Origin of the sequence: Micromonospora sp. CPCC 205739 (assembly GCF_036906795.1) — a bacterium.
Classification (GTDB): domain Bacteria; phylum Actinomycetota; class Actinomycetes; order Mycobacteriales; family Micromonosporaceae; genus Micromonospora.
Map to the genome: position 1 here is coordinate 114,786 of NZ_JBAKHS010000010.1, position 56,955 is coordinate 171,740.

The 56,955-nt window shown below is 74.3% G+C and carries 53 protein-coding genes (2 of these 53 running past the window's edge); 31 read left to right on the plus strand and 22 right to left on the minus strand.

All coding sequences use genetic code 11. From position 1 onward, the window contains the following. Positions 1-974 carry the 3' portion of a DEAD/DEAH box helicase gene (locus tag V6U88_RS17085; protein WP_334454170.1) on the plus strand. The gene continues 760 nt to the left of window position 1, outside the view, so only the last 974 of its 1,734 coding nucleotides appear in the window; its start codon lies off the left edge, out of view; the stop codon is at positions 972-974. A 175-nt stretch (positions 975-1,149) separates the two neighbouring features. Here the strand turns inward: V6U88_RS17085 and V6U88_RS17090 are convergent, their stop codons facing one another. Together V6U88_RS17090 and V6U88_RS17095 are read right to left on the minus strand one after the other, a co-directional pair. Beyond that, entirely contained in the window at positions 1,150-1,383 is a 234-nt protein-coding gene (locus tag V6U88_RS17090) for a DUF7455 domain-containing protein (protein ID WP_088964796.1), read from the minus strand. A gap of 247 nt (positions 1,384-1,630) precedes the next feature. Then, on the minus strand, positions 1,631-3,241 hold the full coding sequence (locus V6U88_RS17095) for an RNA polymerase sigma factor (RefSeq protein WP_334454172.1): 1,611 nt from the start codon (positions 3,239-3,241) through the stop codon (positions 1,631-1,633). 288 nt (positions 3,242-3,529) lie between these two features. Between V6U88_RS17095 and V6U88_RS17100 the strand changes: the two genes are divergently transcribed. Beyond that, positions 3,530-4,345 carry an inositol monophosphatase family protein gene (locus V6U88_RS17100; RefSeq protein WP_334454174.1) on the plus strand — a complete coding sequence of 272 codons (816 nt, stop codon included), beginning with the start codon at positions 3,530-3,532 and terminating at the stop codon, positions 4,343-4,345. A 169-nt stretch (positions 4,346-4,514) separates the two neighbouring features. On the opposite strand, the gene V6U88_RS17105 is transcribed toward V6U88_RS17100, so the two are convergent. Continuing rightward, a complete protein-coding gene (locus tag V6U88_RS17105; protein ID WP_334454335.1) occupies positions 4,515-5,030 on the minus strand; it encodes a LytR C-terminal domain-containing protein in 516 nt (171 codons plus the stop codon). A 431-nt stretch (positions 5,031-5,461) separates the two neighbouring features. On the opposite strand from V6U88_RS17105, the gene V6U88_RS17110 reads away from it, so the two are divergent. Next, complete coding sequence (locus V6U88_RS17110) at positions 5,462-5,758, plus strand: DUF4193 domain-containing protein (protein ID WP_046565779.1); 297 nt, start codon at positions 5,462-5,464, stop codon at positions 5,756-5,758. A 125-nt stretch (positions 5,759-5,883) separates the two neighbouring features. Continuing rightward, positions 5,884-6,804, plus strand: coding sequence for a hypothetical protein (locus V6U88_RS17115; RefSeq protein WP_334454181.1), 921 nt, complete (start codon positions 5,884-5,886; stop codon positions 6,802-6,804). Between the two features lie 3 nt (positions 6,805-6,807). On the opposite strand, the gene V6U88_RS17120 is transcribed toward V6U88_RS17115, so the two are convergent. Beyond that, on the minus strand, positions 6,808-7,308 hold the full coding sequence (locus V6U88_RS17120; protein ID WP_442934644.1) for a DUF3093 domain-containing protein: 501 nt from the start codon (positions 7,306-7,308) through the stop codon (positions 6,808-6,810). 84 nt (positions 7,309-7,392) lie between these two features. Between V6U88_RS17120 and dut the strand changes: the two genes are divergently transcribed. The 4 genes from dut (at position 7,393) to V6U88_RS17140 (ending at position 9,917) form a co-directional block, all read left to right on the plus strand. Further along, on the plus strand, positions 7,393-7,920 hold the full coding sequence (dut, locus tag V6U88_RS17125; protein WP_334454182.1) for a dUTP diphosphatase: 528 nt from the start codon (positions 7,393-7,395) through the stop codon (positions 7,918-7,920). A 25-nt stretch (positions 7,921-7,945) separates the two neighbouring features. Next, the gene (locus tag V6U88_RS17130; protein WP_334454183.1) at positions 7,946-8,614 is read left to right on the plus strand and encodes a DUF3710 domain-containing protein; all 669 of its coding nucleotides are present in this window, start codon (positions 7,946-7,948) and stop codon (positions 8,612-8,614) included. A gap of 242 nt (positions 8,615-8,856) precedes the next feature. After that, on the plus strand, positions 8,857-9,237 hold the full coding sequence (locus V6U88_RS17135; RefSeq protein ID WP_334454184.1) for an OB-fold nucleic acid binding domain-containing protein: 381 nt from the start codon (positions 8,857-8,859) through the stop codon (positions 9,235-9,237). Next, positions 9,234-9,917, plus strand: coding sequence for a DUF3159 domain-containing protein (locus V6U88_RS17140; protein ID WP_334454185.1), 684 nt, complete (start codon positions 9,234-9,236; stop codon positions 9,915-9,917). Before V6U88_RS17135 ends, V6U88_RS17140 begins: the two co-directional genes overlap by 4 nt. Positions 9,918-9,961: 44 nt before the next feature. Here the strand turns inward: V6U88_RS17140 and V6U88_RS17145 are convergent, their stop codons facing one another. Then, positions 9,962-10,654: a potassium channel family protein gene (locus V6U88_RS17145; RefSeq protein ID WP_334454187.1), complete on the minus strand. Its 693-nt coding sequence runs from the start codon at positions 10,652-10,654 to the stop codon at positions 9,962-9,964. A gap of 2 nt (positions 10,655-10,656) precedes the next feature. Beyond that, positions 10,657-11,322: a potassium channel family protein gene (locus V6U88_RS17150; protein WP_334454188.1), complete on the minus strand. Its 666-nt coding sequence runs from the start codon at positions 11,320-11,322 to the stop codon at positions 10,657-10,659. A 163-nt stretch (positions 11,323-11,485) separates the two neighbouring features. Between V6U88_RS17150 and V6U88_RS17155 the strand changes: the two genes are divergently transcribed. The 4 genes from V6U88_RS17155 to dxs all read left to right on the plus strand — a co-directional run bounded on the left by V6U88_RS17155 (position 11,486) and on the right by dxs (position 18,023). Continuing rightward, positions 11,486-13,558, plus strand: a complete 2,073-nt coding sequence (locus tag V6U88_RS17155) for an APC family permease (RefSeq protein ID WP_334454189.1) — start codon at positions 11,486-11,488, stop codon at positions 13,556-13,558. Next, the gene (locus V6U88_RS17160) at positions 13,555-14,829 is read left to right on the plus strand and encodes a class I SAM-dependent RNA methyltransferase (RefSeq protein WP_334454190.1); all 1,275 of its coding nucleotides are present in this window, start codon (positions 13,555-13,557) and stop codon (positions 14,827-14,829) included. The genes V6U88_RS17155 and V6U88_RS17160 overlap by 4 nt, the downstream gene beginning before the upstream one ends. A gap of 13 nt (positions 14,830-14,842) precedes the next feature. Then, entirely contained in the window at positions 14,843-16,003 is a 1,161-nt protein-coding gene (locus tag V6U88_RS17165; protein WP_334454191.1) for an anhydro-N-acetylmuramic acid kinase, read from the plus strand. A gap of 70 nt (positions 16,004-16,073) precedes the next feature. Next, entirely contained in the window at positions 16,074-18,023 is a 1,950-nt protein-coding gene (gene dxs / locus V6U88_RS17170) for a 1-deoxy-D-xylulose-5-phosphate synthase (protein WP_334454192.1), read from the plus strand. Between the two features lie 261 nt (positions 18,024-18,284). Here dxs and V6U88_RS17175 read toward each other — a convergent pair whose 3' ends face one another. Then, entirely contained in the window at positions 18,285-19,478 is a 1,194-nt protein-coding gene (locus V6U88_RS17175) for a hypothetical protein (protein ID WP_334454193.1), read from the minus strand. A 309-nt stretch (positions 19,479-19,787) separates the two neighbouring features. On the opposite strand from V6U88_RS17175, the gene V6U88_RS17180 reads away from it, so the two are divergent. Then, positions 19,788-21,614 (plus strand): hypothetical protein, encoded by a 1,827-nt coding sequence (locus V6U88_RS17180; RefSeq protein WP_334454338.1) that lies wholly within the window; start codon positions 19,788-19,790, stop codon positions 21,612-21,614. 80 nt (positions 21,615-21,694) lie between these two features. Here the strand turns inward: V6U88_RS17180 and V6U88_RS17185 are convergent, their stop codons facing one another. Beyond that, positions 21,695-23,467: a hypothetical protein gene (locus tag V6U88_RS17185; RefSeq protein WP_442934647.1), complete on the minus strand. Its 1,773-nt coding sequence runs from the start codon at positions 23,465-23,467 to the stop codon at positions 21,695-21,697. A 218-nt stretch (positions 23,468-23,685) separates the two neighbouring features. On the opposite strand from V6U88_RS17185, the gene V6U88_RS17190 reads away from it, so the two are divergent. Both V6U88_RS17190 and V6U88_RS17195 read left to right on the plus strand, forming a co-directional pair. Next, a complete protein-coding gene (locus tag V6U88_RS17190) occupies positions 23,686-24,972 on the plus strand; it encodes an outer membrane protein assembly factor BamB family protein (protein ID WP_334454194.1) in 1,287 nt (428 codons plus the stop codon). Then, the gene (locus V6U88_RS17195) at positions 24,969-26,243 is read left to right on the plus strand and encodes an outer membrane protein assembly factor BamB family protein (protein WP_334454195.1); all 1,275 of its coding nucleotides are present in this window, start codon (positions 24,969-24,971) and stop codon (positions 26,241-26,243) included. The genes V6U88_RS17190 and V6U88_RS17195 overlap by 4 nt, the downstream gene beginning before the upstream one ends. On the opposite strand, the gene V6U88_RS17200 is transcribed toward V6U88_RS17195, so the two are convergent. After that, entirely contained in the window at positions 26,244-27,446 is a 1,203-nt protein-coding gene (locus V6U88_RS17200) for a C39 family peptidase (RefSeq protein WP_334454196.1), read from the minus strand. It abuts the gene before it with no gap. 130 nt (positions 27,447-27,576) lie between these two features. Here V6U88_RS17200 and V6U88_RS17205 point away from each other — a divergent pair, with 130 nt between their 5' ends. The 4 genes from V6U88_RS17205 to V6U88_RS17220 all read left to right on the plus strand — a co-directional run bounded on the left by V6U88_RS17205 (position 27,577) and on the right by V6U88_RS17220 (position 30,959). Next, positions 27,577-28,245, plus strand: coding sequence for a response regulator transcription factor (locus V6U88_RS17205; protein WP_334454197.1), 669 nt, complete (start codon positions 27,577-27,579; stop codon positions 28,243-28,245). After that, the gene (locus V6U88_RS17210) at positions 28,242-29,456 is read left to right on the plus strand and encodes a sensor histidine kinase (RefSeq protein ID WP_334454198.1); all 1,215 of its coding nucleotides are present in this window, start codon (positions 28,242-28,244) and stop codon (positions 29,454-29,456) included. The genes V6U88_RS17205 and V6U88_RS17210 overlap by 4 nt, the downstream gene beginning before the upstream one ends. A gap of 34 nt (positions 29,457-29,490) precedes the next feature. Then, positions 29,491-30,411, plus strand: a complete 921-nt coding sequence (locus V6U88_RS17215) for an AEC family transporter (RefSeq protein ID WP_334454199.1) — start codon at positions 29,491-29,493, stop codon at positions 30,409-30,411. A 161-nt stretch (positions 30,412-30,572) separates the two neighbouring features. Further along, positions 30,573-30,959 carry a VOC family protein gene (locus tag V6U88_RS17220; RefSeq protein WP_334454200.1) on the plus strand — a complete coding sequence of 129 codons (387 nt, stop codon included), beginning with the start codon at positions 30,573-30,575 and terminating at the stop codon, positions 30,957-30,959. 54 nt (positions 30,960-31,013) lie between these two features. Here V6U88_RS17220 and V6U88_RS17225 read toward each other — a convergent pair whose 3' ends face one another. From V6U88_RS17225 to V6U88_RS17245, 5 genes are all read right to left on the minus strand, one after another. Next, positions 31,014-31,796: a hypothetical protein gene (locus V6U88_RS17225; protein WP_334454201.1), complete on the minus strand. Its 783-nt coding sequence runs from the start codon at positions 31,794-31,796 to the stop codon at positions 31,014-31,016. Between the two features lie 169 nt (positions 31,797-31,965). Next, positions 31,966-32,949 carry a hypothetical protein gene (locus V6U88_RS17230; protein WP_334454202.1) on the minus strand — a complete coding sequence of 328 codons (984 nt, stop codon included), beginning with the start codon at positions 32,947-32,949 and terminating at the stop codon, positions 31,966-31,968. 199 nt (positions 32,950-33,148) lie between these two features. Then, positions 33,149-35,218 (minus strand): 3-hydroxyacyl-CoA dehydrogenase NAD-binding domain-containing protein, encoded by a 2,070-nt coding sequence (locus V6U88_RS17235; protein WP_334454203.1) that lies wholly within the window; start codon positions 35,216-35,218, stop codon positions 33,149-33,151. After that, a complete protein-coding gene (locus V6U88_RS17240) occupies positions 35,215-36,408 on the minus strand; it encodes a thiolase family protein (protein WP_334454204.1) in 1,194 nt (397 codons plus the stop codon). The genes V6U88_RS17235 and V6U88_RS17240 overlap by 4 nt, the downstream gene beginning before the upstream one ends. 247 nt (positions 36,409-36,655) lie before the next feature. After that, complete coding sequence (locus tag V6U88_RS17245) at positions 36,656-37,963, minus strand: ribonuclease D (protein ID WP_334454205.1); 1,308 nt, start codon at positions 37,961-37,963, stop codon at positions 36,656-36,658. Positions 37,964-38,166: 203 nt separating this feature from the next. Here V6U88_RS17245 and V6U88_RS17250 point away from each other — a divergent pair, with 203 nt between their 5' ends. Together V6U88_RS17250 and V6U88_RS17255 are read left to right on the plus strand one after the other, a co-directional pair. Next, a complete protein-coding gene (locus tag V6U88_RS17250; protein WP_334454206.1) occupies positions 38,167-39,354 on the plus strand; it encodes a S1C family serine protease in 1,188 nt (395 codons plus the stop codon). 167 nt (positions 39,355-39,521) lie between these two features. Next, positions 39,522-40,322 carry a hypothetical protein gene (locus V6U88_RS17255; RefSeq protein ID WP_334454207.1) on the plus strand — a complete coding sequence of 267 codons (801 nt, stop codon included), beginning with the start codon at positions 39,522-39,524 and terminating at the stop codon, positions 40,320-40,322. Between the two features lie 16 nt (positions 40,323-40,338). Here V6U88_RS17255 and V6U88_RS17260 read toward each other — a convergent pair whose 3' ends face one another. After that, positions 40,339-40,911, minus strand: coding sequence for a DUF3000 domain-containing protein (locus V6U88_RS17260; protein ID WP_334454208.1), 573 nt, complete (start codon positions 40,909-40,911; stop codon positions 40,339-40,341). A gap of 208 nt (positions 40,912-41,119) precedes the next feature. Here V6U88_RS17260 and hemE point away from each other — a divergent pair, with 208 nt between their 5' ends. The 6 genes from hemE (at position 41,120) to V6U88_RS17290 (ending at position 48,732) form a co-directional block, all read left to right on the plus strand. Beyond that, entirely contained in the window at positions 41,120-42,217 is a 1,098-nt protein-coding gene (gene hemE / locus V6U88_RS17265; RefSeq protein ID WP_334454209.1) for a uroporphyrinogen decarboxylase, read from the plus strand. 6 nt (positions 42,218-42,223) lie between these two features. Continuing rightward, complete coding sequence (gene hemG / locus V6U88_RS17270; protein WP_334454210.1) at positions 42,224-43,636, plus strand: protoporphyrinogen oxidase; 1,413 nt, start codon at positions 42,224-42,226, stop codon at positions 43,634-43,636. Beyond that, the gene (gene hemQ / locus V6U88_RS17275) at positions 43,633-44,334 is read left to right on the plus strand and encodes a hydrogen peroxide-dependent heme synthase (protein WP_334454211.1); all 702 of its coding nucleotides are present in this window, start codon (positions 43,633-43,635) and stop codon (positions 44,332-44,334) included. Before hemG ends, hemQ begins: the two co-directional genes overlap by 4 nt. Before the next feature lie 87 nt (positions 44,335-44,421). Continuing rightward, a complete protein-coding gene (locus tag V6U88_RS17280) occupies positions 44,422-44,748 on the plus strand; it encodes a CU044_2847 family protein (protein ID WP_334454212.1) in 327 nt (108 codons plus the stop codon). Between the two features lie 70 nt (positions 44,749-44,818). Continuing rightward, a complete protein-coding gene (locus V6U88_RS17285; protein WP_334454214.1) occupies positions 44,819-47,356 on the plus strand; it encodes a trypsin-like peptidase domain-containing protein in 2,538 nt (845 codons plus the stop codon). Beyond that, the gene (locus V6U88_RS17290; protein ID WP_334454216.1) at positions 47,353-48,732 is read left to right on the plus strand and encodes an extracellular solute-binding protein; all 1,380 of its coding nucleotides are present in this window, start codon (positions 47,353-47,355) and stop codon (positions 48,730-48,732) included. Before V6U88_RS17285 ends, V6U88_RS17290 begins: the two co-directional genes overlap by 4 nt. A gap of 37 nt (positions 48,733-48,769) precedes the next feature. Here the strand turns inward: V6U88_RS17290 and V6U88_RS17295 are convergent, their stop codons facing one another. From V6U88_RS17295 to V6U88_RS17310, 4 genes are all read right to left on the minus strand, one after another. After that, positions 48,770-49,849, minus strand: a complete 1,080-nt coding sequence (locus V6U88_RS17295) for a lytic polysaccharide monooxygenase auxiliary activity family 9 protein (RefSeq protein WP_442934645.1) — start codon at positions 49,847-49,849, stop codon at positions 48,770-48,772. Between the two features lie 122 nt (positions 49,850-49,971). Further along, positions 49,972-50,448: a GNAT family N-acetyltransferase gene (locus V6U88_RS17300; RefSeq protein ID WP_334454217.1), complete on the minus strand. Its 477-nt coding sequence runs from the start codon at positions 50,446-50,448 to the stop codon at positions 49,972-49,974. Positions 50,449-50,505: 57 nt separating this feature from the next. Continuing rightward, positions 50,506-50,763: a Prokaryotic metallothionein gene (locus V6U88_RS17305; protein WP_334454219.1), complete on the minus strand. Its 258-nt coding sequence runs from the start codon at positions 50,761-50,763 to the stop codon at positions 50,506-50,508. A gap of 80 nt (positions 50,764-50,843) precedes the next feature. Further along, positions 50,844-51,362 (minus strand): pyridoxamine 5'-phosphate oxidase family protein, encoded by a 519-nt coding sequence (locus V6U88_RS17310; RefSeq protein WP_334454221.1) that lies wholly within the window; start codon positions 51,360-51,362, stop codon positions 50,844-50,846. 219 nt (positions 51,363-51,581) lie between these two features. On the opposite strand from V6U88_RS17310, the gene V6U88_RS17315 reads away from it, so the two are divergent. The 3 genes from V6U88_RS17315 to V6U88_RS17325 all read left to right on the plus strand — a co-directional run bounded on the left by V6U88_RS17315 (position 51,582) and on the right by V6U88_RS17325 (position 53,389). After that, positions 51,582-51,857, plus strand: a complete 276-nt coding sequence (locus V6U88_RS17315; RefSeq protein ID WP_334454223.1) for an isoamylase early set domain-containing protein — start codon at positions 51,582-51,584, stop codon at positions 51,855-51,857. Between the two features lie 141 nt (positions 51,858-51,998). Then, positions 51,999-52,742, plus strand: coding sequence for a lytic polysaccharide monooxygenase (locus V6U88_RS17320; RefSeq protein WP_334454224.1), 744 nt, complete (start codon positions 51,999-52,001; stop codon positions 52,740-52,742). Between the two features lie 68 nt (positions 52,743-52,810). Then, positions 52,811-53,389, plus strand: coding sequence for a DUF305 domain-containing protein (locus V6U88_RS17325; RefSeq protein WP_334454225.1), 579 nt, complete (start codon positions 52,811-52,813; stop codon positions 53,387-53,389). Between the two features lie 56 nt (positions 53,390-53,445). Here the strand turns inward: V6U88_RS17325 and msrB are convergent, their stop codons facing one another. Beyond that, positions 53,446-53,859: a peptide-methionine (R)-S-oxide reductase MsrB gene (msrB, locus tag V6U88_RS17330; RefSeq protein ID WP_334454226.1), complete on the minus strand. Its 414-nt coding sequence runs from the start codon at positions 53,857-53,859 to the stop codon at positions 53,446-53,448. Positions 53,860-53,906: 47 nt separating this feature from the next. Between msrB and ligD the strand changes: the two genes are divergently transcribed. Further along, complete coding sequence (gene ligD / locus V6U88_RS17335; protein WP_334454227.1) at positions 53,907-54,935, plus strand: non-homologous end-joining DNA ligase; 1,029 nt, start codon at positions 53,907-53,909, stop codon at positions 54,933-54,935. 869 nt (positions 54,936-55,804) lie between these two features. Here the strand turns inward: ligD and V6U88_RS30280 are convergent. After that, positions 55,805-56,170: a DUF2637 domain-containing protein gene (locus tag V6U88_RS30280; RefSeq protein WP_442934648.1), complete on the minus strand. Its 366-nt coding sequence runs from the start codon at positions 56,168-56,170 to the stop codon at positions 55,805-55,807. Beyond that, positions 56,086-56,955, minus strand: partial view of a permease prefix domain 1-containing protein gene (locus V6U88_RS17340; protein ID WP_334454228.1) — the 3' portion only. It continues 504 nt past the right edge of the window; 870 of the gene's 1,374 nt are visible here — the last part of the coding sequence; the start codon falls outside the window, past its right edge — the gene reads right to left on this strand; the stop codon is at positions 56,086-56,088. The genes V6U88_RS30280 and V6U88_RS17340 overlap by 85 nt, the downstream gene beginning before the upstream one ends.

The following is a 56,955-nucleotide window of genomic DNA, read 5'->3' on the forward strand; positions in this document are numbered from 1 at the left end:
GGATGCCGCAGGTGCTCCGGGCCGCCGACGCGCGGCTGACCGTGCTGCGCAACGCCGGCATGCCGGACGCCGGCGGTCTCGTCATCGCCAGCGACCAGCAGAACGCCCGCTCGTACGCGAAGCTGATCGAGCAGGTGACCGGCGAGAAGGCCGCGGTGGTGCTCTCCGACGACGTGGGGGCGTCCGCCCGGATCGCGACGTTCGCGGCGTCCGAGCAGCGTTGGCTGGTCGCGGTGCGGATGGTGTCCGAGGGCGTCGACATCCCCCGGCTGGCGGTCGGCGTCTACGCGACCAGCGCCAGCACCCCGCTCTACTTCGCCCAGGCGATCGGCCGTTTCGTGCGGGCCCGCCGGCCCGGGGAGACCGCCTCGGTCTTCGTGCCCAGCGTGCCGCACCTGCTCGGGCTGGCCAGCGAGATGGAGGCCGAGCGGGACCACGTGCTCGGCAAGCCCAAGGACCGCGAGGGCTTCGACGACGACCTGCTGGAGCGCGCCCAACGCGACGACCAGGCCAGCGGGGAGCTGGAGAAGCGCTTCACCGCGCTCTCGGCCACCGCCGAGCTGGACCAGGTCATCTTCGACGGCGCGTCCTTCGGCACCGCCGCCCAGGCGGGCACCCCGGAGGAGGAGGAGTACCTCGGCCTGCCCGGTCTGCTCACCGCCGACCAGGTCTCCATGCTGCTCACCAAGCGGCAGGCCGAACAGCTCGCCGCGCAGCGCCGGCGGGCGGCCACGCGGACCGCTGAGCCGGCCGCTGAGGCCCCGGCGGCGCCGGCCGCACCACTGAGTGCCGCCCAGCGCCGGGTGGCCCTGCGCCGCCAGCTGAACGCCCTGGTGGCGGCCCGGCACCACCGCACCGGTCAGCCCCACGGCAAGATTCACGCCGAGCTGCGCCGCCTCTGCGGCGGCCCCCCCAGCGCCCAGGCGACGATCGAACAACTGGAAGAACGGATCGCCACCGTCCAGACCCTCTGACCCCACCCACCCGCCCCGCCCCCGAAGCCCGCGCAGTTTCTGAGAAAGCGTGGCCATTCGGCGCGTCGAGGCCACGCTTTCCGTGAAAGTGCGCGGGGCGCGGGGCATACAAGAAGCCGGCCGGGAGCCCCTTGGGGCTCCCGGCCGGCTATGTCGTCGTTGTGTGGTTGCGGATTCAGTTCGCCATCAGATCGGCGCCACGCCAGCTGAACTCCGGGTCCGTCGCGTACTTCACGGTGATCTTCACGAGATCCTCCGCGTACTTGTTCGCGTGGTGCCCACAGAACACCAGCTCGCTCCCACCCGCCAGAGTGATCCGGAGCTTGCCGGCAGCATTGCAGCGGTCGCACCGTTCATCGGCGGCTGGGGGAGCCACCGTCTCGGGCGGCGGCGTGAGGGTCGGGGTCATCGCCTTCCTCCTCTGGTCGTCACCGATGAACACTCTCTTCGGTCGTTGCTCACCCATCGTGCAACACCCTCGTCGGGCCCTGCCTTCCCTGTGTGCCCGCGGGCGACCGAGGTCACACCTGGCAGGGAGACAGTGTGCCGTCTGCCAAGGGTGCCACGTCAACGATCACAAACGGGCAACCGACCGATCACCTTTGAGTGTTCTACGGCTGGTGATCAAACCGACACGGCTGGTTGACGTGCAGGGGTCAGTCCAGGTAGTCGCGGAGCACCTGGGAACGGGACGGGTGACGCAGCTTGGACATGGTCTTGGACTCGATCTGCCGGATCCGCTCCCGGGTCACCCCGTACACCTGGCCGATCTCGTCCAGGGTGCGCGGCTGACCGTCGGTCAGGCCGAAGCGCAGGCGTACCACGCCCGCCTCGCGCTCGGAGAGCGTCTGCAGCACCTGCTGGAGCTGGTCCTGCAGCAGCGAGAAGGAGACGGCGTCGACCGCGACGACGGCCTCGGAGTCCTCGATGAAGTCACCGAGCTGGCTGTCGCCCTCGTCGCCGATCGTCTGGTCCAGCGAGATGGGCTCCCGGGCGTACTGCTGGATCTCCAGCACCTTCTCCGGTGTGATGTCCATCTCCTTGGCCAGCTCCTCCGGGGTGGGCTCGCGGCCCAGGTCCTGGAGCAGCTCGCGCTGGATCCGCCCGAGCTTGTTGATCACCTCGACCATGTGCACCGGGATGCGGATGGTGCGGGCCTGGTCGGCCATGGCCCGGGTGATCGCCTGCCGGATCCACCAGGTGGCGTACGTGGAGAACTTGTAGCCCTTGGTGTAGTCGAACTTCTCGACCGCGCGGATCAGGCCCAGGTTGCCTTCCTGGATCAGGTCCAGGAACGCCATGCCGCGCCCGGTGTAGCGCTTGGCCAGCGAGACCACCAGGCGGAGGTTGGCCTCCAGCAGGTGGTTCTTGGCGCGCTCGCCGTCGCGGGAGATCCAGCCCAGGTCCCGCTGCATGTCGCGGGTGAGCTTCTCCTCACCCTCCTCGGCCGCGCGCAGCCGCTCGGCGGCGTAGAGCCCGGCCTCGATCCGCTTGGCGAGCTCCACCTCCTGCTCCGCGTTCAGCAGCGGGACCTTGCCGATCTGCTTGAGGTACGCCCGGACGGAGTCGGCCGAGGCGGTCAGCTCGGCGTCGCGACGCGCCTGCTTGAGCGCCTCGGACTCCTCGTCGTCCCACTCGAAGTCGTTGTCCGTGGCGGAGCTGGCCGCGTCGGCCTCGGCGGCCTGGGTCAGCTCGGCCGGCTCCTCGACCACCACGTCCTCGATCGCGGCCGCGAGCTCCTCGGGGTCGATCTCGCCCTCGGCGCCCTCGCCCTTGGCCTTGCCGGCGGTGGCCTTGGTGGCCTTGCCGGCCGCGGCCACCGTCGCCTTGGTGGCGCGGGTGGACTTGGTCGCCTTGGCGGCCGGCGCGGTGGCCTTGGCGGCCACCTCGGCGGTGGTGGCGGCCTTGCGCGGGGCCGCCTTGCGCGGGGCGGGCGCCGGGGCCTCGTCCGCAGCGGGCGCCTGCTTGGGGGCGGGCGCGGCGGCCTTCTTGGTGGTCTTGGCGGTGGTGGCGCGGGAGGCCGGGGTGGCGGACCGGGCGGCGGCGACCCGGCGACGGGTGCTGGCCGAGCCGTCGACGACCACGGTCACCCCCGCCTCGGAGAGCGCCCGCAGGATCTTCTTGGCCTGGGCCGGGGTCACCTCAGCGGACTCGACGGTGCGCGCGAGCTGGGCCGACGTCAACTGACCACCGGCGCTCTGCGCGTGGGCGATCAGGGTGTCGGTGAGCGAGCGAACGTCGGCGCCGGTCTGGCGGGGTTCTGTCACGAATGACCTTCCGGAGGCGAAGAGCGAGCACGGCCGGGTCGTCCGGCGCAGCGTGGGGCGACCGTGCCGGACGATGTCGTTGAGGGACCCCCGTGTCCCGGGCCGGCCGTCCGGCGGCGGTCCGTGGCGCGTGGGCAGGGTGAATTGTAACGCCGTCTGCGGCGATCATCCTGCGGCGCACGGCGTACCGGCGGCGGGGACCGCCGATTCGGCGCAGATGTGGACTTTGTAAGGATGATACCTGCGCGCACGGCGGGACGTCCCGATCGTGCGGGAAGGGGACAAACCATGACTCGTTCGGCGCCGGCGCCGGCCGAACTGCTCACCATCGCGATCGATGTCGCCCGGCAGGCCGCGGCCACCGCGCACCGGATGCGCGCCGAGGGGGTCTCGGTCGCCGCGACCAAGAGCACCGTCACGGACGTGGTCACCGCCGCGGACCGCGCCGTCGAGCGCCAGGTCCTCGACGCGCTGCACCGGGTACGCCCCGACGACGCGGTCCTCGGCGAGGAGTACGGCGCGGGGGCCGGCGGGACGGCGAACGGGGTGCGGTGGATCGTCGACCCGATCGACGGCACCGTCAACTACCTCTACGGGCTGCCGTACTGCGCGGTGTCGCTGGCCGCGGAGGTCGACGGCGAGGTGGTCGCCGGGGTGGTGCGCAACGTGTTCACCGGCGAGGAGTGGACCGCCACCGCGGGCGGCGGCGCCTGGCGCGACGGCCGGCGGCTGAGCTGCTCCACCGAGGCGGACCTGGGGCAGGCGCTGGTCGCCACCGGATTCGGCTACGACCCGGCGCGCCGCTCGCACCAGGCCCGGGTGGTGGCCGAGCTGATCCCGCACGTGCGCGACATCCGCCGGCTCGGCGCCGCCGCGCTGGACCTCTGCCTGGCCGCCGAGGGGCGGGTGGACGCCTACTACGAGAAGGGGCTGGCCGCCTGGGACCTGGCCGCCGGCGGCCTGGTCGCCGCCGAGGCGGGGCTGCGGGTCTCCGGCCTGCGCGGCCTGCCTGCCGGCCCGGACCTGGTGATCGCCGCGCCGCCGGCGCTGTACGCACCGCTGCACGACCGGCTCGCCGACCTGGACGCCTCCGGGGGCCCCTGACCGCCCGGCCGGGCCCACGCCGGCCTTGGGCTTCGGCGACTCCTGAACGTCCGGACCTGGCCGACGCGGGCCGGTCCGTTCGGCGACAGCGAAACGGCGGTGTCCCGGGGGACACCGCCGTTTCGGTCACATCAGTCCGGTCTGCCCGCCGGCCCGGCCGGCGGGGCGGTCACTTCTCGACCGGCATGGGGCAGGAGCCGGTCGGCGCCTGGGGTGCGCCCAGGTCGCCCAGGGACTGGTTCACCTCGGTGGTGGTGGCCAGCTGCTGGAAGCCGTTGCCGAGGACCACGTCGACCACGTCGTCCTTGCGGTTCGGGTCGTAGTCCCGCTCGGCGTTGTTCAGGAAGTAGGCCCGCAGCAGGTGGGCGGAGCCGACGCCCTTCGGCCCGAAGCGCAGCACCGCGACGTCGTCGATGCCCTTCTTCGCGTTGCCCTCCTTCTTGACCTGGAACTTCCGGTTGCGGAAGTCGTCGGCGATGTTGCCGGCGAGGCCGATCTGGTCGGTGGCGTTGTAGACGTTGATCTTCACGTCCTTCGGCTCGCGCAGCCTGGTGTCGGCGAGCGGCCAGCCCTCGGGGCAACCGCCGGCCGCGCCCGCCTCGCCCTGCGTGTCCCGCACCAGGGCGACGACGACGAAGACCAGGGCGACGACCGCCAGCAGACCGACGACAACGAGTGCTCGCACTCGCGCAAAGCTCATCAGGGTGCTCCCCGGACAGTGGTGGGTGGCGGCGGGCACCGGCGGTCGGGCCGCCCCGCCGGCCGTCGAGTACGCCGCTGAGGTTAACGGTTGTCCGACCGTCGCGTGGAAACAGCCCGACATACCGGCGCGCCATCCGAGAAGCGGGTACTACTACCCCTATCTTCGTGTCGCCTGAGTCACATTGGGAACAACTCGGGGTGCTGGGGCGTACATCTTGGCCACGAGGGCGGTATACATGCCTCGCCCGAGGGGGGTAAGGTTCCGCGCTCGCTGGGGTAGGCCCCTGGCGGCCCTCGGCCCAAACGGCCTTCGGTCGGGTGACCGACAGAAAGGTGGCCGGCCAGTGGGAACCGAAACAGCGTCGTCCGGCGTTACAACCGGAAGCGACAATATCGATATGGGAGAGTGAACCGATGGCCACCGACTACGACGCCCCGCGTCGCGACGAGGTCGACCTCGGCGAGGACAGCCTGGAAGAGCTCAAGGCCCGGCGGGTCGACTCACAGTCGGGCGCCGTGGACGTCGACGAGGCCGAGGTGGCCGAGAGCTTCGAGCTGCCCGGCGCCGACCTGGCCGACGAGGAGCTGACCGTCAAGGTCCTGCCGATGCAGCAGGACGAGTTCCGTTGCGGCCGCTGCTTCCTGGTCCACCACCGGAGCCAGCTGGCGGTGGAGCGCAACGGCGAGCTGATCTGCCGCGAGTGCGTCTGACCCCGACCCGCACATCGGCGGCGGCCTCCACGACGGGGCCGCCGCTGCCCGAGCTGCCGTGCGGGGGCGGCGGGGAGCTGCTTGACTCGTAACGGGCGGCACCACGCTGACGGGAGGTCGGGCGCATGAGTGAACGCGACGAGCGGGCCGGCGGGCCGGCACAGGGGCCGGCGGCCGGATCGCCCGGCGCCGGGGCGGGGGCCCCGGCAGCGCCGGCGGCCACGACGCGTTCGGAGACCGGCGCCACCGAGGGCACGCCGTCCGTGGGGGCCGGCACGCCCGACCCGGCCGATCGGGCCGGTGCGGAGCTCGGCGCCACCGTCGCGGCGCTGACCGCCGACGACATCGAGCCGGCCCGCCGCCGGCAACTGCTCATCCGGCTGGTCGGGCAGGCCCGCACCCGCGGGCTGGCCGACCTGTTCAAGCCGAAGGCCGCGCTGCGCTGGATGACCGACACGGTCGCCGACGTGGCGCCGCACGTACCGGTCCGGGACCTGGCCACGCTGCGCCGGCACTTCCCCGGGCTCGACGACGAGGCGCTGGCCGAGCGCCTCGTCCGCAACGCCTCCCGGGCCACCGCCGGGGTGGGTGCGGCCGGCGGCGGCGTCGCCGCCGTGGAGTGGGTGGCCCCGCCGACCCTGCTCTCGGCGCCCGTGCTGCTGGCCGCCGAGACGGTCGCCGTGGTGGCGATCGAGCTGAAGCTGATCGGCGAGCTGCACGAGGTCTACCACGTGCCGCTGCCCACCAGCGGCAGCCAGCGGGCGATCGCCCTGGTGCAGTCCTGGGCCAGCCAGCGGGGGATCAATCCGATGATGCCCGGGGTGGGCGTCGGCGCGGTGCTCGGCACCGCGGCCCGCAAGGAGCTGCGGGACACCCTGCTCAAGCGGTTCGGGCGCAACCTGACCACGCTCGGCCCGTTCCTCACCGGCGCGGCCGTGGCCAGCTACCTCAACCGACGGGCCACCAGGGCCCTCGCCGACGAGCTGCGCCGGGACCTGCGCCGGCAGGGCGCGACGCTGCCCGGCGGGCGGCGGGCCCTGCCCTGAGCCTCAGGCCGCCTCGCGGGCGGCCATGATCGCGCGGGCCAGCTCGACCGGGTGCCGGGTGCTCACCACCCAGAACGGGGTCGGGTCGGCCGGGTCGTCCAGCACCACCTGCACCGCGCCGGCGATCCAGGGTCGCTGCACCACGAAGGCGAGCGGGTCGGCGCCCACGCCGAGGACCTCGCGCCGCCCGGCCGCGTCCAACGGCACCACGTCCGCCACGTACCGCACCGGCAGGTGGGCGTCGTCCACGAACAGCTCGCCGTCGCGGACGGCCACCCGCACCCGGCCCAGCCACCACAGCCCGGCCACGGTCGCCGGCGGCAGCACCACGAAGGGCAGCCAGGCCCGCAACCCGGGCGCGCCCATCCACAGCTCGGCGGCGAGCAGGCCGGACACGGCCAGCCCGACCACCCAGAGCCACCAGGGCAGAGTCAGCCGTTCGGAGTGCTCCGCGGCCGCCGCGGTGCGCGGGGCCGGGGACGACGGGGAAGGCGACACGCTCACACCTGCGAGGGTACGGCGCGCGGTGGCCGTCCGACCCGGCAGGATGGCAGGGCCACCCCGCGAACCCGACGGAAGAGGAGCATCGTGACCCACGTCGTACCCGTGCCCGTGCGGCAGCTCGACCCGGAGCTGCCGCTGCCCGCGTACGCCCATCCCGGTGACGCCGGCGCCGACCTGGTGGCCGCCGCGGACGTCGAGCTGCCCCCCGGCGGCCGGGCACTGGTCCCGACCGGGGTGGCGCTGGCGCTGCCGGAGGGGTACGTCGGCCTGGTGCACCCGCGCTCCGGCCTGGCCGCCAGGCTCGGCGTGACGGTGCTCAACGCGCCCGGTACGGTCGACGCCGGCTACCGGGGTGAGATCCTGGTCAACCTGATCAACCATGATCGGGACACGCCCGCGAAGATCTCCCGTGGCGATCGCATCGCGCAGCTCGTTGTCCAGCGGGTGGAGCGGGTGGATTTCCAGCCGGTGGCCGAGCTGCCCGGGTCGCGGCGCGGGGCCGGTGGGCACGGCTCGACCGGCGGACACGCCGGTCTGGTGCCGCCGCCCGCAACCGGTCGACGGGAAGATCCCGAGCGGGCGGGCGGGCAGACGGAAGAGGTGGCAGGGTGAGTGCGAACAGCGGAGGGTGGGCGCAGTGATCTTCAGCCGGAAGCGGGCCGACGGCGGGCGGGGTGCCCGTGACGAGCGGGCCGCCGAGGTCCTCGACTCGTACGACACCGAGCCGACGGGCCCGTCGCGCGGTCCGTACGACAGCTCGGAGGCCCCGGACGACGTGCAGCGCCTCGACCTGGGCAGCCTGCACATCCCGGCGGTGCCCGGCGTCGAGGTGCGGGTGCAGGCCGACCCGCAGGGGGTGATCCAGCAGGTCGTGCTGGTGCACGGGGAGAACGCGCTCCAGCTCGGGGTCTTCGCCGCACCCAGGTCCGAGGGCATCTGGGACGAGGTGCGCGAGGAGATCCGCCAGTCCCTCTTCGCCGACGGCGCCGCCGCCCAGGAGGTCGAGGGCGAGTACGGCACCGAGCTGCACGCCCGGGTCCGCACCCCGGACGGCCTGACCGACCTGCGCTTCGTCGGCATCGACGGGCCGCGCTGGATGGTCCGTGGCGTCTACCAGGGTGCCGCCGCCACCGACCCGGCCGCGGCCGGGCCGCTGGCGGAGTGCCTGGACGGCCTGGTCGTGGACCGGGGGCAGGAGGCGAAGCCGGTCCGCGAGCCGCTGCCGCTGCGGCTGCCCCGCGAGGTCGGCGATCAGGCCGCGGAGGGTGAAGCCGGCGCTCCGGCGCCCGCCCCGCGCGAGGCCTGACCGGCTCCACAACGCTGCGCACCCGGGCCCGGCACCGTCCACCGACGGAGCCGGGCCCGGTGTCGTGTGCGGCCGTCGTGGCCTGCTCCGTCGGCCCGGGCGAGCCCGCCCGCCGTCGCGGCGGACGCCGGACCGGTCCGGTGGGCGGGTTCGGCGTACGCTGGCGGGACGGAGCCGGGATCGACCGGGCCGGGCCAGTGCCGGCGCCTGCCGGTCAGCGTGGAGAGGGTGGCGCGGAGGTCATGACGACCGACGAGGGCCGGGTGTCGCTGCGGCGCATCCTGCAGCGGCTCACCGCGAGCGAGGCCGAGATCGAGGCGCAGGAGCTGCAACGGGAGAGCGCCGAGTGCGGCGGGGTGCCGGCCCGGCAGTGCACGCGCGGGCAGGTGGTCTCGGTCGCCGGCCGGCTGCGCACCGTGGTCTACACCCCGCGGACCAACCTGCCCACCCTGGAGGCCGACCTCTACGACGGCAGCGACGTGGTGACCCTGGTCTGGCTGGGTCGGCGGCACATCGCCGGCATCGAGCCCGGCCGGCACGTCACCGCCCGCGGCCGGGTGGCGGTCCGCGACGACCGCAAGGTCATCTACAACCCGTACTACGAGCTGGAGTCGCCGAAGTGACGACGGGACAGCACCCGGCCGCCGCGCCGCAGACGCCCCCAGAGGACGAGGAGCCGCTGCCCAGCCTCGCCGAGCAGATGGCCGAACAGCTCGGCGGCTGGCGGGGGCTGGTCGAGTCCAGCATCCCCGTGGTGGTCTTCGTGCTCGCCAACATCGTGGGCGAGCTGCGGCCGGCCGTGATCGCCTCGGTCGGGGTGGCGGTGCTGATCGCCGGGGCACGGCTGATCCAGCGGCGTCCGGTCCGGCACGCGGTCAACGGATTCTTCGGCATCGCCATCGGCGCCTTCATCGCCTGGCGCACCGGCGACGAGCGCGACTTCTACCTCCCCGGCATCCTCTACGGCATCGCCTACGGGGTGGCCCTGCTGATCTCGGCGGCGATCCGCCAGCCGCTGGTCGGCTGGATCTGGTCGGTGCTGGTCGCCAAGGGGCGCTCCGAGTGGCGCGACGACCCCCGGCTGGTCCGCACCTTCACCCAGCTCACCGTGCTCTGGGGCGTGGTCTGGCTGGCCAAGGTCGGGGTGCAGGCCGGGCTCTACCTCGCCCACCAGGACACCGCGCTGGGCGTGGCCCGGCTCGCGCTGGGCTACCCGCCGTACGCGCTGCTGCTGCTGATCACGGTCTGGACGGTCCGCCGGGTGACCCGGCAGGGCGCGCCGCAGCCGCTCTCCGGCGCCTGACCCCGGCCGCCCGGGGCGCGGCCGGTCCGGCGTGCCGCGGCGGCTCAGCTCCCGCCGCCGCGGGTCCGCTCGACGCTGTCCGGGCCGAGGATCACCGCGCGCACCTGGTCCTCCACCTCGGCGGTGCAGACGAAGATCAGCTCGTCGCCGGCCTCGATCGGGTCGTCCGGGCTGGGCACCAGCACCCGCTTGCCGCGCAGGATCGCCACCAGCGCGGCGTCCCGGGGGATCGGCACCGCGTGGATCGGCTGGCCGACGTAGGGCGCGGTCGGCGGCAGGGTGATCTCCACCAGGTTCGCCTCGCCCTGCCGAAAGGTCATCAGCCGGACCAGGTCGCCGACGGTGACCGCCTCCTCGACCAGCGCGGCCATCACCCGCGGCTTGCTGACCGCCACGTCGACGCCCCACTGCTCGGTGAAGAGCCACTCGTTCTCGGCCCGGTTGACCCGGGCGACCACCCGGGGCACCGCGAACTCGGTCTTGGCCAGCAGCGAGACCACCAGGTTGACCTTGTCGTCACCGGTCGCCGCGACCACCACGTCGCAGCCGGCGACGTTGGCCTCCTCCAGGCTGGTCAGCTCGCACGCGTCGGCCAGCACCCAGTCGGCGGCGGGCACCCGGTCCGGGCGCAGCATCCGGGGCTGGCGCTCGATCAGCATCACCTGGTGGCCGTTGTCGATCAGCTCCTGGGCGATCGAGCGGCCCACGTTGCCGGCGCCGGCGATGGCGATCCGCATGCTCAGAGCCCTCCTTCGGGCGGCGTCGCGGCCACCGTGGTGACCGAGGCGACGATGTCGTCGGTGACCAGCACGTAGAGCTGGTCACCCTCCTGCACGACGGTGGAGGTGGTGGGCAGCGTGCCGATGCCGAAGCGGGTGAGGTACGCCACCCGCGCCCCGGCCGCCTGCTCCAGCTGGTGCAGCGGCCGCCCGATCCACTCCTTGTGCACCGGCACCTCGACGATCGAGACGGTGCTGGTGGGGTCCCGGAAGATCTCGACGTTGCCCTCGGGGACCAGGTGCCGCAGCATCCGGTCGGCGGTCCACCGGACGGTGGCCACGGTGGGGATGCCGAGTCGTTCGTAGACCTGCGCCCGGCGCTGGTCGTAGATCCGGGCGGCGACGCGGGAGACGCCGAACGTCTCGCGGGCCAGCCGAGCCGAGATGATGTTGGAGTTGTCGCCGCTGGACACGGCGGCGAAGGCGTCCGCGCGTTCGATGCCGGCCTGGCGCAGCACCTCGCCGTCGAAGCCGGCGCCGGTGACGGTGATGCCGGCGAAGTCGGGGCCGAGGCGGCGGAACGCGTCGGCGTCCTGGTCGATCACCGCCACCGAGTGGCCCCGGGCCTCCAGGCTGTGGGCGAGGGTCGAGCCGACCCGGCCACAGCCCATGATCACGACATGCACGGTGTCCCTCCCAAAGGTGCCGCCCGGGGCGGACGGCGGCGTCCTCTGCGAGCGTGCCACGTCCGCCGTGCCGACGGGGGACGACCGTACCCCGCGGGGGCGCTCCGATGGTGATCAGGCACCCCCGGCAGCCGGCGCCGCGGTGGTCGTACCCTTAGCGCTTGTGGCCAGTCCCACCTCGCTGCTGAAGCGACTCCTCCTGGGTCGACCGTTCCGGTCCGATCGGCTCCAGCAGACCCTGCTGCCCAAGCGCATCGCCCTGCCGGTCTTCGCCTCCGACGCCCTCTCCAGCGTCGCGTACGCCCCCGACGAGATCCTGCTGACGCTCTCCATCGCCGGGGCGTCGGCGTACCTCTTCTCCCCGTGGATCGCGCTCGCCGTCGTCGTGGTGATGCTCACCGTGGTGGCCAGCTACCGGCAGAACGTGCACGCCTACCCGTCGGGGGGCGGGGACTACGAGGTGGCCACGGTCAACCTGGGGCCCCGGGCCGGGGTGGCGGTGGCCAGCGCCCTGCTCGTCGACTACGTGCTCACCGTCGCGGTGTCGGTCTCCTCCGGGGTGGCCAACCTCGGCTCGGTGGTGCCCTTCGTGGCCACCCACAAGGTGCTGATCGCGGTCATCGCGGTGGTGGTGCTGACCGCGATGAACCTGCGCGGCCTGCGCGAGTCGGGCCGGGCCTTCGCGATCCCCACCTACGGCTTCATCATCGTGATCGTCGGGATGATCCTCACCGGCCTGGTGCGAGTCTTCGTCCTCGGCGACGATCTGCGCGCGCCCAGCGCCGACCTGGTGATCCAGGCCGAGCACAGCGTGACTGGTTTCGCCCTGATCTTCCTGCTGCTGCGCACCTTCTCCTCGGGCTGCGCCGCCCTCACCGGCGTGGAGGCCATCTCCAACGGCGTGCCCGCGTTCAAGTCACCCAAGAGCCGCAACGCGGCCACCACCCTGCTGCTGCTCGGCACCATCGCGGTCACCATGCTGGTGGGCATCATCTGGCTGGCCCGGCTGACCGGCCTGCAGTTCGTCGAGGACCCGGAGCTGCAGATCCTCTCCGGCCCCGAGGGCTACGTGCAGAAGACGGTCACCACCCAGCTCGGCGAGACGGTCTTCGGCTCCGGTTCGGTGCTGCTCTACGTGGTCGCCGGGGCGACCGCCCTGATCCTCTTCCTGGCCGCCAACACCGCCTTCAACGGCTTCCCGGTGCTCGGCTCGATCCTGGCCCAGGACCGCTACCTGCCCCGCCAGCTGCACACCCGGGGCGACCGGCTGGCCTTCTCCAACGGCATTGTCTTCCTCGCCGTCTTCGCCATCGTGCTGATCGTCGGCTTCCAGGCCGAGGTCACCAAGCTCATCCAGCTCTACATCGTCGGGGTGTTCGTCTCCTTCACGCTCTCCCAGGCCGGCATGATCCGGCACTGGAACCGGCACCTGCGCACCGAGCGGGACCCGGAGCGGCGGCAGCGGATGGTCCGGTCCCGGGCGATCAACACCTTCGGCATGGCGATGACCGGCACCGTCCTGGTCATCGTGCTGCTCACCAAGTTCCTGCTCGGCGCGTGGATCGCGATCGCCGCGATGGCCGTGATCTACCTGCTGATGCTCGCCATCCGCCGGCACTACGACCGGGTGGCCGAGGAGCTGGAACCGACCGAGGCCCGGGGCGTGCTGCCCGCCCGCAACCACGCGATCGTCCTGGTCAGCAAGCTGCATCAGCCGACCCTGCGGGCCATCGCGTACGCCCGGGCGACCCGGCCGGACACGCTCACCGCCGTGACGGTGAACGTCGACGAGAAGGACACCCGGCAGCTCCAGGCGGAGTGGCAGCGGCGCGAGATGCCCGTCCCGCTCACCGTGGTGGACTCGCCGTACCGGGAGATCACCCGGCCGATCCTCAACTTCGTGGCCAACACCCGCCGGGAGTCGCCCCGCGACGTGGTCACCGTCTTCATCCCCGAGTACGTCGTCGGCCGCTGGTGGGAGAATCTGCTGCACAACCAGAGCGCGCTGCGGCTCAAGGGGCGGCTGCTCTTCGAGCCGGGCGTGATGGTGACCAGCGTGCCGTGGCAGCTCGCGTCGACCGCCAGCAAGAACCTGGACCGGCTCGACGCCACGCTCAGCCGCACGCCCGCCCGGGGGCCCCGGGTGGCCCCGCGCAGCACCCTGCCGCCGAGCGTGCCGCCGGTGGTCTCCACGCCGCCCGCCGAGAGCGGCCCGACCGGAGGTGACCGCCCATGAGCGCCGTGGACGACGAGACCGGCGGCGTGCCGGACGCGGGGGAGCGACGTGGGCTGGAGGAGGCCGAACGGGTCGAGCTGACCGTCGGCGCGGTCGCCCCCGGCGGGCACTGCGTGGCCCGGGTCGACGGCCAGGTGGTCTTCGTCCGGCACGCGCTGCCCGGCGAGCGGGTGGTGGCCGAGGTGACCGAGCTGCACAAGGGCTTCGCCCGCGCCGACGCGGTCGAGATCCTCACCGCCTCCCCGGACCGGGTCGAGCAGCCCTGCCCGTACGCCAAGCCGGGCCGCTGCGGCGGCTGCGACGTGCAACACGTCGCGCCCGCCGCCCAGCTGGCCTGGAAGACCGCCGTGGTGCGCGAGCAGCTCACCCGCCTGGGCGGGCTCAGCGCGGGTGAGGTGGACGCGCTCGGCGTGACCGTCGAGGCGCTGCCCGGCGGACAGTTGGGCTGGCGCACCCGGGTCCGGTACGCCGTCGACGCCGCCGGCCGGGCCGGGCTGCTCAAGCACCGCTCGCACGAGGTGGTCCCGATCGAGCGCTGCCTGATCGCCCACCCGGCGATCCAGGAGCTGCCGGTGCTCACCCCGTCCGGCGCGCGCTGGCCGGACGCCGAGGCGGTCGAGACCATCGCCTCCACCGGCGGGGACGTCAGCGTCGCCACGATCACCGAGGGGGTGGCCACCGCGGTCAGCGGTCCGGAGACCGTCCGCGAGGTGGCCGCCGGCCGGGACTGGACCCTGCCCGCCGCCGGGTTCTGGCAGGTGCACCCGGCCGCCGCCGACACCCTGGTCGGGGCGGTGCTGGAGCTGCTCGACCCGCGTCCCGGCGAGTCCGCCTGGGACCTGTACGGCGGGGCCGGGCTCTTCGCCGCCGCCCTCGCCGGCCGGGTCGGCCCGCAGGCCCGGATCACCCTGGTCGAGTCCTCCGCGCAGGGGGTCGCCGCCGCCCGGGAGAACCTGGCCGACCTGCCCCGGGTGGAGGTGGTCGCCGCCCGGGTGGAGACCGCGCTGGCCCGCCGCCGGATCACCGGCCCGGTCGACCTGGTGGTGCTCGACCCGCCCCGCTCCGGTGCGGGCGCGCCCGTGGTGCGCGACGTGGTCGCCGCCGGGCCGCGCGCGGTCGCGTACGTGGCCTGCGACCCGGCCGCCTTCGCCCGGGACGTGCGCACCTTCACCGGGCTCGGCTGGCGGCTCGCCGCGCTGCGCGGGTACGACCTGTTCCCGATGACCCAGCACGTCGAGTGCGTGGGGTTGTTCCTACCGCCCGCCGGGTGACTAGCCTGACCCGATGAAGATCGTCGGGTTGATGTCCGGCACCTCGTACGACGGGGTGGACGTGGTCGCCGCCGAGTTCACCGCCGACGGCGACACCCTGCGGATGCGTCCGCTGGGGCACCGCGGGCTGGACTACGACGACGCCCTGCGCGAGTCGATCGGCGCGCTGCTGCCGCCGGCGGCCACCACGATCGAGGCGGTCTGCCGGCTGGACAACGCCCTCGGCGAGGTCTTCGCCACCGCCGCCGCGCTCGGCGTCGAGCTGGCCGGCGGGCGGGCCGACCTGGTGGTCTCGCCCGGCCAGACCGTCTTCCACTGGGTCGACGGGGGCACCACCCGGGGCACCCTCCAGCTCGGCGCGCCGGCCCGGGTGGCCGCGCGGGTCGGCGTACCCGTGCTGTCGGACCTGCGCGCGGCGGACGTCGCCGCCGGCGGGCAGGGCGCGCCGCTGGTCCCGGCCTTCGACGCGCTGCTGCTCGACCCGGCCGCCGGGCCGCGCGCGGCGCTCAACCTGGGCGGCATCGCCAACCTCACCGTGGTGACCCCGGGCGAGCCGGTCCTCGGGTACGACGTCGGCCCGGCCAACGCGCTGCTCGACGCGGCGGCTCGACGCCTCCTCGGCCGCCCCTGCGACCTCGACGGTGCCCGCGCGGCGGCCGGCCGGGTGCACGCCGGGCTGCTGGACGCGCTGCTCGCCGAGCCCTACTACGCCGCGCCGCCGCCCAAGTCCACCGGCAAGGAGCTCTTCCACGCCGGCTACCTGGACGAGCGGCTGGCCGCGCTGGGGGAGCCGGTGGCCCCGGACGACGTGCTCGCCACGCTGACCGAGCTGACCGCCCGGACGGTGGCCGCCGCCTGCGACCGGCACCGGGTCGGCGAGGTGATCGCCGCCGGCGGGGGAGTGCGCAACCCCACACTGCTGGGCCGGCTGGCCGCCCTCGGCGCGGGGCGCTGGCGGCTGCGCACCACCGACGAGCTCGGCGTGCCGGCGCAGGCCAAGGAGGCGTACGCGTTCGCCCTGCTCGGCTGGCTCTCCTGGCACGGGCTGCCAGGGGCGATCCCCTCGGTCACCGGCGCCCGGCGCCCGGCCGTGCTGGGCTCCTGGACGCCGGCCGGGCCGGCGCACGGCGCGATCCCGCCCGCGCCGCCGCGCCGGTTGGTCGTCGACCGGTGAACCTGGGAGCCGGCTGGGATGATCCACGGCCGAGCTGCGCCCTGGGGGACGGCCGATAGACTCTGTCGTCATGAGTGTTGAAGAGGGCACGGCCAACCACGGTCGGCTGCTGGGCGCCGTCCGCGGTCCGCAGGACGTCAAGCGGATGACCGCCGAGCAGCTGGACATCCTCGCCGCCGAGATCCGTGACTTCCTGATCGCCAAGGTCTCCCGCACCGGCGGGCACGTCGGCCCCAACCTGGGCGTGGTGGAGCTCACCCTGGCGATGCACCGGGTCTTCGACTCTCCCCGCGACCGGCTCCTGTTCGACACCGGCCACCAGGCCTACGTGCACAAGATCGTCACCGGCCGGCAGGACGGCTTCGACAAGCTGCGCCAGCGCGGTGGGCTCTCCGGCTACCCCAGCCAGGCCGAGAGCGAGCACGACCTGATCGAGAACTCGCACGCCTCCACCGCCCTGTCGTACGCCGACGGGCTGGCCAAGGCGTACGCCCTGCGCGGCGAGCAGCGCAGCGTGGTCGCGGTCGTCGGCGACGGCGCGCTCACCGGCGGCATGTGCTGGGAGGCGCTGAACAACATCGCCACCTCCGGCAACCCGCTCGTCATCGTGGTCAACGACAACGGCCGGTCGTACTCGCCGACCATCGGCGGTCTCGCCGACCACCTCTCCTCGCTGCGGCTCAACCCCAGCTACGAGAAGGTCCTCGACACCGTCAAGGACGCCCTCGGCTCCACCCCGCTGGTCGGCAAGCCGATGTACGAGGTGCTGCACGCGGTCAAGAAGGGCATCAAGGACGCGGTCGCCCCGCAGGCGATGTTCGAGGACCTCGGCATCAAGTACGTCGGCCCGGTCGACGGGCACGACATCGCCGCGATCGAGTCGTCGCTGCGCGCCGCGAAGAACTTCGGCGGCCCGGTGATCGTGCACGCGGTCACCCGCAAGGGCTACGGCTACCGCCCGGCGGAGGAGGACGAGGCGGACTGCCTGCACGGCCCGGGCGCCTTCGACGCCGAGACCGGCAAGCTGCTCGCCGCCCCGTCGGTCAAGTGGACCCAGGTCTTCGCCGACGAGCTGGTGGCGATCGCCGACGAGCGGCCCGACGTGGTGGGCATCACCGCCGCCATGGCGGAGCCCACCGGCATCGCCACCCTGGCCCGCAAGCACCCCGAGCGGGTGTACGACGTCGGCATCGCCGAGCAGCACGCCGCCACCTCGGCCGCCGGCCTGGCGATGGGCGGGCTGCACCCGGTGGTGGCGGTCTACGCCACCTTCCTCAACCGCGCCTTCGACCAGGTCCTGCTGGACGTGGCGATGCACAAGCTGCCGGTGACCTTCGTGCTGGACCGGGCCGGCATCACCGGCCCCGACGGGCCGAGCCACTACGGCATCTGGGACATGTCCGTCTTCGGTGTGGTGCCCGGGCTGCGCATCGCCGCGCCCCGGGACGCCGGCAGCCTCCGCGAGGAGCTGCGCGAGGCGGTCGCCGTCGACGACGGCCCGACCATCGTCCGCTTCCCGACCGGCACCGTCGCCGCCGACCTGCCGGCCGTCCGCCGGGTCGGCAGCGTCGACGTGCTGGCCGAGTCGGCGCGTACGGACGTGCTGCTGGTCGCGGTCGGCTCCTTCGGCCAGCTGGGCATGGAGGTCGCCGCCCGCCTCGCCGAGCAGGGCTACGGCGTGACCGTGGTCGACCCGCGCTGGGTGCGTCCGGTCCCGGCCGAGCTGGTCGAGCTGGCCGCCGGGCACCGGCTCGTGGTCACCGTCGAGGACGGCGTGCGGGTCGGCGGTGTCGGTGACGCGCTCGCCCAGGCGATGCGGGACGCCGACGTCCGGGTGCCGCTGCGCGACCTCGGCGTGCCCGCCGACTGGCACCCGCACGGCACCCGCGCGCAGATCCTCGGCGACCTGGGGCTCACCGCGCAGGACGTGGCGCGCGACGTCATCGGCTGGATCTCCGGGCTGGACGCGCAGTCGGTGGAGCCGGTCCGGCTGCGGGCCAGCGAGGCCAGCTCCAACTAGAGACAGGACCCCGCCGACGGGCGGTCCCGGTGCCCGGGGCCGCCCGTCGGCGCGTCCGGGTACCGGTGGCGCCCCGGGAGCCGGCAGGGTGCCTCCGGCGTCCTGTCGAGCTGATGCCGTGGACGAGTCGGCGACGCCCCGCGCAGGGGCAGGCTCGGCGCTGAGTCGTTGACGACATCAGCTCCACAGGAGGTGGAGGTCCGCCGCGGTCCCGACCGCTCCCGCCCGGCTTTGCGGTCGGGAGATGTGGAGCCGGATGGGTCAGCGGCCGCCGACGGAGCGGTAGTAGGTCTTCTCCGCGCCGGCCAGGCTGAAGGTCTGCTTCGCGGCCGGCATCGGCACCACCGCCAGGCCGGGGCGGTCCACCAGCCGGGGCGTGCCCGGCGGCGTCGAGAGCGAGGCGTCGCGGTTGCCCCGCCAGGTCAGCACCACCAGCGGCTGCCCGGGCACCGGCAGCACGTACGTCTGCAGGGGGTTGGACCGGTCGGCCGGGGAGACCACCGGGGCGCCGCCGTCGGCGGGGCGGTAGACCACCGCCGTCATCGTGCCGGCGTCCGTCTCCCAGGTCAGCTGCTCCAGGTCGCCCGGGTCGCCGCCGCCCAGCGCCATCTCGCCGATCGCGCGGACCGTCACCTTCTCCATCGGCCACGACTCGGGCGTCGAGCGGGGCGCGTCCCGGTCACCGATGCGGCGCGGCATGCTGCCGAAGGGACCCCGCTCGTCGGCGAGCACGCAGGTGTCCAGCCCGTCCAGGGCCCGCCGGCCCGAGCCGGTCTCGTCCCGGACCAGCGGGTAGCGGGGGTCGGCGGTGGCGGTGCCGAGGTCGAGCAGGCGCTCGGCGGCGCGACCCCGCGGCAGGGACTCGGTGGCCCGCAGCGTCGCGGTGACCGGCACGGCCGCGCAGGCCGGCACGGCGACCGGGCGGCTCAGCCCGTCGGTGCGCACCAGCGCCCGGCCGTCCGGCCCGAGCAGGCGCTCCACCCGGCCTGAGGTGAGGTAGCGACGGCCCTCGGCGAGCTGCACCGGCAGGATGTCGGCGTAGGCGAGGTAACCGGGGTCGGTGTACTCGCTGGCCCGGGTCACGGTGTAGCGGTCGCCGTCGCCGGTGAGCTGGAGCAGCCAGGACGCGCCCTCGCCGGGCACGTCGGCGGCGACCAGGGCCAGCCGGGTGCCGTCGACCTCGCCGGAGAAGAGGATGCCCGAGGACGGCAGGTGGGCGCGGTCGTCGATCGGCGAGCGCCAGGCGCGTACCGCGTCGGTCACCGCCCGCGTCGCGGCGGCGTCACCGGCGAGCGAGCCGCGCGGCGGCCAGACCGGCAGCGTGCCGTCCAGGCTGTCGTAGCCGACCCGCAGCTCGCGGGTCGCCCGGTCGGCGACCGGGCCACAGGCGGTCACGGCCAGCACCATGGTGAGCAGTGCGGTGGCCGTCGTGCCGCGGCGGCGGACTGAAGCCACCTGTACGCCTCCCGATCGCCTCGCCGTCGTTGCCGGAAGCCCACATGGTACGCAACGGTCGCGGAGCACCTCGCGGCCGTGTCCGACGGCCACAAGGGACAGCAACTGCGATTTCGGGCTATTCTCCGGCTCCGGTAGACTCCGCCGACTGTGACGTCTGTCGAGCCCCGTGGCGCCTCCGCACCGGACCCCGACGCCGCCGGGGGCTCCGTCCGCGGCGCCACGGCGACCGTGACCGCGCCCCCTGTCCTCGATCCGCCGGCCGAACAGGCGCCGGCTGCCGACGCGCCGGTCGACCGGGCGGCGACCGTGGACGCGCCGACGCGGGCCGTACCCGACAAGCGGCCGGCGACGGCGGACCGCGACGGCGCGGCGGCGCCCGCGCGGTGGCGGTGGCGCTGGACGTCCCGGCGCAAGGACCTCACCGTCTACGGGATCTTCCTGCTCGTCGCGCTCTGGGTGACCAGCCAGATCTGGGTCGACCCGGCCGGTCGGGTCGCCTCGCTCTACAGCAGCGACCCGGCGCAGGTGCAGTTCTTCCTCGCCCACTCGGTGCGGGTGGTGCTGCACGGGGAGTTCCCGTTCTTCACCGACCAGTTCAACTACCCCGACGGCGTCAACCTGATGGCCAACACGGCCGTGCTGGCGCTGGGCATCCCGATGGTGCCGGTCACCCTGCTCTTCGGACCCGCCGTGTCGTTCGTGGTGCTGGTCACCCTCGGCCTCTCCGGCACCGCCGCCGCCTGGTACCACGTGTTCTCCCGGCACCTGGTCCGCCGACGGCTGGCCGCCGCGGTCGGCGCCTGGTTCTGCGGGTTCTCACCGGCGATGCTGTCGCACGCCAACTGGCACCCGAACATCATCTCCCAGTTCCTGCTGCCGTTCATCGTCTGGCGGGTGATGGTGCTGACCCGCTCCACCCGGCCGGTGCGCGACGGCGCGTTGCTGGCCCTGCTGGTCACCGCGCAGGCGTTCATCAACGAGGAGATCCTGCTCTTCACCGCGCTGGCCTGCGGCGTCTTCCTGACCGCGATGGTGGTGCAGCGGCCGGCGCTGTGGTCGGTGGCCTGGCGGCCCCTGGCCAAGGGCCTGCCGGTGTGCACGGTGCTGGCGGGGTCGCTGCTGGCGTACCCGCTCTACATCCAGTTCGCCGGGCCGATGGCGTACCACGGGCTCAGCGACGCGGTCCGCGACTACGGCAACGACATCGCCGCCTTCTTCGCCCCCGGCTCGCCGACCTTCGGCGGCCACGAGCGGGCGAACGTGAACCTGGCGCCGAACTACTCCGAGGAGAACGCCTTCTTCGGCTGGAGCCTGTCGCTGCTCGCCGTCGGCATCGTGGTCTGGCTGCGGCGCGAGGTGCTGGTCCGGGCGCTCGCCGCGACCGGGTTCTTCTTCGCCGTGCTCTCCCTCGGGGAGCGGGTGTCCTGGTGGGACCGGAACCTCTTCACCGGCCCGTGGGACCTGCTGGTCCGGCTGCCGCTGCTCGACGCGGTGGTGCCGACCCGGTTCGCCCTGATCACCAGCGTGGTGATCGGCATGCTGCTGGCGCTGGCCGTGCAGCGGGCCTGGACGCTGCGCGGCGCCGAGTGGCGGCACGCCAAGACGGTCACCGTCGCCGCCCTGGTGCTCGCGCTGCTGCCGATCGTGCCGATGCCGCTGAAGGTGACCTCCCGCCCGCCGGTGCCGACCTTCATCACCGCCGACCGCTGGCGGCAGTACGTCGGCCCGGACCAGACCCTGGTGCCGGTGCCCGTGCCGAGCATGGGCAACACGCACGGCATGCGCTGGGCCGCCTCCACCAACCTCGACTTCAAGATCCCCGGCGGCTACTTCCTCGCCCCGCGCAACGGCAACACCGGTGACCCGGGTCGCTTCGGCGGCCGGCCCAGCGGCATCGGCGAGCTGCTCGACGAGGTCGCCACCACCGGGCGCACCCCCAAGCTCAACGACCGGCAGCGCCGCCGCTGCCTGGACGAGCTGCGCCACTGGGACGCGGCGATCATGGTGCTGCCGGTCCGCCAGCAGCACGCCGAGCCGCTGCGGCGCACCGTCGAGCAGTTGGTCGGCCCCGCCAAGCGGGAGCTGGACGTCTGGGTCTGGGACGTCCGGCCGCTGACCGCCCGTACGGCCTGACCCCGGGGCGCCCGGGCCGCCGGCCCGGGCCCGCTCGGCCGACCGGCCGGAGCGCCCGGACGGCAGCGCCGTCCGGTTGGTCAGCTGACCAGCGGGCGGACGTCCCAGAGCCACACGTCGTCGACCCGCTGCGCCGGCCCGATCAGGCCGGTCATCAGCTCGCGCAGCACCGCCTCGCGCGGGTGGGCGCCGAGCACCACCACCGAGGCCTTCCAGTAGCGCAGGTCCTCCACCGCCTGGCGGCGGTTCTCCTCGGTCAGTGCCGGCACGGTGCCGGTGTCCATCGAGGTGTAGATCAGCGTGCTGGTGGGCCGGTTGGGCGCGCCGAAGACGCCCGCACCGTCCAGGTTGGGCCCGATGAAGTAGCCGCCCGGCACCGGGAACTCGTGTCCGGTCAGCGCGCTCCAGCGCAGCGTGGGCAGGCCGTGCACGTTGCTCGGGATGGGCACCGGCACCAGGGTCCGGCCCGCCGGCACGTACGGGCGCCATCCGCCGGCGGTGATGAAGTGCGGCGGCGGCTCCACCGGCTGCGCCGGCAGCGGGCGCGGGAACAGCGGCAGCACGGCGAGCGTGATCGCCGCGTACCCGACCGGCCGGACCCAGCGCCGCCGGGCCGGCCTGCCGGTGGTCGCCGCCCGGCCCGCGTCGTCGGCCGCCGCGCGGGGCGCGGGCACCCGGGCGCGGCCGTGGCCCGCCGCCGCGTCCCAGGCCAGCGCGAGCAGGACGCCGACCGCCGCGACCACCACCAGGGCCAGCCGGGTCGGCATCATCATCTCCACCAGCGGCAGGTCGTCCGGGATGTACGCCCACGGGCCGTCGACCGTCGTCTCCACGCCGTCGAAGCGCACCTTCGGCCCGATCGAGGCGAGGGTGAAGACCAGCACCAGCACACCGGCGATCCGGGCCGGCAGCGAGCGACGCCAGAGCAGCACCAGGGCGACCAGCGCCACCAGCACCAGCGGCCAGCCGAACCAGGTGTTCTGCTCGGTCAGGCCGATGGTCTTCTCCACCGCCTCGTCACCGGCCACCGTGTCCCGGGCGAAGGTGACGAAGGCCATCAGGTCCTCGCCCCAGTTGTGGAAGACCCCACCCTGCAGGCCCCGGTAGGACTGCGGGCCGTTGAACTGGTACCAGATCGGGTAGGCGGTCAGCAGCAGGGCCAGCCCGCCGCCGAGGCCGAGCGCGGCCAGGAAACCGCCCGCCCGGGCCCGCGCCGCGCGCGGCCGCTGCACCGCGTACGCCAGCACCAGCACCAGGCAGGCCAGCGCGGTGAGCAGCAGCATCTCCTCGTTGATGAAGATCTGGTACGCCACCAGCAGCCCCAGCACGATGCCGTCGCGCCGCCACCGGCCCGGCTCGCTGCCCAGCCGCAGCACCCGGGCCACGATCACCGGCAGCAGGAAGTTGGAGACGAAGTTCGGCTGCCCGTTGGCGTGGTGCACGATGCCCGGCGCGAAGCCGAGGAAGGCGCCGCCCACGAAGGCCGCCGCCCGCGAGCGCACCAGGTGGCGCGAGAGCATCCAGTACGAGGTGCCCGCGGTCGCGGCCAGCGCGCCGCCCAGGTAGAGCGCGTACGTCACCTGTGGACCGAAGAGCAGGGTGACCGGGGCCAGCGGCAGGGTCATGCCCAGCAGCGAGGTGTTGGCCATCATGTTCACCCCGTCCGGGGCGTTCTGCCTGGCGCTGAACAGCGGGTTCTCCAGGTGCCGCACCGAGTACGCGCCGTGCGAGAAGAGCCACTCGAACCAGCTGTGGTCGGTCGGCAGGTGCGACGAGACCCGGTGCTGCACGTCCACCCAGTAGTTCAGGCACACGAAAACGCCGAGCAGCACATAGGCTCCGATGGCCAGCATGTCGGCCCGGCCGGGGCGCCGACGGGGCCGCCGTGCCGGATCGGCCGCGACGGGCTCGACCGCCTCGGGCGCGGACGTCGGGTTCAACGAGGGATCTACCACCGGCACAGCCACGACGGGCCATCGTACAGGCGGTGACGCGGCGTACCCGCCGGGCCGGTGGGGCGTCCCGCAGGGTGCGCCGGGGGCCGGCAGGCGGCGGTCGGGGGAGGTCGGACGTGGCGCTGATCGATCTGGGTGACGTCCGCGAGGAGCCGGTGCCGGCCCGGCGTCCGCCGCGCGGCGTCGGCCGACCGGCGCGGGTGGCGGTGGCTCTCGTGCTCACCCTCGTCTCGCTGGCCGGGGCCGCCCCGGCGAGGCCGCCGACCAGCTTCACCGTCCCGGCCCGACCGTCCACGACGGCCCTGCTCCAGGACGACCGGCTGTTCCTGGTGGAGCCGGCCGACGGCCCGGCCGGGCAGGGCGGGCAGTTGAGCGCGTACGCCGTCCCGGCGAGCGGGCGGGGTGAGCTCGCCCCGCTGTGGCGCGTGCCGCTGCCGGTCCCCGGCAGCGCCGGTGCGCTCGTCGTCCATCGGGATGTGGTGCTGGTCAACGGCGGCGTGTCGGAGGACGGGCCGCGCAGTGCCTTCGCGTTCGACGTGGGCACGGGGCGGCTGCGGTGGCAGCGGCCGGGTGAACGGGTCCTACCGGCAGGGGACGCGCTGCTCACGGTGGAGAGCGGCGGTGCGGAGCCGGGGCGGGTCAGCTCCGTCGACCCGGGCACCGGTCGGGTCGGCTGGTCGGTGCCGACGCCGGTGGAGGCCACCACCTACCGCTACCGGCCCGACGGGGTCGACCGGATCGTGGTCAGCCCCGCCTCCGGGCAGGTCGAGGTCCGGGACGCCCGCAGCGGGGCGCGGCTGCGCAGCGGCAACCTCCGTCCCGGCGAACTCCCGGTCTACCACCGGAGCCAGCCGGTCGACGACCTGCTGCTGGTGGTCCGGGACCAGGCCGCGCTCGTCACCGCCTACGGACTGGACGCGCTGGAGCGCCGCTGGGAGATCCGGCTGGGGCTGGTGGCCTACTTCAGCACCTGCGGACCGCTGCTCTGCGCGTACGGGCAGACCGGCGGCATGTGGGCGCTGGACCGCGCCAGCGGGGAGGTCCGGTGGCGCGCCACCCGCTGGCACGGCAACGGGACCGAGCGGGGCGGCCGGATGCCGGTGACCGGGCCGGGCACCGGTAGCCAGGACGCGTTGGCGATCCTCGACACCGCCACCGGCGAGGTCGTCGCCGACCTGGGCGACTGGGACCTGGCCGGGGGGCATCCGAGCGAGGGCCGGCTGATCGGGGCGCGGCGGGACGGCGACGACCGGCTGACCGTCGCCGAAGTGGACGTGGCCAGCGGCCGGACCCGCACCCTCGACGTGCTCGCCGACGTCAGCGGCGACTGCCAGACCGGCGCGCGGCTGCTGGTCTGCCGCCGGGTCGGCGGCAGCTACGGAATCTGGAGGCTGGACCGTTGACCGTCATCGACCTGGGCGAGCTGGGACGCGCCGACGAACCGGTCCGGTCGCCGCGACCACCCCGGTCGGTGGGCCGCCCATTGCGCGTCGCGCTGGTCGCCCTGCTGGCCCTGCTGGCCCTGGCCGGGGCGGTGCCCGGGCCGCCGCCGCCCGTCCGGCTGGCCGTGCCGGCCGGTCCCGACCCCGGTCAGCTCCTCTCCGACCTGCTCGTGCTCGCCGTGCCGACCTCCGCCGCGTCGGGCCGGGAACTCGTCGCCGTGGAGCTCACCGACGGGCGGATCCGCTGGCGGTCGCCGTTGCCGGCCGGGCACCAACTGGTGCTGCTGACCGAGGTGGGCGGGGACGTCGTGGTCACCTCGGACCCGGGCGGCGAGCCGGAGTCCGCGCTGCTGGACAAGCACAGCGGGCGGGTGCGGTGGCGCCAGCCCGGTGTCGCCGTGCCGACCGGTGACGGTGGCCTGCTGATGGAGGGCGCCGAGCCGGACCGGATCGCCGTGCGGAGCGTGGACGTCGGCTCCGGGGCGGTGCGCTGGTCGGCCGCCATCGGCGCGGGCACGCTCGGTTACCGGTACGACGACCGGGGCATCGCGCAGGTCGTCCTGGTCACGGACGCCGGCCGGGTCGAGGTGCGGGACGAGGACACGGGTCGGCTGCGCCGGGCCTTCCAGGTCCCGCCGTCGCGCGGCCCGTTCGCGGACAACATCCAGGTCGCCGGGGACGTGCTGCTGACCGACGGCGGTCCGGGCCAGGTCGCCGCCTACGGCCTCGACACCGGGGACCTGCGGTGGCGGACACCGGTGGACCCGGTCAACCCGTTCGCGCGGGCCTGCGGCGACGGGATCTGCGTGACGGAGCGCACCGGGGCCCGGGTGCTCGACCCGAGCACCGGGCGGGTGCGCTGGACCGACGACCGGTGGTACCCCGCCTGGCCGGTCGGCGACCACCTGCTGGCGATCGGCCCGGGCACGGGCGGGGGACCGGAGAGCTTCGCGCTGCTCGACCCCGCCACCGGTCGGGTACGTGCCGAACTGGGCCCGTGGCAGCCGATCAGCTCCGAGGTGGCGGGCAGACGGCTGGTCGAGCGGCGGATACTGGCGGTCCGGCCGGTCTCCGGCGGCCGGATGCTCCTGGGCGAACTGGACCTCGGCACGGGTGAGGTGCGCCCCCTCGACGTGCTGCCCGGCGGCTGGGAATTCTGCGTCCACCGGGGTCGCGCCGTCACCTGCTGGGGGAAGCCCGGTGAACTCGGGCTGTGGCGGCTGCCCGGCTGATCACCAGTTCCGCTGGGCCGGCGGCGCGGGCAGCGGCACCGACGCCGGGTGGACCACGTACGCCGCCCCGCCGCTGCCGCCCTGCCAGGCCGCCTCGAAGCGCGCCCGGTCGACGGTCCGGCGCACCGACGCGTCGTCCGGGGCGTACGGGTCGTTGAGGACCGGGTCGCCGCCGTCGGTGAAGCCGACCAGCACCATCAGGTGCCCCCGGGTGTCGTAGTCCAGCCCGGGCACCTCGCCGGCGCGGAACGCCGCGGAGACCACCAGCGGAACGCCGGCGGCCACGAACGCCTCCGCCTCGGCCAGCGAGCGCAGCCGGGTGACGAAGGCCTCCACCCCGTGCAGGCCGGCGTACGCGGTGTTGAACGCCCAGTTGCCGGCTCCGGCGTACGCGTGGTCGTAGCAGTGCCGGGCGGCGTGCACCACGACCGGGCGGGGACCGGGCGGCGCGACCCAGGCGTACCGGTCGGCCGCCGGGCCGGCGCCCCAGTAGTCCAGCACCATCGAGGTGCAGGTGGGGCTGCACCAGGAGTCACCGCCGCCCCAGCGCGACTCGCCCCCGGCGTGCCGGCGCTGGGAGTAGCGCGGCACGTCCAGCACGACGCCCCGCGCGCCCGGCACCCCCACCGGCCCGGCAGTCTGCCCCGCGGTCGGGCCGTCGGCCGATTCGGTGGTCGAGCGGGTGATCGGCCCGGAGGCGACCGCGCCGACCGTGCGCAGCAGCGGGCCGGCCGTCGCCCCCACCGGGCGCAGCAGGGTCACCCGGACCTGCCAGCCGGTCACCCTGGCCTCCCCGACCACCAGCGTGTCGCAGTCCACCCGGGCGTGCGGGTCGCGCTGCCCCGGCACCGAGCTGCGCCGTACCGTCTCCTCGCCCTCGGCCCAGCGGGCCAGCGCGTACCAGCCCGTGGTGGGGGCGTCCGCGTGCCAGCCGCGCAGCTCCACCTCGACCCAGCACCCCGGCGGCGTCCGCGCCGTCCAGGAGGGCACCACCTCGGCCACGGCGAAGCCGGCCGGCACCGGGGGAGCGGTCCAGCTGCCGGCCTCGTACGTCGCGCCGTCGTGCTTGCGCCGGTCGACCGGGTCGGCCAGCTCCAGCCCGCCGGCGGTGGCCCGGACCCCGACGCCGGTGCCGAGGCGCGCGTCGGCGGCGAGGCGGAAGCCCCGGTAGGCGATGTCCCGCCCGGTCGGTGTCACGGTCACGGCCCGTCCCCTGCGTAGATCAGTGCCGAAAGCATCCCGTACCCCGGAGGTTTCCTGCAACGGCTGCGGCGGGCGACGGCTGTTTGGCGGCCGGCACTAGGTTGACGGGCAGGTCGGCGAGGAGGTCGGGATGCGGGTGCTGGTGGTCGAGGACGAGCGGAACCTCGCCGACGCGATCGCGCGGGGGCTGCGCAAGCGCGGCATGGCGGTCGACGTGGCGTACGACGGCGACACCGGCCACGAGGCCGCCTTCGTCACCCGGTACGACGTGGTGGTCCTCGACCGGGACCTGCCCGGCGTGCACGGCGACCAGATCTGCGCGGACCTGGCCGCCTCCGGCACCCTGACCCGGGTGCTGATGCTGACCGCCAGCGACAGCGTCGCCGACCGGGTCGAGGGTCTCGGCCTGGGCGCCGACGACTACCTGCCCAAGCCGTTCGCCTTCGACGAGCTGGTCGCCCGGGTGCAGGCGCTCGGTCGGCGGGCCACCCCGGCCGCCCCGCCGGTGCTGGCGGTGGGCGACGTGGTGATCGACCCGGCCCGGCGGGTGGTCACCCGGGGCGGGACGCCGGTCGACCTGACCAACAAGGAGTTCGGCGTCCTCTGCGAGCTGGTCAAGGCACGCGGCGCGGTGGTCTCCAGCGAGGAGCTGCTGGAACGGGTCTGGGACGCCAACACCGACCCCTTCACCACCATCGTCCGGGTCACCGTGATGACCCTGCGCAAGAAGCTCGGCGACCCACCGCTGATCGAGACGGTCGTCGGCGCGGGCTACCGCACGGCCGAGGTGGCCGCATGAGCCGGCGGCTGCGTCCGACCCTGCGGCTGCGGCTGACCCTGCTCAACGGGGTGCTGCTGGTCGGCGCCGGGGCGGTCCTGGTGGTGCTGGCCTGGCTGCTGGTCCGCGACGCGCTGCGCCCGAGCGACGAGCTGCGGCCGGGCACCACCGTGCTGTTGGCCGACGGCCGGACGCTGGACGCCGCCGACTGGCAGCGTCAACTGGTCGACGCCGCCTCGCAGGAGCTGCTGCTGAAGGGCCTCATCGCGCTGCTGGCGATCAGCGTGGTCGGGGTGGCCGGGGCGTACCTGGTGGCCGGCCGGGCGCTGCGGCCGCTGCACCAGGTGACCGCCACCGCGCAGCGGCTCGGCGAGGCCACCCTGGACCAGCGGATCGGCTGGTCCGGGGTGGACGACGAGGTGGCCGAGCTGGCCCGCACGTTCGACGCGATGCTGGACCGGATAGCCGCCGCGTTCGAGTCGCAGAAGCGCTTCGTCGCCAACGCCTCGCACGAGCTGCGGACCCCGCTGGCGGTGATGCGTACCGAGATCGACGTGACGCTCAGCGACGAGGACGCCGACACGGCCGAGTACCGCCGGATGGCCACCGTGGTGCGCGACGCCTCGGAGCGGGCCAACGGCCTGGTGGACGCGCTGCTGGTGCTGGCCCGCAGCGAGGCGCAGAGCGGCCGCCGGCTGGCCCGGCGCACCGAGTGCGACCTGGCCACCGGCACGGCCAACGCGCTCTCCGCGATGGCCCGGGAGGTGGAGCGGATCGGGCTGCGGGTGCAGACCTCGCTCCGGCCCGCACCGGTGGTCGGCGATCCGGGGCTGCTGGACCGGCTGGCCGGCAACCTGATCGAGAACGCGGTCCGCTACAACCACCTGCACGGCCGGCTCTGGGTCCGTACCGACTCCGACGGGCGCACCTCCCGGCTGCTGGTGGGGAACACCGGGTTCGAGGTGGACCAGGCCGACGTGCCGGGGCTGTTCGAGCCGTTCCGGCGGGGCGGGCGCGAGCGGACCGGCGCGCGCGGCTCCGGGCTGGGGCTCTCCATCGTGCGGGCGGTCTGCGACGCCCACGGGGGCACCGTGACGGTGCTCGCCCGCCCCGGCGGCGGCCTGGAGGTGATGGTGGCCCTGCCGGCCGCCGACGTCGACTGCCCGGCGACCGGGGCCCGCCCGGGCGGTGGCGCGCCGGCCGTCCGGTCGGAGGCGCACCGGAGGCGGTGACGCCGGCCCGACCGGCCGTCCGTACGCTGCCCGGGTGCTCGCCGCCTTCGTACCCATCTGGGTGCTCACCGGGCTCGGCTGGGTGACCGGACGACGTCGGCTGCTGGGCGGGGAGGCCGAGCGGGTGCTCGGCGGCTTCGTCTTCCACCTGGCGATGCCCGCCGCACTGTTCACCGCGCTGTCCCGGACCCGGCTGGACGTGCACCCGCCCGCCCTCGGCGCCTTCGCGGCGAGCACCGTCGCCACCATGGCGCTGGCGTTCCTGTTCTGCCTGGTGGCACGACGGCGTAACGGCGGCGAGGCGACGATCGGGGCGATGGCGGCCGGCTACGTCAACTCGGCCAACCTGGGCATCCCGGTGGCGCTCCAGGTGCTGGGCGACGCGACCTTCCTCACCGGGGTGCTGCTCTTCCAGGTGCTGGTGGTCACCCCGGTGATCCTGGTGCTGCTGGACCGGTCCGCCGGGCGGGCGTGGCGGCCCGGGCGGCTGCTGACCCTGCCGCTGCGCAACCCGGTGATCGCGGCACCGGCCCTCGGTGCCGCGTGCGCGGCCCTGCACTGGCATCCCCCGGACGTGATCGGCGCGCCGCTCGCCCTGCTCGGCGCCGCGGCCGTGCCGACCGCGCTGGTCGCGCTCGGGCTGTCGCTCACCGCCGGGGCGCGCGCGGGGGACGCACCGCCGCGTCCCGCTGGGCAGCGCGCCGAGGTGGCGTCGCTCTCCGTCCTGAAGCTGCTGGTCCAGCCGGTGATCGCCTGGTCGGTCGGCCGACTCGTCGGCGTCACGGGGGCGGACCTGCTGGCCCTGGTGGTCTGTGCCGCGCTGCCCACCGCGCAGAACAGCTACGTCTTCGCCCGCGAGTACGGGCGGGCCGAGGCGGTGGCCCGGGAGACGGTGCTGGTGACCACCGCGGGCGCGATGGGGACGCTGGCGGTGATCGGCGTGTGGCTGGGCTGAACCGGGTTGTCGGCACCGGGTCGGGATGGCAGGATCGGCGCGTCAGCCCGACGGGCGAGAGGGGGTGCGCGATGTCCATCACGATCACTGTCGCGCCCCACCCCGGTCACCGCTGACATCCCACGCACCCGGGGCGCGTCCATCCATTGCGGAGGAACACCGTGAGTGCACGGATCCACAACATCGGCATCGACTGCCGCGACACCTACGCCCTGGCCGGATTCTGGTCCCAGGTCTTCGAGTGCCCCCGCCAGCCGGACGACTTCCCCGGCGACCCGGAGGCCATGCTGTTGCCCCCGGGCGGGCCGGAGGTGCTCTTCCTGGCCGTACCGGACGAGAAGGTGGTGAAGAACCGCCTGCACCTCGACCTGGAGCCCACCGACCGCACTCGGGACGAGGAGGTGGCGCGGCTGCTCGGCATCGGCGCGGTCCAGGTCGCGGACCATCGCCGGCCGGACGGGTCCGGCTGGGTGGTGCTGGCCGACCCCGAGGGCAACGAGTTCTGCGTGCTGCGCAGCGCCGCCGAACGGGCCGCCACGGCCGGCTGAGTCGACGAAGGCCCCGTCCACCTCGGTGGACGGGGCCCGGTCAGTTCGTACGGGTCAGGACTTCTGCTCGATCTGCCCGCGCATGGTGGGCAGTTCGGCGGCGGCCTCGTCGCCCGACTTGAAGTAGAGAATGATCATGCCGAGGCTGCCCTTGTCGCTCCACACGCAGACGCCGAGCGGCACGTTGGCGGCCTCGGCGTCACCGCACTTGGCCTCCCCGCCGAGCGGGCCGGCGGCGACGGTCTTCATCTCGCCGAGCTGCACGTCGCCCTGGCCCGCGCCCTTGATGGTGTCGTTCAGCGTCTTGGTCGGGTTGGTGTTGAGCCCGGAGGCGGCGGCGATCATCACCAGGTCCTTCTTGGCCGCCGTGCCGTAGAACGCGCCGACGGTGCTGGTGGCGTCCGGGAGGGACTTCTTCAGCTCCGTCTCCAGCGCGGTGGCGCCCTTGAGCAGGGCCGGGTCGGTGGACTTGGCCCGACCGGCGAGCGTCGCCGGGGCGACCACCCGGGTCTTGCTGGCGTCGACGGTCTCCTTGACCTCGTCCTTGACCGCGAAGAACGCGATCGCGGCGCCGCCCAGGCAGAGCACCAGCACCACGGCGAGCGAGATCAGCACGATCTTGCCGACGTTGGACTTCTTCTTCGCCGGCGGCAGGTTCGGGTCGCCGTACGGCTGGCCGGCCTGCGCCGGGAAGCCACCCGGCTGCTGCGGCGGCGGGGGGTAACCACCGGGCTGCTGCGGCGCCGGGTAGCCGCCCGGCTGCTGCTGCGGGTACGAGCCGTGGGGCGCGCCGCTGCCCGGCTGCGGAGGATAGGGATTGGACGGCGGCTGCGACATGAGGTCTGCTCCAGATCGTCAGGTGAGGACGCGTGATCCTAAGCCAGCTCAGCGGCCGTCCGCTGTCCCGTCCGGGCCGGGCCCGACCGGTCGGTCCGGCGGCGACGGTCGCGGTGACCGGTGCCGTTCGCGCCGGGCGTCCGGCCACCGTGACCTGCGCTCTTCCGCCTCAGGAGCGCTTCTCGACCTGACCCCGGATGGTGGCGAACTCGGCCTTCGCCTTGGCCGCGGAAGAGAAGAACATCACGATCAGGCCGACGCTGCCCTCGTCGGCCCAGGTGCACACCCCGAGCGCGATGCCGGAGCTCTTGCCGGCGCCGCACTTGGCCACGCCCCCGAGCGGGCCCGGGTCGACCGTCGCCATCTTCTTCACGGCCAGCGACGTGGACAGGCCCGCCACCGCGTCGTCCAGCTCCTTCTCGGGGAAGAGCACCGGGCCGGAGGCCCCGGCCACCATGACCAGGTTCCGCTTGCCGGCGCTGCCGTAGAAGGCACCCACCGCGCCGGTCTCGTTGCGTACCCCGGACTTCATGTCGCGGACCATCTCATCGGCGATCCGGCGCAGCTGCGGCTCGGTGTTCTTCGACCGGCCGGCCAGCGTCTTCGGGGTGACCAGCCGGATCTCCGGGGCCGGCTCGACCTCCTCCTCCGACGGGGTCGGCTCCGGGGCCGACGTGGTCGGGTCGGCGCGCGAGACGCCGGGGGTCGGGCTGGCCTTCGGGTCCGGGTCGTCGTCGGAGAGGGCGACGTAGGCCAGGCCGCCGCCGCCCGCGCAGAGCACCAGCAGCCCGGCCAGGACCAGCGACAGGATCAGGCCGAGCCGGGACTTCTTCGCCGGCGGCGGCGCCGGGGGAAGGCCGTACGCCGGGGCGCCGGCGAAGCCGTCCGGCTGCACGCCCGGGTACCCGCCCGGCTGCGCCGGCGGGTGGACCCCGGCCTGCCCCGACTGGTACGCCGGGTACGGCTGGGTGGGCTGCGGGCCGGCCGGCGGGTGGCCCCCGTACGCCTGCGTGGCGTCGGGGTGGCCGCCCTGCTGCGGGATCTGCGGCCAGGCCTGCGTCGGCCCGGTGCCCGGAGGCGGCGGCTGGTGCGGGGGCGGGTACGAGCCGGGCTCCGGCTGCGTGGACCAGGGATCGACCGGCGGTGTGGACATGCATCAGCTCCAGGCGAGGATGAGAACGCGTGATCGTAGCGAGCCGGGGGCGGGCTGCGCTGCCCCGCCCGAGTCTGACCGGGCCGCGCAAGTGGCCGCCGGGGCGGGTCCGCGCCGGTGCCGGAGACGACGATCGCGGTGGCCGGCGACGCCCTTGACGGGAGTGCCGACCACCGCGATCGGGGTGCAGCGGAAGGGGTCAGCCGCGCAGGCTGGCGACCCCGCGCGGCAGGAACCGCCGGCCGGTGACCCGCTCGGAGGTGCCGGTCCGGTCCAGGTACGGCGTGACGCCGCCCAGGTGGAACGGCCAGCCGGCGCCGAGGATCATGCACAGGTCGATGTCCTGCGCCTCGGCGACGACGCCCTCGTCGAGCATCAGCCGGATCTCCTGCGCCAGCGCGTCGAGCGCGTTCTGGCGCACCTGCTCGGCGGTCAGCGGCTCGTCGCCGACCACGAGCAGCTTGGCCACGTCCTCGTTGCCCCGGTCGTCGACGACGATCGGCTGACCGGAGTCGGCGATCCGCTTGAGGTTCTCGCTGACGGAGAAGCGGTCCGGGAACGCGGCGTGCAGGGTGCCGCCCACGTGGTACGCCACGGCCGGCCCGACCAGCTGGAGCAGGGCGAGCGGGCGCATCGGCAGACCCAGCGGGTCCAGCGCGCTGTTCGCCACGTCCAGCGGGGTGCCCTGGTCCACGGCGGCGAAGACGGTGCCGAGGAAGCGGGTGAGCAGCCGGTTGACCACGAACGCCGGGGCGTCGGAGACCAGCACGGAGGACTTGCGCAGCTGCTTGCCGACCGCGAAGGCGGTGGCCAGCGTGGCGTCGTCGGTCCGCTCGCCCCGGACGATCTCCAGCAGCGGCAGCACCGCGACCGGGTTGAAGAAGTGGAAACCGACGACCCGCTCCGGGTGCTCCAGCTCCTCGGCCATCGCGGTGATCGACAGCGAGGAGGTGTTGGTGGCGAGCACCGCCTCCGGCTTGACGATCTTCTCCAGCTCGGCCCAGACCTGCTTCTTGACGTTCAGGTCCTCGAAGACCGCCTCGATGACGAAGTCGGCGTCGGCGAAGACACCCTTGTCGACCGAGCCGCTGACCAGGCCGTACAGCTTGGCGGCGGTGCCCTTGTCCATCCGGCCCTTGCTGACGGCCTTCTCGATCTGGGTGTGCACGTAGCCGACGCCCTTGTCCACCCGGGCCTGGTCCAGGTCGGTCATGACGACCGGGACCTGGAGGCGGCGGGCGAAGAGCAGGGCGAGCTGGCTGGCCATCAGGCCGGCGCCGACGATGCCCACCTTGGTGACCGGCCGGGCCAGGCCCTTGTCCGGCGCGCCGGCCGGCCGCTTGGCCCGCCGCTGCACCAGGTCGAAGGCGTACAGGCCGCTGCGCAGCTCCTCGGAGAAGACCAGGTCCGCCAGCGCCTCGTCCTCGGCGGCGGTGCCGGCCGCGAAGTCCGCGTCCTTCGCCGTCTCCAGCAGGTCCAGCGCCTTGTACGCGGCCGGGACCGCGCCGTGCAGCCGCTGGTCCAGGGTCTGCCGGGCGAAGTAGAGCACGCCCGCCCACATGTCCTTGTCGACCTCGGGCCGGGTCACGGTGACCTCGCCCCGCACGACGCCGGCGGCCCACTCCAGCGACCGCTCCAGGAAGTCGGCCGGCTCCAGCAGCACGTCCGCGATGCCCATCTCGGCGGCCTGCTTCGGCTTGAGCATCTTGTTCTGCATCAGCGGGTTCTGGATGATCACCTGGGTCGCCGCCGGGATGCCGATCAGGTTCGGCAGCAGCTGGGTGCCGCCCCAGCCGGGGACCAGGCCGAGGGAGACCTCGGGCAGGGCCAGCGCCGCCGCGCCGCCGGAGAGGGTCCGGTAGTGGCAGTGCAGGGCCAGCTCCAGGCCGCCGCCCATCGCCGCGCCGTTGACGAAGGCGAAGGTCGGGACCGGGCTGTCCTTGAGCCGGGCGAAGACCCGGTGGCCGAGGCGGCCGATCTCCAGCGCCTGCTCGCGGTCGGCCAGCGCCGGCAGGCCGACGATGTCGGCGCCGACGCAGAAGATGTACGGCTTGCCGGTGACCGCGATGAACGCCGGGTCGGCGGCGAGCGCGGCGGTGATCGCCTCGTCCAGGCTGGTCAGACCGGCCGGGCCGAAGGTGTTCGGCTTGGTGTGGTCGAAGCCGTTGTCCAGGGTGATCAGCGCGGCGGGCTTGTCCAGGCCCGGCACCCGCACCGCGCGCAGCAGCGCCTTGGTGACGACCTCGTTCGGGGCGGCGAGCGCGCTCACTTGTTTCCCTCCCAGTGCGGGTTCTCCCAGATCACGGTGCCGCCCATGCCGATGCCGATGCACATGGCGGTGAGGCCGTAGCGGACCTCGGGGTGCTCGGCGAACTGGCGGGCGAGCTGGGTCATCAGCCGTACGCCCGAGGAGGCGAGCGGGTGGCCGATGGCGATCGCCCCGCTCCACGGGTTGACCCGCGGGTCGTCGTCGGCGATGCCGAAGTGGTCGAGGAAGGCGAGCACCTGCACGGCGAACGCCTCGTTCAGCTCGAACAGGCCGATGTCGTCGATGGTGAGGCCGGCGATGCGCAGCGCCTTCTCCGTCGACGGGATCGGGCCGACGCCCATCACCTCGGGCTCGACGCCCACGAAGCCGTACGACACCAGCCGCATGGCGATCGGCAGGCCCAGCTCGCGCGCGGTGGCCTCGTCGGCGAGGAGGCTGGCCGTGGCGCCGTCGTTCAGGCCGGCCGCGTTGCCCGCGGTGACCTTGCCGTGCGGGCGGAACGGCGTCTTCAGGGTGGCGAGCTTCTCCAGCGAGGTCTCCCGGGGAGCCTCGTCGGTGGTGGCCAGGCCCCAGCCGCCGTCGGCGTCGCGGATCGCGACCGGCACCAGGTCGTCCTGGAGCTTGCCGTTGGCGTACGCCTTGGCGGTCTTCTGCTGCGAGGCGAGCGCGAACGCGTCGGTGCGCTCCTTGGTGATCTGCGGGACCCGGTCGTGCAGGTTCTCCGCGGTGGCGCCCATGACCAGGGCGGACGGGTCGACCAGCTTCTCCGCGATGATCCGCGGGTTGGGGTCGACGCCCTCACCCATCGGGTGCCGGCCCATGTGCTCGACGCCGCCGGCGATGGCGATGTCGTACGCGCCCATGGCGATGCCACCGGCGACGGCGGTGACGGCGGTCATCGCGCCGGCGCACATCCGGTCGATGGCGAAACCGGGGACGGTCTTGGGCAGCCCGGCCAGCAGGGCGGCGGTGCGGCCGATGGTCAGACCCTGGTCGCCGATCTGGGTGGTGGCGGCGATGGCCACCTCCTCGACCCGCTCCGGCGGCAGCTGCGGGTTACGGCGCAGCAGCTCACGGATGCAGCGGATCACCAGGTCGTCGGCGCGGGTGTTGGCGTACATGCCACCCGCCTTGCCGAACGGGGTACGGACGCCGTCGACGAAGACGACATCCCGAACTTCACGGGGCACTTGGAGCCTCCTTTTCGACCATAATTCGACCTCCGCGCCGAGAGGCGCACTACGGACCGAATGAAGGTCGCCGGCACGGGCGTGTTCCCCCGGATGCTACTCGTCAGTAACCAACCCCGACAGCACCCCTCGTGTGGTCAAGCCCACACCCTCCCGCCTCTTCGGACGCGGCGGCCCAACGCGTTGTCGCCCCGGCCCGCCGAGGGCCCGGGGCGACAACGTCATGTTCAACGCCTGGGGGTCGGCGTCAGGTGGCGGGGAGGGCCTCGGTGAGGCCTGGGACCAGGAGGGTGAGCTGCCACTCGCGGGCGCCGTAGCCGCGCAGGGTCTCGGCGACGGTGGCCTCGGTGATCTCCTCCGGGGGGACCCAGGCCAGGCGGCGTACCGAGTCCGGGGCGATCAGGTTCTCCGGGGGCAGGTTGTGCTCCCCGGCCACCCGGACCACCACCTCGCGGCAGCGGGCCAGCCGACCGGCGGCCACCGGGTCCCGCTCCGCCCAGCGGTGCGGCGGCGGGGGTCCCTCCACCGCCGGGGTCACCGGCAGCGCGTCGTCCGGCAGTTGCCGGGCGTCGTCCAGCGCCGCCAGCCAGGTGCGGGCCAGCCGGCGGACCGAGCGGCCGCCGAACCCGGGCAGGGTCAGCAGGGTCTTCTCGTCCTTCGGGTCCAGCTCGGCGGCGGCGACGATGGCCGAGTCCGGCAGCACCCGACCCGGGGCGGCGTCCCGCCGGGCGGCGATCTGGTCCCGGGCGTACCAGAGGGAACGGACCCGCGCCTGGGCCCGCGCGCCGCGTACCCGGTGGATGCCCGAGGTGCGCCGCCACGGCTCGGCGCGTACCCGGGGCGGGCGGGCGCCGTTGCGGATCAGCGCGGCGAACTCCTCCGCCGCCCACTCCGACTTGCCCTGCCGCTTCAGCTCGTCGTCCAGGGCGTCGCGGAGGTCGACCAGCATCTCCACGTCGAGGGCGGCGTAGGTCAGCCAGGACTCGGGCAGCGGCCGGGTGGACCAGTCCGCCGCCGAGTGGTGCTTCTCCAGCGTGTAGCCGAGCAGCTGTTCGGTGAGGGCGGCCAGGCCGACCCGCTCGAAGTTGGCCAGCCGGGCGGCCAGTTCGGTGTCGAAGAGCCGGCGTGGGCGCAGCCCCACCTCGGCCAGGCAGGCCAGGTCCTGGCTGGCGGCGTGCAGCACCCACTCCGCCCCGCCGATCGCCTCGTCCAGCGCGGTCAGGTCGGGCAGCGGCAGCGGGTCGATCAGCGCCGTACCGGCACCCTCCCGGCGCAACTGCACCAGGTAGGCGCGCTGGCTGTAGCGGTAGCCGGAGGCGCGTTCGGCGTCCAGGGCCACCGGGCCGTGGCCCTCGGCGAAACGGGCCACGACCTCGTCGAGTGCGCTCGGGGTGGCCACCGGCTGGGGCGTGCCGTCGCGGGGAGCGGTCAGCGGCACGGGGCCGCCGCTGGGCTGGTCGATCCCCACGTTCTCCGGCTCCGGCGCGGCCGAGGGCTGGGCGTCTCCCGTACGGCTTTCGGCGGCCCGACGGCGCAGGGGTGGTTCGTCGGTCACCTGACAACCCTAGTGCGCGCCGCGATCCGGTGTGCGCAGCCGGTCCGTCGTGTGTCGGCGGGGCGGCCGCCAGGCGTCGCGGAAGGCCGGACAACGGGGGAGACAAAGCCCGTACGCGCAGGTACGGTCCATCGAGCGTCGCGCCGGTCGAGGGGCGGAGAGGTGGCGCCACACGGGGGCGACGGGGAGGGCGGGGGGCCATCATGACGGCTGGGTACGGGCCGGGCGGCGGGACACCGACGCCGGGCACCGAAGAGCGGAAGCCGCAGGCGGCCGGTGACGAGCGCCCCGGACCGCTGGCACCCCGGATCGAGCGCCCCTGGCCGTCGGCGTACCCGCCGCCGGTCGTACCCGGCCAGCCGGCCCCGATCGCCGGGCCGCCGGCACCCGGCCCTGGGCATCCCGGCCTCGCGGGCCAGCCGACCGCCGACATCGCGCCGGCCGGGGCCCACCCGCCGCCCGGTGGCACCTGGTCACCGCCGCAGCAGCCCGGCCCGTGGGGCGCTGCGGCGCCCGCCGCGCCGGTCTACCCGCCCGGGCCGATCCCCGGTACGCCGCCCTTCGGACCCTTCCCGCCCGGGGCGATGCCGCCGCCCGGCCCGTCGGCGCCGCACCGGGGGCGTGGGCTCACCGTGGCCGCCCTCGCGCTGGCGGGCGTGCTGGCGGTGGTCACGGGCGTCCAGGCGTACCAGATCGACCGGCTCTCCGACCGCGTCGCCGCCACCGACGGTCGGCTCGCCGCGGCCCGGGACGGTGCCGAGGTCCGGCTCGACGGCCTCGAGCAGCGGGCCGGGGCGCTGGAGAAGCAGGCGGGCGCCGCCTTCAACCCGGAGGCCATCGCCAGCGCCGTGCTGCCCAGCGTCTTCCGCGTCCGGGCGGGCCAGTTCACCGGCACCGCCTTCGTCGTCGGCAAGCCCGCCGCCGGGGGCGCGGCGAACCTCTTCACCAACTTCCACGTGGTGGAGTCGGTCTGGGAGGGCGGCGGCCGGCAGGTCTTCCTGGAGCGGACCGACCAGCGCTTCCCGGCCACCATCGTCAAGGTCGACAAGGACAACGACATCGCCCACCTGCGGGCCACCGGCAGGTTCACCGGCCTGACCACCGCGCCCAGCCCGGTGAAGTCCGGGCAGCAGATCGTCGTGGTCGGCGCCCCGCTCGGGCTGGCGGACAGCGTCACCACCGGCGTGGTGAGCGCCTTCCGCAAGGACGAGGACGGCTCCGGACAGGTGATCCAGTTCGACGCCCCGATCAATCCCGGCAACTCGGGCGGGCCGGTGATCAACGGCGCGAAACAGGTCGTCGGCATCGCCACGGCCAAGGCCCGCGACGCCGAGGGCATCGGGCTCGCCGTGCCGATCAAGACCGCCTGCGACGGCTTCCGGATCTGCTGATCCCCGTCCTGGGTCGGCGCTGCGCCGACTCGGCCGGCGACCGCTCCTCCTTCCGGCCGGCCGTTCCCGGCCGGCCCCGCCGACGACGCCCTGTCGGCCATCGACCCAGCTCACCCCCGGCCTGTCGCGGCGCATCGCGGCGGACCAGTCACCTGGAGGAAGAACAGATGTCCCAGCCACCGACCGGGCCGGAGGGCTTCCGGCCGGCGTACCCGCCGCAGCCGCCGACCGCCCCCGGTCCGCAGCCGCCGGCGGCCCCCCACGCCGGCGCCCAGCCGGCCGCCGCCCCGCCGAACGCGCCGCACCCGGGCGGGCCGGTCCCCGGCCAGTACGCCCCCGCCCCGCCGGTCTCCGGGCCGGCGTACGGCCAGCCGATGTCCGCCCCGCCGGTCTCCGGACCCGTGTACGGGCAGCCGATGTCGGCGCCGCCGGTCTCCGGACCCGTGTACGGGCAGCCGATGTCGGCGCCGCCGGTGTCGGGGCCCGCGTACGGGCAGCCGATGTCGGCGCCGCCCGGGTCGGCGCCCCCGTTCGGCGTGCCCGCCCCGGATGCCGGCGCGGGCAGGAAGGTGCTGATCCTGGCCGTCGTGGCCGGGCTGCTCTTCGTGCTCAGCGGTGTGATGACCGGCCTGTTCGTCGTCAAGAGCAGCGAGCTGGCCAGCACCGAGCGGCGGCTCTCGGGTCAGGTGAGCGAGCGGGACGGCACCATCGCCGCCAACACCAAGGAGATGGAGAAGCTCCGGGTCGACCTGCAGGGCGCCCAGGACAAGCTTGCGGACACCGAGCAGGACCTCACCGGCACCCGCAACGACCGCGACGAGCAGGCCCGGCAGAAAAAGGTCATCGCCACCTGCCTGGACAAGCTGACCACGGCGCTCGGTGCGGCGGCGGCCGGCAACCGCAGCGCCTTCGAGAAGGCCAGCAAGGGCATGAACAAGGTCTGCGACGAGGCCGAGAACTACCTCTGAGCGTCCGCGCCCGGGGTCAGGCCGCGCCAGCCGGGCGGCGCTCGGAGAGCGCGGTCACCCCGGGCGGGGGCAGCCCCGCCGTCGAGGCGAGCAGGGCGCACCAGGCCTCCAGGTGCGGGGCCAGGTCGTCGCCGAGCGGGGTCCAGGACGCCCGGATCTCGACGTCCCCGGCGGCGGGCGGCCCGGCCAGCTCGCCGAACCGGGTCGACATGGTCTGGGTGACCGTGCCGCCGGCCGCCCGGTAGCGCGCGTCGTGCGCCTCCAGGGCGTCGACCAGCCAGGTCCAGCCCACCCCGGGCAGCAGCGGGTCGGCGGCCAGGTCGACCTCCAGCTCGGCGGTGACGTACGTGACCAGCCGCAGGGTGCCCTGCCACGCCTCGTGCCCGGCCGGGTCGTGCAGCAGGATCAACCGCCCGGTGGCCACCTCGTCGGAATCGCGCAGCACGGCGGCGGAGAGCGCGAACGCGTACGGGGCGAGCCGCTGGGGGGCGCCGACCTCCTCCAGTGCGATCTCCGCCCGGGGGGTCACCGACCGCAGCCCGGCGACCGCGCGGGCGAAGGTCTCCGGGAGCGCGATCGGGGGGGCCATGACCGGCAGCCTATGCCGCGCTCCGTCCGCCCGCGCGGACGGCGCGCCGAACGCCGGGGCCGTGGCGGGGGGCCGGAGCCGGGTGGCGGGGTGGGCGCCCGGCACGATCCGGCCCGTCGGCACCAGGGCCGGACGGCCCGGCGGGCGCGGGTCACAAAAGCTGGCGCTGCCCGCTGGGGTCGTCCCCGCGCGTGGCACGATTGCCGCGATGACCACCGACACCACGGGCACTGCCGCCCGAGACGGAGAACCCCGCCCCGGCGGACCGGCCGACTCGCCCTTCGTGCGGGCCTGCCGCCGCGAGCCCGTCCCGCACACCCCGGTCTGGTTCATGCGCCAGGCCGGCCGGTCGCTGCCGGAGTACCGGGAGATCCGGGCCAACGTGGGGATGCTGGAGTCCTGCCGCCGCCCCGACCTGGTCGCGGAGATCACCCTCCAGCCGGTCCGCCGGCACGGGGTCGACGCCGCGATCCTGTTCAGCGACATCGTGGTGCCGGTCGCCGCGGCCGGTGTCGACCTGGACATCGTCCCGGGCACCGGGCCGGTGGTGGCCGAGCCGGTGCGTACCGCCGCCGACGTCGAGCGGATCCGCCCGATCGGCCGCGACGACGTGTCCTACGTGGACGAGGCGGTCCGGCTGCTCGTGACCGAGCTGGGCGACACCCCGCTGATCGGCTTCGCGGGCGCGCCGTTCACCCTCGCCAGCTACCTGGTCGAGGGCGGCCCGTCGCGGACCCACGCGAAGACCAAGGCCCTGATGTACGGCCAGCCGGAGCTCTGGCACGCGCTCTGCGCCCGCCTCGCCGAGGTGACCCTCTCCTTCCTGCGGGTGCAGGTCGACGCCGGGGTCTCCGCGGTGCAGCTCTTCGACTCCTGGGCCGGGGCGCTCTCCGAGGCCGACTACCGCCGCTACGTGCTGCCGCACTCGGCGACCGTGCTCTCCGGGCTGGCCGACGCCGGGGTGCCCCGGATCCACTTCGGGGTGGGCACCGCCGAGCTGCTCGGCGCGATGGGCGAGGCCGGCGCCGACGTGGTCGGCGTGGACTGGCGTACCCCGCTGGACGTCGCCACCCGCCGGATCGGCCGGGACCGGGCGGTGCAGGGCAACCTCGACCCCACCGTGCTGCTCGCCCCCTGGTCGGTGGTGGAGACCGAGGTGCGGCGGATCGTGGAGCAGGGCCGCGCCGCCCCCGGCCACGTGTTCAACCTCGGTCACGGCGTGCTGCCGGAGACCGACCCCGAGGTGCTGACCCGGGTGGTCGCGCTGGTGCACGAGGTGTCCGCGCGCCGGGCCGAGCAGGGCTGAGTCGTCGTGCGGCGGCCGTGGCGGGTGGCGGTGGTCGGCGGCGGGATCGCCGGGCTGGCCGCCGCCGTACGGTTGCGCGACCGGGCCCCCGCCGGCACCGAGATCACCGTGTACGAGCAGTCCGGCGCGCTCGGCGGCAAGCTGCGCACCGGTGAGCTGGCCGGGCAGCCGGTGGAGTTCGGCGCCGAGTCGTTCCTGATGCGCGACCCGGCCGGCGGGGAGTCCGCCGCCGTCGCGCTGATCCGCCGGCTCGGGCTGGCCGAGCGGATCGTGCACCCCACCGTCGGGCAGGCCGCGCTCGCCGTCGAGGGCGGGCTGCGCCCGGTGCCGGGCGGCACGCTGGTGGGCGTACCCGGGGATCTGGAGCAGGTGGCGACGGTCGCGCGGCCGGCGGCGGACGCCGACCGCGACGCCGGCCGGCCGCTGCTCGGGCCGGACGAGGACGTCTCGGTCGGGAAGCTGGTCCGGGCCCGCCTCGGCGATGAGGTGGTGGACCGGCTGGTCGACCCGATGCTCGGCGGCGTCTACGCCGGCCGGGCCGACGACCTGTCGCTGGTCACCACCATGCCGGCGCTGGCCCGCGCGGCCCGGGTCGCGCACACCCTCACCGGGGCGGTCCGCGCCGCCCAGGCCGCCGCGCCGCGCGCCCCCGGCGCGCCGGTCTTCGGCACCCTCGCCGGGGGGCTGTCCACCCTGGTCGAGGCCGCCGCGACGGCCAGCGGCGCGACGATCCGGCGGGACGCGGCGGTCCGCGAGCTGACGCCCGTCGCGGGCGGCGGCTGGCGGCTGACCGTCGGCCCGACCCGCGACCCGGAGCTGGTCGAGGCGGACGCGGTGGTGCTGGCCGTCCCGGCCCGGCCCGCCGCCCGGCTGCTCGCCGGTGTCACCCCCGAGGTGGCCACCGCGATCGGCGGGCTCGACTACGCCAGCGTCGCGCTGGTCACCCTGGCCCTGCCCCGGCCGGAGCTGCCGGCGCTCTCCGGCTTCCTGGTGCCGGCCACCGAGGGCCTGCTGATCAAGGCGTCGACGTTCTTCACCACCAAGTGGGGGCACCTGGCCCGGCCGGACGGCATCGCCCTGGTCCGCGCCTCGGTCGGCCGGTACGGCGAGGAGACGTCGCTGCACCTGGCGGATGCCGACCTGGTGGCCGCCGTGCACCGGGAGCTGTCCGGCGTGCTCGGCGTGGCGCTGCCCGCGCCGCTCGCCAGCCACGTGCAGCGCTGGGGCGGGGCGCTGCCGCAGTACGCCCCGGGCCACCTCGACCGGGTCGCCGCCGCCCGGACGGCGCTGCGCGCCGCCCACCCGACGCTGGTCCTGGCCGGCGCCGGCCTCGACGGGGTCGGCATCCCGGTCTGCGTCCGCTCCGGCGAGACGGCGGCCGGAGAGATCATCGAAGCACTGGGAGGATCGGGTTCATGACCGAGCAGACCAACGCGGCCCGGCTCAAGGAGCTCAACGCGAGCATCCGCTACACGATGTGGTCGGTGTTCCGGGCCACCAGCCCGCTGCCGTCGCTGCGGGAGAACGTCACCGGCGAGGTGGAGGCCCTCCTCGAGGAGTTGGCCAGCAAGGACGTCGTGGTCCGCGGCCTGTACGACGTGGCCGGCCTGCGCGCCGACGCCGACCTGATGATCTGGTGGCACTCCGCCTCCAGCGACGCCCTCCAGGACGCCTACCTGCGCCTCCGCCGCACCACCCTGGGCCGGGCGCTCACCCCGGTCTGGTCGCAGATGGCCCTGCACCGGCCGGCGGAGTTCAACAAGAGCCACATCCCGGCGTTCCTCGCCAACGAGGAGCCCCGCCCCTACCTCTGCGTCTACCCGTTCGTCCGCTCGTACGAGTGGTACCTGCTGCCGGACGCCGAGCGGCGCGAGATGCTGGCCGAGCACGGCAGGATGGCGCGCGGCTACCCGGACGTACGGGCCAACACGGTCGCCTCGTTCGCCCTCGGCGACTACGAGTGGATGCTCGCCTTCGAGGCCGACGAGCTGCACCGGATCGTCGACCTGATGCGCGACCTGCGCGCCTCCGGCGCCCGCCGGCACGTGCGCGAGGAGGTCCCGTTCTACACCGGCCGGCGTCGCTCGGTCGCCGAGATCGTCAACTGCCTGGTGTGACGGGCTCGCCGGGATCGCGTACCCCCGGTAACGTGACAGATCCATCACGGTAACTGTCGCTGCCGTGCGGATCCGTCTGGAGGCCAGGTGTCGCAGCTCGTCGAGTTCCCGCTGGACGGCGGTGGCGCGGTCCGGGTCGAGATCGGCGACGAGGAGGGCGTGGTCCCGGTCGGGCGGGCCGGCGACGTGGTGGCGCGGGCGCACCAGACGCTGGAGTCCGCGCTGGCCCAGTTGCGGCCGGTGACCGACGCCGTCCTGCGCAACCTGCGCGACGCCGCCGAGCCGCCGGACCGGGTCTGTGTGGAGTTCGGCGTGAAGCTGGCGGCCAAGGGCGGGCTCGTGGTGGCCAGCGGCACCTCGGAAGCCAACCTCAAGGTGCAGCTCGAATGGAACCGCGCCGACCCCGCGGCGTGAGCCGGCGGCGTCGGACGACCGCGTGATGCCCGGCGCGACGGGGTGCCCTCCGCAGCGGCCGGAGCGCCCGGTGCCCGGCGGGGCGACGCTCGCGGTGGCCGCCGTGCACGACCGGGCCGGCACCGTCGTCGGCGCGGCCTTCCTGATCGACTCCGCCCGGCTGCTCACCTGCGCCCACGTCGTACAGGCGGCGCTCGGTCCGGAGCCGGTGACGCCCGGGCCGGCCGACCCGGTCCTGGTGTCGCTGAGCTTCCCCCTGCTGGCGCCGGGGAGTCGCCGCGCCGCGCTGGTGCTGCCGCAGCACTGGCAGCCGGGGCGGCCGGACGGGTCGGGCGACTACGCGGTCCTCCAGCTCGTCGCGCCGGCGCCGGTCGGGGCCCGGCCGGTCCGGCTGGCCCGGCCCGGGCAGGCGGGCACCCGCGACCGGGTCTGCCGGGTCTTCGGCTTCCCCCGTGCCCTGCCCGAGGGCCGCTGGTTCGAGGGGTGGGTGGTCGGGCCGATCGGGGGCGGCTGGATCCAGCTCGCCAACCGCAGCGACTCCGGCTACCAGATCGAGCCGGGTTTCTCCGGCGCGCCGGTGTGGGACAGCCGGCTGCGCTGCGTCATCGGCATGGTCGTCGCGGTCGACCAGGTGGTCCGGCCGCAACCGGCCCGCCCGGCCGCCTTCATGATCCCGATCCGCCGGCTGCCGGTGGCCGACCAGCACGGCCGGCCCCGGGTGCTGCCGCGCTGGCGGCAGCCGTTCAGCCGGTGGCGGACCGGTCCCGCCCCGGCCGCCGCCCGCTGGTCGCCGCGGGCCCGGGCCCGGGTCGCGGCGTTCGTGGTGGCCCTGCTGGCGGTCGGTCTGGCCGCCGTGCCCGAGCCGCTGGGCGGCTGCGCCGGGCCGGTCGAGCTGCGGGTCGCCGCCGCCCCGGACGACCTGGTCACCTACCAGGCGGTGGCCGCCGCGTACGAGTCGTGGACGGTGGCCCGGGCGGGCGGCTGCCGGACCACCAACGTCTTCGTCTATCCGGCGGCGCCGCGCGAGGTGGCCCAGGGGCTCCAGCTCGGCTGGTCGGACTCCGCCGGCCGGCCGGCGACCGAGGCGGACCTGGGCACGCCGGGCTGGTACCCGGCCGACGTCGGGCCGCGCCCGGACGTCTGGTTCCCGGGTGCCGAGATGCCGTCGCAGCAGGTGCTGAACCTGACCGCCGTCCGGGACTACCTGACGGTGGCCCGCTCGCCCCTGGTGCTGGCGGTGCCGCGTGCCCTCGTCGACCCGGGGCGCGACGACGCGGACCGGCAGCGCTCGCTGTCCTGGCCGGAGCTGTTCGCCAAGGCCAGCCGAGGCCCGGGGGAGGAGCCGACGATCACCGACTCGGGCCGGCGGGTGACCGGCACCGGGTGGCAGGTCGTCCGCCCCGATCCGGCGGTGTCCCCCGAGGCCCGGATGGTCGATGTGGCGCTCTACGACGGCGCGCCGGACACGGCGTGGATCCGCCAGCAGATCGAGCAGCGGCTGGAGGCCGCCCAGGACGGGCGCGGCTTCCCGCTGGGCAGCCTCGCCGCCGTGCTGTGCCGGCAGCGGCAGCTCGCCGCCGACCCGACCGGTCCGGTGCCGCCCGCGGTGATCACCACCGAGCAGGCGCTGGTCCGGTTCAACCTCGGCGAGCGGCTCGGCGACGGCTGCGTCGAGTACGCCCGCCCCGCGCCCGGCCGGTCGCTGGTGGCGTTCTATCCCGAGCTGACCCCGGGGGTGGACCACCGGCTGGTCCTCCTGCGCTGGCCGGACTCCCTGCAGAGCGCCGCCGCCCGCGCGGCCGCCGACGACCTGCGTCGCTGGTTGACCGGGCCGGGGCGGGACGAGCTGCTGGCCCGGGGTTTCCGGGTGCCCGGCCGCGACGGCAGCGGGCCGGCCCTGACCGAGGCGAACGGCGTGCTGCCCGGCTGGCTGCTGGACAACCCGCAGTGGGAACTGGTCGACGGCGCCGACGTGCTCGCCCTGAACACGGCCGACCAGCGCTACCGGGAGGCCCGGCGCCCGGCCCGGGTGCTGCTGGCGCTGGACACGTCGGGCTCGATGCTGGCGGAGGCGGGCCGGGGCACCCGCTTCGACGTGGCGGTGGACGGTGTCGCCGCCTCGCTGCGCCGCCTCGGCGGCCGGGACGAGGTCGGGGTCTGGGCGTTCTCCACGGCCTACCCAGGGGCCGCGGGACGGGTCCGCGACGTGGGGCGGGCCGACCCGGGCCGGGACGCCCTGCTCGCCCGGTTGCGGAGCACCGTGCCGGCGGGGGACACGCCGCTGTACCGGACCATCGACGCCGCGATCCGCGAGGTCCGCCGGCTGGGCGGCGGCGCGGACGAGTACCTGCGGGCCGTCGTGGTGCTCACCGACGGGCGGGACACGGCCAGCGGCGGCCTGGTGCCCCGGGTCGACGGCGACCCCCCGGTACGCCTCTACGTGATCGCCGTCGGCGAGGCGAGCTGCGACGACCGGGTGCGCACCCGCACGCTGCGGCAGACCGCCCGGGCCAGCGGCGGGCAGTGCGTGCAGGCCGAGGCGAGCACCGTGGACCGGGCCCTGACCGGGCTGTTCCGTCAACTCTGGGAGAAGGGGGCCGGCCAGTGACCGACCGCAGACCGGGCGGCGTGCCCGCGACCGCCCGTCGGCGGCGCCGGGTGCCGGCGTCGTTCCTGCTCGGGGTGGCCGTCGGTACGGTGCTCGGCATCGTCGCGACGCTCGGCTGGTACGTCGCCACCCGGGAGGAGCCGCTGGAGCACGGGGAGCTGGTGATCCTCAGCGGCAAGGACACCAGCTCCGGGGGGCAGCGGGAGGAACTGGTCAAGCTCTGGAACGTGCTGCACCCGCAGAGCCCGGCGCGCATCCGCGAGGCGCCGGTCACCACCGACCAGCAGCACAGCGAGATGGTGGGCATCGCCCAGGCGCAGGCGGCGGGCGCCGGGCCGGACCCGGACGACGAGGTGGACATCTACAACCTCGACGTCACCTTCACCGCGGAGTTCGCCGCCGCGGGCTACCTGCGGCCGGTCGACGAGGCGCGGCTGGCCCCGGGGCACCTGGGCGCGTTCGTGCCGGAGGTGCTGGACACCTGCCGCTACCGGGGCTCGCTCTGGGCGCTGCCCTTCAACACCGACGCGGGCCTGCTCTTCTACCGTTCGGACCTGGTGACCGGTGGAGCGCCGGCCGCGCCCGGCGGGGCGCCCCGCTTCGACTGGGACGCCATCCTCGACCGGAGCGCGGCGCTCACCGGCGCGGGCGGTGCCGCACAGCGGCCCGTCGCCGGGTACGTCGGACAGTTCGGCCCGTACGAGGGGCTGACCGTCAACGGGATGGAGCTGGTCTGGGCCGGGGGCGTCGACCGGCTCGTCGACGAGACCGAGAACCGGGTGATCTTTCAGCGGGAGCGCTGGGAACGCCGGCTGCGCGAGGTGGCCGCGGCCCGGCGCGCGGGACTGCTGGTGGGCGACGCCTTCACCGTCCCCGGTGACGAGGGGCGCAGCCTGCGGGACTTCCAGGAGGGCCGGGCGCTGTTCATGCGCAACTGGCCGGTCAACTACCGGGCGTTGGCCGCCACCGACGCGGCCCCGGCATCCCGGGTGCCCTTCGAAGTGACCCGCCTGCCCGGCCCGTCCGCGCTGGGCGGGCAGAACCTCGCCATCGCCAAGCAGACCCGGCAGCCCCGGGCGGCCCAGGCGCTGATCGAGTTCCTGACCCGGCAGGAGGCCCAGCGCACGCTCTTCACGGTGGGCGGCTTCGCCCCGACCCGTACGGACGTCTACGCCGACGCGGCGCTGCGGGAGCGGTTCCCGTACCTCGCGCTGCTCGGCGAGGCGGTCCGGGAGGCCCGGGCGCGGCCCCGGGTGCCGCACTACTTCCAGTTCAGCCGGGTCTTCCGGGAGGGCGTGCGGACCGCCCTGGAGGGCGACGGCACGCTGCCGGAGGACTTCGAGGCCCGGCTGAACCGGGCGCTGCGGGGCGGCTGACCGGGGCCGCGCGGGTGCGCGGCCCCGGCCGGCCCGCTCAGGTGGTCGCGGTGCAGGTCGGGGTCGGGCTCGCCCCGCTGCCGGAGCCGAGGAAGCCGAAGGACGTCTTCGCCCCGGCGGCCACCGACCCGTTGTAGCTGACGTTCCGGGCGGTGACGGTGGACCCGCTGCTGGTCACCGTCGCGTTCCACGCCTGGCTGACCTGCTGGCCGCCCGCGTACGTCCAGGTGACCGTCCAGCCCTTCAGCGCGGTGGCGCCGGCGGTCACCTCCACCTCGCCCTGGAAGCCACCGGACCACTGCGAGGTGACCCGGTAGGTGGCGGTGCAGCCCCCGGCCGGCGGCGGCGTCGTCGGCGGCGGGGTGGTGGGCGGCGGGGTGGTCGGCGGCGGCGTCGTGGTGGGCGGCGTGCCGGGTCCGCCGCCGCCGAAGTCGACGTCGCTGCACAGGTAGTAGGACTGGTCCAGGTGGCTGGCCTGCCAGATGGTGTAGACGACGTGCCGGCCGGTACGTCCCGGCGCGTTGGCCGGCACCTGGATCGAGACGCCCTGGGCCTCCGGCGTCCACCGGTTCGCCGGGGTGTTGCCGATCTGGCCGACCAGTTCCAGGTCGCTCCAGGCCAGCGGCTTGCTCAGGGCGTTGAAGCCCTGCTTCGTCACGTACACCCGGATGTAGTCGGCGCCGTGACTGGCCTGGTCGTACAGCTTGATCCTGAAGTTGGTCGTGGTCGGCACGGTCTTCCACGCGCCGACGGTGTCGAGTGCGTTGTAGCGGCCGCTGGCGGTGTGCCCGGCGCTGCACAACTGGCCGTCCGGGATGGCGGCCTGGTGGTTGCCGGCGACGCCCTCACGGAACAGGCCGTTCCAGTTCCACATGGCGTTCGGGTCGGCCTGCCAGGCCTGCCAGCACATCGGGTCCTCGGTGGCCATCTTCGGGTTCTGGAAGTCGCTGCCCCAGCGTTGCCAGCAGCCGTAGTTGCGCGACGCCGGGTCCACCACCGATCCGTGGGCGGAGGCGGACCGGGCCAGGGCGGTGGTGAGCAGCAGCGCGACGATCGCGCCGACGGCGAGCAGCGCCGCCACCAGTGGGGTGGGGCGTCTGCGCAGCAGGACGGACAAGGGAGCCTCCGGGGTGAGGGGTCGATCGACGACGACGCCCGGACGGCCGGGAGTTGCCCCCTCCCGAGCCCCTGCGTGGCTCCCGCGACGGCTCTGCCCCCGCAGGCTCCCACGGGAAAACGCTATCCGTCAATGTCCCCCGGGTGCCCCGATCGGCTCTCCCGGCGCATCGGGACGTGCGGGATGCCGTCCTCGACGTACTCCGCGCCGGTCACCGCGAACCCGTGCCGGGCGTAGAAGTCGACCAGGTAGGACTGCGCCTCCAGCACGCACGGCCGGTCGCCGACCAGCCGCAGCGCCTCGGTCATCAGCCGGCCGGCGTGCCCGCCGCCACGGGCCGCGGGCGCCACCACCACCCGGCCGATCCGCGCCGCGCCGTCCGGGTCGGCCAGAATCCGCAGGTACGCCAGCACGGCGCCGTCGTGCTCCAGCCAGAGGTGCCGGGTGCCGGGCTCGACGTCCCGCCCGTCCAGCTCCGGGTACGGGCAGTGCTGCTCGACCACGAACACGTCGATGCGCAGCCGGAGCAGGTCGTGGAAGGTGCGGGCGTCCAGGTCGGCGAAGGCGGCGACCCGGACGTGGGCGGTCTGCGTCGGCATCCCGCGATGGTAGGCCGGGCGGTGGGGCGTACCGCGTCGAACCCGGTGTGGCGCGGATCAGGCCGGGCGGGCACCGACCGCATCGCGGATCTCGGCGCCCTGGGCCTCCTCGCTGCGGGCGCAGTGCGCGCAGCAGAAGAACCGGCCGCCGACCTCCACGCCGTGGCCGAGGATCTTGACCTCGCAGTGCTCGCAGATCGGCGCGAGCTTGTGCGCCGCGCACTCGAAGGAGTCGAAGGTGTGCGTGTCACCGCTGACGGTGCGCACCTCGAACGCCATCCAGTAGTCGTTGCCGCAGACCTCACAGGTAGCCACGATCGAAAACCCCCGGTATCAGGACAGGTGACACCAGAGTGCGGCAGCGCGGGGCACTCGCGGGGCGAAATGCCGCGAGTTCACTTGGCGGTGAGCTTGTCGAGGTCGGGGGCGTAGACGCTCATCCAGTGCGGGTGCAGCCGGTAGTAGACCACTTCGTTGTCCCAGTCGAAGGCGTCGCTGCCGTAGAAGTCCTTGAAGTAGGCCAGCAGGTCTGGCCAGTCCGCGGCAGGCTCGCCGTCCTGGGGGTTGAGGATCTCCACCGTGCCGTGCGTGAACACGCCCAGGTCCTCGCCGCGCATGTGCGCGACGCTGGCGGCGGGGCGGGCGGCGAGGTGGCGGGCCTTGGCGGCGTTGCGCGCCGTGCCGAAGTGCCACCTGCCGCGCAGGAAGTGCCCGTCCACGCCGCTGATCCGCGGCTCGCCCTTCGCCGTCACCGTGGACAGGGCGAGGGTGCACATGCCGGTGAGGACCTGGGTGAGCTGCTCCGCGGTCAGGGTGCGCTCGGCGATGATCGAGCGGAGGTGCGACGTGGAGCGGGCGAGGGAGGCGTCGAGCAGGTCCTGCAGTTCGGTGAGATCTTCTGGCGTTTCGCGCATGGAGGTCCTTGTCCGTAGGCCCGGTTCACGTCCGGCATCGGCGCCGGCCGCTGACACCATGCTGCGCCACAAACCTGACACCTTGTGTCGTATCTCTTCGCCCGGCGGACCGCGCCGTCAACGGGGACGAAATGCGCGAGTCGATCCGGTTGGGCGGCGTTTCGTCTCCGGCGTGTCGCGCGTTGGACCTGGTGGACCGCCTCGACCCCGGAGGATCACGTGATCAAGCGCAACAAGCTCTTCGGCAACCAGACCCGGATCACCTTCTGCCTGCCCCGGGACATCCCGCCCGGCCCGGTCAGCGTCGTCGGCTGCTTCAACGGCTGGGAGCCCGGCCGGCACGAGCTGGTCGCCCGCCGCGATGGCACCCGTACGGTGACGGTCAAGCTGGGCCCGGGGGAGTACCGCTTCCGGTACCTGGCCAGCGGAGGTGTCTGGCTGGACGACGACTCCGCCGACCGGGTGGACGAGAGGGGCAGCCTGCTGCTGCTCTGACCTCCCCCGCGGCGTGTCCGACACGGAGCGCGAGCCGCTGATGACCGTCGATGATTTTATCGACAGGCTTCTTTACTGTTAACAAAGTTTAAATTATGTTGGATGACACCTTCAGCAGGCCGAAGCCGAGGAGTTGTCATCATGCGTCGAAGAGTCACCGTCCCGATCCTGGCGGCGGGCGCCGTCGTGTCCTCGCTCGCCGTCGCCGCCCCCGCCCAGGCCCACGGCTACGTCTCCGGGCCGCCCAGCCGGCAGGCGCTCTGCGCGCAGAACCGGGTGCCCGACTGCGGGCAGATCAAGTACGAGCCGCAGAGCGTGGAGGGCCCGAAGGGGCTGCGCAACTGCCACGCCAACATCGCCCACTTCGCCGTCCTCAACGACGACAGCCGGGGCTGGCCGGCCACGTCGGTCGGCAGTTCGGTGACGTTCACCTGGGTCAACACCGCCCGGCACGCCACCAGCAACTGGGAGTACTTCATCGGCGGCACCCGCGTCGGCGTCTTCGACGGGGGCGGCCGGCAGCCCGGCGCCACCGTGTCGCACACCGTGAACCTCGGCGGGTTCTCCGGGCGGCAGAAGATCCTCGCCGTGTGGAACATCGCCGACACCGCCAACGCGTTCTACTCCTGCGTGGACGTGCAGATCGGTGGCGGCGGCGGCCCGGCGCCCAGCCCGACGCCGCCGGCCCCCACCACCTCGCCCACCCCGACGCCGCCGGCCCCCACCAACCCGCCCGCCCCCGGCGGGAGCTGGACCGCCGGTCGTGCCTACCAGGTCGGTGACCAGGTCACCTACAACGGGCTGACCTACCGCTGCCGGCAGGCGCACACCGCGATCCCGGGCTGGGAGCCGCCGAACGTGCCGGCGCTGTGGTCGCAGGTCTGACCGGACGGGTACGGCCCGAGCCGGTGCGGGCCGCATCCGCCCGTCGGCGCGGCGTGGGACCCGCCGGCGTGCCGCGCACGCAGGTGCTCGCCGCGCTCGCCACCCTGCTGCTGGCCGCCGGCTGCGCCGACGCCCCGTCCCCGACGCCCCCGGCGTCCCGCCCCGCGCCCCCGGCCACGGCCTCGGCGGAGACCGCGCTCGGCGGGATCGACGTGGTGTACCTGAACATGATGGTGGCCCACACCGAGCAGACGCTGGAGATCGTCCGGCTGGGGCGCGACCGGGTGACCGACGGCGAGCTGCGCACCCTGGTCACCGCCATCGAGGTGACCGAGGCCGACGAGCTGGACACCATGCGGGCGTGGCTGCGCGACGCCGGTCCGAGCGCGACCGCCGGGCGGCACGACCACAGCGGGCACCTGGCCGGCCCCGCCGACCTCGCCCGCCTGCGCGACGCCCCGGCCGGCCAGGTGGACGCCGTGCTGCGTCAGCTGCTCGGCACCCACCAGCAGGAGGCGGCCGACCTGGCCCGGGCCCACCGGGAGACCGCGGTCAGCCCCCGGGTACGGGAGCTGGCCGGGCGCATCGAGCAGTCGCGTACCGCCGAGGTGCGCCTCCTGGCGGCACCGGCGGTCGGGAAACGGTAGGTGACGACGGGCCGCCGGCCGGCCCGACATGGGTGGCCGGCGACCCGGGGGTCGCCTCAGGCGTCGGTGCGCGGTTCCAGCCGGATCGACAGCGAGTTGACGCAGTGCCGGGTGTCCTTCGGGGTGAAGCCCTCGCCGTGGAAGACGTGCCCGAGGTGGCTGTCGCACCGGGCGCAGCGGATCTCCGTACGGCTCATGCCGAGGCTGCGGTCCTCGATCTCCTTGACCCGGCCCGGGATGGCGTCGTCGAAGCTCGGCCAGCCGCAGTGCGAGTCGAACTTGGTGTCGCTGGAGAAGAGCTCCAGGCCGCAGGCCCGGCAGTGGTAGACGCCGGGGGTCTTGGTGTCGACGTACTCGCCCGTCCAGGGTGGTTCGGTGCCCGCCTCGCGCAGCACCCGGAACTCCTGCGGGCTCAGCCGGACCCGCCACTCTTCCTCGGTGCGGGGCAGTTCGCTCTTGTCAAGACTCACCCGTCAACGGTACGTCGGATGTCGGGGGCGTCGCATAGGGTCGCGGAATGGGCGGCTCCTCGAAGGCGACGGTGACCGAGATCGAGGTCGCCGGGCACACCGTCCGGCTGACCAGCCCCGACCGGGTGATCTTTCCGGGGCGCGGGTTCACCAAGGCGGACGTCTTCCACTACTACCTGGCCGTCGGCGACGGGATCATGCGTGCCCTGCGGGACCGCCCCACCACGCTCCAGCGCTTCCCCGAGGGCGTCGAGGGGGAGATGTTCTTCCAGAAGCGGGTGCCCACCCGGGGCGTCCCGCCGTGGGTGGGCACGGCGACGATCACCTTCCCCAGCGGGCGCAGCGCCGACGAGCTCTGCCCGGCCGACGTCGCCCACGTCGCCTGGGCCGCCCAGATGGGCACCATCGTCTTCCACCCCTGGCCGGTGCGGGCCGCCGACGTCGACCGCCCCGACGAGCTGCGCATCGACCTCGACCCGCAGCCCGGCACCGACTTCGCCGACGCGGCCACCGCCGCCGGCGAGGTGCGCGCGCTCCTGGCCGAGCTGGGGGCCACCGGCTGGCCGAAGACCTCCGGCGGCCGGGGCGTGCACGTCTACCTGCGCATCCAGCCCCGCTGGACGTTCACCGAGGTGCGCCGGGCCACCATCGCGCTCGCCCGCGAGCTGGAGCGCCGCCGCCCCGACCTGGTCACCACCGCCTGGTGGAAGGAGGAGCGGGGCCGGCGGGTGTTCGTCGACTACAACCAGATGGCCCGGGACCGGACGATCGCCTGCGCGTACTCGCTGCGCGCCAACGCCCGGGCCACCGTCTCCACCCCGGTCACCTGGGACGAGCTGCCCGACGTGGAGCCGGACGACTTCGACCTGCGCAGCGTGCCCGTCCGGCTCGCCGAGCGGGGGGACCCGCACGCCGGCATCGACGACACCCCGTTCGACCTCACCCCGCTGCTGGAGTGGGCCGAGCGCGACGCCGCCGCCGGCCAGGGCGACATGCCGTACCCGCCGGACCACCCGAAGATGCCGGGCGAGCCCAAGCGGGTGCAGCCCTCCAAGGCCCGGGACAGGACCAGGTAAGACACCGCCGCAAGGGACGGAAGTCCGGGTAGCTTAACCGCGACTCGCCAGATGATCTACCCGGCCATGTCCCCTGATTACGGCGCTCAAGTCGTAGCTGCGGGTAGCCGGGGGCCCCGTGAACGGCCCCCGGCTACGGGCTCGACTCAGGAGCCGTCGGGAAGCTCGAAGGTGGCGAACAGGTCCCCGTCAGGGTCTAGCAGTACCTCAGTGAGCACAGACTCCGGCGGAACCTGGCCGATCAGCTCCGCCAGGGCGGCGGCGGTAACGGGCGGCTCAACGGTGCTAACCCACACTCCGGGGGAGTCCCTAACAATCCTCAAGAACCATGATCCTTCCTGCGTGGCGAACGGTCCCGCGCTACCGGTGGTTGGTCCTCTTCATCAGGAGCCAGACCAAACCGCCGATGGGCACGGCTGACAACACGACGCACACGGCTATGTGCCACAGCTTGACGGCAACCATGGCGCGGACCGTACACCTACCCGGCGACGTTCAGGACTTGGCGCAGCCCCGGGGAGTGATCCCGAGAGCGGCGGCAACCCGCTCACGGTTGGCCCCGGGTTCCGCAAGCATCGCCACGGCCAGGCGGCGGGCGTCCGCCACCGGGCGACGGACCTTCCGGGGCCGCTCAGGTTCCGGGGCTACGGAGCCGCTGGGGGCCATCCGTAGGGCCTTCCGCGGATTCCCCCTGGGTGTGTCGGCAGGGGCGGCAATCTCCGGGCACTCAGGGGCCGTTTCCCGTTGCTGGGTAGCAACTTCCGCCGGAACAACGGCGGCATCCTTCCCGGAACGGGCCGACACCTCAACCGTGAGCAGCAGGGCCACGGCAGGCCACGCGGAAACTACCCGGGCCCACCGGGTCAGGGTCAGCAACTATGACGTTGGCGGCCAGGGAAGCGGCTACGCCGACCAGGAAGGGCCAACCAGGCGGACCAGCGGGACCGCCTACCGTCCCCGAGGGCCAGGGTGGCAACCAGAATCATTCCGTCTACCGAAAGCGGCAGAATGGTTGCCAGGAAAGGGGTCTGGCCCGCCTCAAGGGCCAGGGTCCGCATGTGGTCGTAGCTGCCCCGCCTGATCAGGCGAGCTGAGCCGGTCCGCTCGCCCCCACCCCGGGCCGGGCAGGGGTGAGCGGGCCGGCTGCCGCTCAGGCGAAGTTGAACACCAGCGGGAAGGCCAGGACGACCGTCCAGGCCCAGATCGCGTACACGATGACGTAGCGGGTCTGCCAGCGTTCCAGGCGGGCGAAGGGCATCCGGCCCCGTACGAAGCCGAGGAACAGCCAGGCCGACCACGCCAGGTTGGTGAGCAGGATGAGGTTCTCGCCCAGGGCCGCGGTCTTGTTGGGGCTGAAGCCCCACTCGGTGATCCGGCCGGTGATCGCCAGCAGCACCAGGACGTCGATGGTCAGAGCGCTCACGACCAGCGCGAGCTGCACGCGGTCGAAGAGACCCGGCCGGGCCGTCAGGTCACGGGCCGAGATGGCGTACAGCAGCAGGCCCAGCACGACGACGAGCAGCAGGTTGAAGAGGATGAGCGCGTCCCGCTCGACGTCGATGCCGTTGTTGGTCCAGACGAAGGCGACCAGGAAGGCCAGCAGCGCGACCGCGAAGAGCGGGGTGAAGACGCGGGTCAGCACCGGCGCCATGTTCTCGATGACGCTCTGCTTCGCCTCGACCAGCCAGGCCGCCACGATGACCGCGGCCATGGCCCCGCACGGCAGCAGCCACGACTGGATGAACCCCTCGGCGTCGATGCCGATGGCCTGGAAGGTGCCCACCGTGAAGGCGGTGAGCACGCCGCCACCGAGCCCGATGAGGGCGAAGTAGATCAACCACTCCCCGGTGAACCGGATGAAGTCCATCCGCCGCCGACCCGAACGCCAGTCGCCGCCCGCGTAGGCGACGCCGACCACCAGCCAGAGCGCGAGCGGCAGGTGGATCGCCGTGAGCACGACGCTCTGCGAGTCGTCGTCCAGCGGATACGCGTTCGCGGCGACCGCACCGAGCACGAACAG

Bases quoted from the DNA above. Each gene is read 5' to 3' on its own strand.
- V6U88_RS17225 (WP_334454201.1), bottom strand. From the start codon at position 31,796: ATGTCGCAGCCGCCGTCCAATCCCTATCCTCCGCAGCCGGGCAGCGGC.
- V6U88_RS17185 (WP_442934647.1), bottom strand. From the start codon at position 23,467: ATGCTGGCCATCGGAGCCTATGTGCTGCTCGGCGTTTTCGTGTGCCTG.
- V6U88_RS17205 (WP_334454197.1), top strand. From the start codon at position 27,577: ATGCGGGTGCTGGTGGTCGAGGACGAGCGGAACCTCGCCGACGCGATC.
- V6U88_RS17110 (WP_046565779.1), top strand. From the start codon at position 5,462: ATGGCCACCGACTACGACGCCCCGCGTCGCGACGAGGTCGACCTCGGC.
- V6U88_RS17115 (WP_334454181.1), top strand. From the start codon at position 5,884: ATGAGTGAACGCGACGAGCGGGCCGGCGGGCCGGCACAGGGGCCGGCG.
- V6U88_RS17255 (WP_334454207.1), top strand. From the start codon at position 39,522: ATGTCCCAGCCACCGACCGGGCCGGAGGGCTTCCGGCCGGCGTACCCG.
- V6U88_RS17310 (WP_334454221.1), bottom strand. From the start codon at position 51,362: ATGCGCGAAACGCCAGAAGATCTCACCGAACTGCAGGACCTGCTCGAC.
- V6U88_RS17260 (WP_334454208.1), bottom strand. From the start codon at position 40,911: ATGGCCCCCCCGATCGCGCTCCCGGAGACCTTCGCCCGCGCGGTCGCC.
- V6U88_RS17230 (WP_334454202.1), bottom strand. From the start codon at position 32,949: ATGTCCACACCGCCGGTCGATCCCTGGTCCACGCAGCCGGAGCCCGGC.
- hemQ (WP_334454211.1), top strand. From the start codon at position 43,633: ATGACCGAGCAGACCAACGCGGCCCGGCTCAAGGAGCTCAACGCGAGC.
- dxs (WP_334454192.1), top strand. From the start codon at position 16,074: ATGAGTGTTGAAGAGGGCACGGCCAACCACGGTCGGCTGCTGGGCGCC.
- V6U88_RS17300 (WP_334454217.1), bottom strand. From the start codon at position 50,448: ATGCCGACGCAGACCGCCCACGTCCGGGTCGCCGCCTTCGCCGACCTG.
- V6U88_RS17250 (WP_334454206.1), top strand. From the start codon at position 38,167: ATGACGGCTGGGTACGGGCCGGGCGGCGGGACACCGACGCCGGGCACC.
- V6U88_RS17135 (WP_334454184.1), top strand. From the start codon at position 8,857: ATGACGACCGACGAGGGCCGGGTGTCGCTGCGGCGCATCCTGCAGCGG.
- V6U88_RS17165 (WP_334454191.1), top strand. From the start codon at position 14,843: ATGAAGATCGTCGGGTTGATGTCCGGCACCTCGTACGACGGGGTGGAC.
- V6U88_RS17100 (WP_334454174.1), top strand. From the start codon at position 3,530: ATGACTCGTTCGGCGCCGGCGCCGGCCGAACTGCTCACCATCGCGATC.
- V6U88_RS17210 (WP_334454198.1), top strand. From the start codon at position 28,242: ATGAGCCGGCGGCTGCGTCCGACCCTGCGGCTGCGGCTGACCCTGCTC.
- V6U88_RS17160 (WP_334454190.1), top strand. From the start codon at position 13,555: ATGAGCGCCGTGGACGACGAGACCGGCGGCGTGCCGGACGCGGGGGAG.
- ligD (WP_334454227.1), top strand. From the start codon at position 53,907: ATGGGCGGCTCCTCGAAGGCGACGGTGACCGAGATCGAGGTCGCCGGG.
- V6U88_RS17090 (WP_088964796.1), bottom strand. From the start codon at position 1,383: ATGACCCCGACCCTCACGCCGCCGCCCGAGACGGTGGCTCCCCCAGCC.
- V6U88_RS17320 (WP_334454224.1), top strand. From the start codon at position 51,999: ATGCGTCGAAGAGTCACCGTCCCGATCCTGGCGGCGGGCGCCGTCGTG.
- hemE (WP_334454209.1), top strand. From the start codon at position 41,120: ATGACCACCGACACCACGGGCACTGCCGCCCGAGACGGAGAACCCCGC.
- V6U88_RS17145 (WP_334454187.1), bottom strand. From the start codon at position 10,654: ATGCGGATCGCCATCGCCGGCGCCGGCAACGTGGGCCGCTCGATCGCC.